This window comes from Halanaerobium polyolivorans (assembly GCF_020711195.1).
GTDB classification, from domain to species: domain Bacteria; phylum Bacillota; class Halanaerobiia; order Halanaerobiales; family Halanaerobiaceae; genus Halanaerobium; species Halanaerobium polyolivorans.
The window spans coordinates 1-54,472 of record NZ_JAJFAT010000015.1; the positions used below are offsets into that span (position 1 = coordinate 1).

Below are 54,472 nucleotides of genomic sequence, written 5' to 3' on the forward strand. Positions count from 1 at the left end.
AAAATGAAAGAGATTGAAAATAGACTTGATAAAATGAGCGATGAAAATGATAAGCTCAAAAAAATTGTAGCAGAAAAAGAATTAGAACTGGCGATTTTAAGGGAGTTACGAGATAATGTAAACCCCCGATAGCCCTCAAAGTTCAGATTGCATCAAAGTGGATAAATAAAGGATATAAAACCTCTATTGTTTTAGACTTTGTTGGGCTTAATTCTTCCACTTATTACAGTAATATAAATAGAAAAAATAAGAGTGAAAGCACTAACAGCAGCAATTCCAATAATCCTAAAGGAAGACCTATACCAGGCTATTCCCTAACTGAATCAGGTGAAAAAATATCTGATGAGCAGATTAAAGAATGGCTCCTGGAACTGGTAGCAGGTGATGGCTTTCCCTATGGTTACAGAAAGCTTACAGTCTGCTTAAAAGAAGACTATAATCTGAAAATTAACAAGAAAAAAGTATACAGATTGTGCAAAGAATTAGACATATTAAGACCGCAAAGAAAAATCAAAAAGATTCGCCCTAAAAAGATTGCCAAACAGGAAGAAATTACAGAACCAGATCAACTCTGGCAGATGGACCTAAAATACGGCTACATAGCTGGAACAGATCAATTCTTTTTCCAGATGTCAGTAATTGATGTCTTCGATAAGACAGTTATTGATTATCACCTTGGACTAAGCTGTAAAGCTAAGGATACCTGCAGAGTATTAAAAGCTGCTTTAAATAAAAGAAAGCTGTATAAAGGCATGAATTTGCCTAAGATTAGAACAGATAACGGACCACAATTTGTCTCTAAATTATTTGGAGACACCTGTGAAAGTTTAGGAGTAGAACACCAGAGAATTCCAGTTAGAACTCCTAATATGAATGCTCATATAGAGTCATTTCATTCAGTTTTAGAAAAAGATTGTTACTCAATCAATGAATTCAACAGCTTTATAGATGCTTACAAAAAAGTCAGCGAATATATGAATTATTATAATAACAGATACCGTCATGGCAGTCTTAATGATATGCCGCCAGCAAAATTTTATGACCTGGCTAAAGCAGAAAATATAGTTGCTGAACCAGTATTAGCTTAAATAGAAAAATGAGAAACTAAGAATGAGCGAGCTTAACAAACATATTCTCCATATTTAAGGGGTTGAACCGATTTTAGCACCTTTGGTATTAAACTGGGATGTATTTAGACAGACATTATTTTTTAATAATCCTAATCAATTAGGCTATTTCTCATTATTGACATTATCTATTTTCTTTTTTGGTAGAAATTATTTTAAAATATCTCGACTTAAAGAGATAATAACAGCTTTATCAGGAATTTTTACATTGCTTATTTCACTATCTTCGGGTGCTATATTAGGTGGATTATTTTTAATAATAATTGCCTTTGTAGATAATAAAAAGAGTTTTATATCAATAGCACTAATTTTAATTATATTAATTTCTGGCCTTTATTATTTTAATATTGGACCAAGCCAGAATGTTTTTGACAGGGTATACAGAAGAATATCAACAGTAGGACAGAGTGATGACGATAATTTGGCTGGTAGAGGTTATGATAGGTTTATTGTCCACCCAGAATATGTGTTTCTTGGAGCTGGGGAAAGGCCTGGCAGAGATTTTGATGTAACCTTAGGTTCAGAATTTCACTCAGGCTGGGGAGTAATATTATTCTCTTATGGCTTACCAGGTTTTTTTATGGTAGCTTTATTTTTTATTTTTATTTTTCAAGAAGTTGGTCTTAAGTCATTTTCATATTTAATACCAACTGCGTTTTATGGTTTAACACATCAACATCTAAGGTTTACTTTATTCTGGTTATTAATCGCTTTTATACTAACCACTAAAATTGATATAAATGAGGTAAAATGATATGAATAAAATTTGTTTTTTTGATTCACGCTATAAAAGTGCATATGGTGCTCAAAAGAGCATGATGACATTAATTAAAAATTTACCTACTGAAATAAAAACGATTTTATTAACTACAGAAACCGGAGATCTAACAAATTTTAGCGAGAATAATAATATAGAAACTCAAATATTAAAAGCTTCTGATAGAATCAACACTTTTGGTGGTAAAATTTTAGATTTTAATATTATAAAAAAATTGCAATTAATAATAGATATATTAATGTATAATTTTAAATTATTATTTTGGTTAAGAAAAAATAAAATTGATGTGTTGTATACAAATTGTGATAAATCATTTATATTATCTTTTATAGCTGCAAAGATATATAGAATACCTGTAGTTTCGTATAAAAGAATTATTAGCTCAGATGATAAATCTAGAATTTCAAGGTTTATGTCATATATAGTTGCTAGGTTTTCTAATAAAATATTGTGTATTTCTAAAGGAGTAAGAAAAAGCATTGATAATAAACTATTAAATAAGTTTGGATATAAATATGAAGTCTTATATACGGGGTATGATTTTGAACAAATTATAAGTGATAACTCAATAAATTATTTATATAATAATTATGATTTAAATGAAGATAATCTTATAATAGGACTTATTGGCTCAATAACACCAAGAAAAGGTCATCATATTGCAATCGAGGCATTTAATAAAATTAATGCAGAATTTAAAAATAGTAAGTTGTTATTTGTGGGAAGTGTTCCAGATGGTTATAAATCATATTATAATAAATTAAAGAATAGAGCTATAGAATTAAGCATAGAAAATAAAATCATTTGGACGGGGTATGTTAATAATATTGCTGATCATTATAAATTATTTGATTGCACAATATTACCATCAAGTGCAGAAGGTTTGCCAAGAGTTGTTGTAGAGTCACTAGCTAATGATGTTCCAGTAGTTGCTAATGATGTTGGTGGTGTGCCAGAAATTATTACAAATGGTAAATTTGGTTATATTATGGAAAATAATAATAAAAAAGAGCTATTTAAAGGAATAAAATTTTTGATTGATAATGAAAGTGATATTGACGCGAAAAATGAAAGATCAGAGTATGTAGTTAATAAGTTTTCAATTGAAAATTACGTTAATGGATTTATTGAAATAATAAATGAACTTTAAATTTAGTAAATACTGAGGTGTCATAATGTCAAGGATTGTCATATTAGCTCATGAAGCAGAATCGTTAATAAATTTTCGTGGTGAATTAATAAAAGTTTTATCCCAAAATGGATATGATGTTATTGCAATGGCTCCGGAACAAGATTATAGAAATAAAGTAGAAGAACAATTAGGCGTCAAATATGAATCGATTAATCTTGATAACACAGGAATGAATCCATTAAAAGATCTTGCAACGATTTATGATATAAATAAAAAGTTAAGATATTATAAACCTGATATTATATTTTCTTATGCAATTAAGCCAGTAATTTATGGGGGGCTGGCTGCAAAGTTTTGTAATGTTGAAAAGATCCATTCACTTATTCCAGGTGCAGGGCAAGTTTTTCTTAGCAAAAATTTAACCACTAAAATTATTAGTCAGTTATATAAAATTGGGACAAAAAATAATGACACTATATTTTTTCAAAATCCTGATGACCAAAAACTTTTCAATGATTATAATATAATCAATATAAATACAGACACATATTTAGTTAATGGATCAGGTGTTAAAACTGATTACTATTATAATACAGAGCCAAAGACTGATAAAATATCATTTCTCTTGATGGCAAGGTTAATTAGACCTAAAGGTATTATAGAATATATTAAAGCAGCTGAAAAAATTAATAAGAAAAAAGATGATATAGAATTTAAACTGCTAGGTCCTTTTCATTCCAATCCTTCGGCATTAACTGAAACTGAAATTTATAAATGGCATGATAATGGTACAATTAATTACTTAGGTGTTAAAGAAGATGTTAGACCAACGATAGAAAACACAAGTGTTTTTGTTTTACCCTCTTATTACAGAGAAGGAGTGCCAAGATCTATTCTTGAAGCTATGTCTATGGGTAAACCAATTATTACCACAGATTCACCTGGTTGTAGGGAGACAGTTATTGATGGACACAATGGTTTTTTAATTCCTCCTAAAGACATAATAGCATTAAAGAATGCAATGGATAAATTTATAAAAAAGCCAAATTTAATTCAAGAAATGGGTCAAAAAAGCAGAAAAATAGCTTTAGAAAAATATGATGTTCATAAAGTCAATCAGTTTATGATTGAAAAGATGGGTTTAGAATGAGTCATGTTCAAAAGATTAAAGTAATATTTTAATCGTAATACTAACAGGGAGTTGAAAAAGTGAAATCATTAATAACAGGTGCAGCAGGATTTATTGGTTCAACATTAACAGAAAAATTGCTTAAAAAAGGACATGAAGTAATTGGTGTAGATTGTTTTATGGATTATTATGATCGTTCTTTAAAAGAAAATAACATGAGTTCATTTATTGGCCATGAAAACTTTACTTTAATAGAAGAAAATATTAATGATCTTGATTTAAAAGAATTATTAAAAGATGTAGATTATATATTTCATCAAGCTGCTCAAGCTGGAGTTAGATCCAGCTGGGGTGAAGATTTTGAGATATATACTCATAATAATATAATGGGAACTCAAAGATTATTAGAAGCAGCTAAAGAAAGCAATATTAAAAAATTTGTTTATGCTTCTTCATCTTCAGTTTATGGTGATACAGATAAATTACCAATGAAAGAAACAAATAGATTACAGCCAGTTTCTCCTTATGGGGTATCTAAACTTGCAGGAGAAAATCTTTGTTACTTATATTATAAAAATTTTAATGTGCCAACAGTATCTCTAAGATACTTTACTGTTTTTGGAGAAAGACAGAGACCAGATATGGCTTTTCATATTTTTATTAAAGCTATTTTAGAGGGTGAACAATTGACTATCTTTGGTGATGGTAAACAATCTCGAAACTTTACTCATGTAGATGATATTGTTAAAGCTAACATTCTAGCAGCAGAAAGTGATGTTGCTGGAGAGATATTTAATATTGGTGGAGATGGTAAAAGAGTAGTTTTAAATGAAGCTATAGATTTAATGGAAAATATAATTGCTAAAAAAGCAAAGAGAGAATATCAGAAGGTTGTTAAAGGTGATGTAAAACATACTTCTGCTGACACATCTAAAGCAAAAGAAATGTTAGGTTATGAACCTGAGGTTGAGTTTGAAGAAGGACTGAAGCGTGAAGTTGAATTTTTAAAAGAATTATATTTATAAAAGTTTTTTTCATGCTCATTTATGATATAATATAGATATATCTACTGCAGGGGGAGGGATTAAATTGCGGAGGAAGAAATCTGCATTAAAAGTATTTAGGATTATTGGAGATATGTTATTTGTTAATCTCTCTTTTTTCATTGCTTTTTATATTCGTTTTGGGGGTTTTCCAACAAAAAACATTCAAGCATATACAAGACAAATTCCATTCATAACAATTTTTGCAATTATTTTATTTAGTCTTTACAACCTTTATTCAGAGCAGTTGAAAAAAGATTATGCTGATATATTTTATGCTTTTATACCAGCAACATTTTTAATTGTACTTTTTAGTATTAGTTTATCCTATTTTATTGAATCTTATGCTTTTCCACGTTCTGTATTTATAATAGTAATACCTGTTATGATATTAGTTATGATTGCTTGGAGATATCTAAGCTTAAAAATTGAGCAAAAAATTAGCCAGGCTATTAAGGTTGTAATAATTGGTCAAGATGGAGATACAGCCAAAATTATAAAAAATATTAACAGCTGTGCTGACAACTTTTTTATAATAACTGATGTTTTTACAGAAGAAGGTTTTGAAGAAGAAAAAGAAGATTTTAAAATGGACTGTAATTTTAATTTAACAATAGGTTTAGATAATCTTTTGCAAAAATTGAGTAAAATCAATCCTGAATTAGTATTTATATCAGGCAGATTGAATGAAGAACTTAAAAAAGATTTGTTTTATCATTCAGTAGAAGAAGAATGGGAAGCTAATCTTGTGCCTGATTTTTATGAAATAATGCTTTCAGGAGCAGATATCGAGCAGCTGGGTGAGCTGCCGATTTTCAAGATGAAAAGACTTAATGGTTCTGCTCATCAATTATCAAAAAGAATATTTGATCTTGTCTTTTCATTATTTGCTTTAATAATTACTTTGCCGATTACTTTACCGGTTGCGATCTTAATTAAATTAGAAAGTAAAGGGCCAGTATTTTTTAAACAAAAAAGGGTTAGTAAAGACAATAAAATTTTTGAAGTATATAAGTTTAGAACTATGGTCAAAGATGCAGAAAAAAATACAGGGCCTGTTTTAGCTTCAAAAGATGATAACCGCATAACTAAAGTAGGTAAAATATTACGCAAAACTAGAATAGATGAGATTCCTCAATTTATCAATGTTTTAAAAGGAGAAATGAGTCTTATTGGTCCTCGGCCAGAAAGACCACATTTTGTTGAAGACTTTGAAGAAAACATTCCTGATTATGAATATCGTCATCGGGTTAAAAGTGGTATTACTGGCTTAGCTCAAATCTTAGGTTATTACAGCTCTGATGCTGAAGATAAACTGAGGCTTGATCTGCTTTATGCAAATAAATCTTCTTTTGTTTTTGATATTAAAATAATTTTAAATACAATTAAGGTAATGTTCATGGGGGAGAAGTCTTCTTGATTTCTCCTTTTTGTATTGGAGGTATAAATTAGATGAAGATATTAGTAACAGGTGGAGCAGGTTTTATTGGCTCTAATATTGTTGATAGATTAATAGAATTAGAGCACAAGGTTGTAGTAATAGATAATTTTTTAACCGGTCACAAAGAATTTATTAATCCTAAAGCTAAGTTTTATAATATTGATTTAAGAGATGAGAAAGTTAATCAGATAATCAAAGAGGAAAATATTACTCATATTATTCATCAAGCTGCCCAAATAGATGTGCAGCTTTCTTTAAAAGACCCTGCTTTTGATGCTGATAATAATATCAAAGGAACTATCAATCTTTTAGAAGTAGCTGCAGAAAATGATGTAAAAAAGATAGTTTATGCATCTTCTGCTGCAGTTTATGGTGAACCAGAATACCTGCCGATAGATGAATCACACCCAATTAAGCCAATGTCTGCATATGGCATAAGCAAATATACACCTGAACACTACCTAAGGATTTATCAACATTTACATGAGCTTGATTATACTATCTTAAGATATGCTAATGTTTATGGGCCCAGACAGGATCCCAAAGGGGAAGGTGGAGTAGTTGCTATTTTTGTTGATAGAATTCTAGATAACAAAAAACCTATAATTTTTGGTGATGGTAAACAAACCAGAGATTTTATTTATGTAGAAGATATTGTTGAGGCTAATCTACTTGCCTTAACTAAGGCTAATAATAAGGTGCTTAATATTTCAACTGCAGAGAGGAATAGTGTTAATCAATTGCTTAACCATTTAAATTCTTATTTAGATAATCAATTAGAAGCAGAATATAGAGAAGCTAGAGAAGGAGATATTCTTCATTCTGCTTTGGATAATTCAAAAGCAAAAAAAGCTTTGGGCTGGGAGCCAAAATATGATTTTAGCTCAGGGCTTAAAAAGACTTTAGCTTATTATAAAAATAGATAAAAGCTATTAAAAAATAAAAAAAATCACCTAACAATCCTGCTATTTCAAAGATGGCAGGATTTTTTTATGCAACAAAATGCTCACTTAGTTGCGTTAGAGATTTTTCGAATGCAATAATAGGAAATTATAGTTTGCAACTTCCGGGAATACTACTTTGCAATTCCCGGTAATTTTAGTATACAACAAATACGATAATTTAAATATACAACATATTAGTGCATCAGTTTAGTTTAATAACCAGCAAAATTAAATTGTTATTTGTCTATATTTATAATATAATTACATTAAAAGATAGGCTTTTAAATTTCAAAGCCTACCAAGAGGTGCATTTAAAATGGAAACAAAAAAACTGAAAAAAGCTTTTCAAAAAGAAAATGGAATTCTTAAGACTTCTGAATTGAATGAGCTAGGATTTGACAGCAGGCAGATAAATAAACTATTAGATGAGAACATTATAGAAAAAATAAAATTTGGTTATTATATTCTTTCTGATTCAGTTCCCGAAGAAAAAGCAGTTATAGTTAAACTTTTTCCAGATGCTGTTATATTTCTTGAAAGTGCTCTGTTTTATTATAATTATACTGACCGGGTGCCGAATAAATGGCAGCTTGCAGTTGATAAACATTCAAATCCTAATAAGTTTGATAATAATTATTTGGAAATCGAACCTTTTTTTATTGTTGATAAATTTTTTAAATTAGGAATTAATGATATTGAAAATGATGGTTATAAAATAAGAATTTATGATATAGATAAAACAATTTGCGATATTTTAAGATATGAAAAAAAACTTGATAATGAAGTTTTTAAAAATGCCATTCAAAATTATATTAATGATGAAAATAAAAATATAAATAATCTAATTAAATATTCCAAAAAGCTTAATATTTATAAAAAAATGCAGACATATATAGGGGTGTGGGTATAATGAAAGATCTAGCTGCATCAGTACTTGCAAGGTTAAAAAATAAATCTAAAGATAAAAAGATACCATTTCAGCAGATATTAATATTGTTTGCACAAGAAGAATTATTAAGGAAAATATCTCTATCAGAGTATAAAAGTAATTTTATTTTGAAAGGCGGTTTGTTAATATATTCATTAAGTAGATTTGAAGCTCGTCCTACAATAGATTCTGACTATTTAGTAAAAAACATCTCTGCAGAGGGAGAAGAATTCAAAAAGAAAATTAATAATATTTTAGATATAAATACAGGTAATGATTTTATTGAATTTGAAATCAAAGATATTGAATTAATTAATGAGCAAAAAAAATATACTGGTACACGTGTAAATTTAATCTCAAAAATAAAGAACACAAAAACTTATATACATCTTGACTTTGGCACAGGAGATACAGTTGAGCCACCGGAAAGAAAAATGAAGTTGCCAGTTCTGCTATCTGATTTTCAAAAACCAGAAATTTATGTTTATAGTATTGAATCTGTAATAGCAGAAAAGTTGGATGCCATAATTAGTAGGATGGAGACTACAAGCAGAATGAAAGATTTTTATGATATATATTCACTAGCATTAAAATATGATTTTGAATTTATAGATGTTAAAAAGGCTTTATCTAATACTCTTAATAATAGATCAACTAATATTGATATTAACTCTATTGACGAAATTAATAGACTGGCTCAAGATGAGATGATTATCAGCAGATGGAATAATTTTTGTAAAAAAGTATTAAAATCTAAAATTGAAATTAATCAAGTTATTGAAACATTAATTTCTTTATTAAATCCTCCATATAAAGCTATATTTAATGGCAGTAACCTTAATTTAACCTGGAGTCATGAAAAAAGAAAATATATTTGATACTATTTGGATTATAGTAAAGGTTAGAAGGTGTTTAGTTTCTTTAAATCTAAAATTTATATAGCAAATAAGCAGAAAATTAATACAATAAGAGTATATTATATAATTTTTAGAAATGATTTTTTAGTAATTATACATTTTAAAATAGGCTTTTGAATTTAAAAGCCTATAAAAAAGTGTATAAGAAGCAAGGGAAACCCCACCAAACATTATCTAATTACCAAACAAATAAATTTTAAACAAAAATTGTAAAAATATTATTAATATCCTTATTTCTATTGAACAAACTGCTCTGATAAAGTATAATTTAAATAGACAATTCAACTGGAGTGATACTTATGATAACAGCATTAATTATGGCCGGAGGAGAAGGCACAAGATTCTGGCCTTTAAGTAGAAAAGATAATCCAAAACAGTTTTTAAAATTAAATGATGAACAGAAAACAATGCTGCAGCAGACAGTAGAACGAATTGCTCAGCTGGTTCCCTATGAACAGATATTTATTGCCACTAATGACAGCTACCAACAGGCAATTAAAGATCAGCTGGCAGAAATACCGGAAGATAATATAATTATTGAACCGTTAAAGAGAAATACAGCTCCTTCGATCGGTCTTTCTTCAGTTATTATAGAAGAAAAGTATCCGGGTTCAACAATGCTTGTTTTGCCTGCAGATCATTTGATCAAAGATCAAAATAATTTTTTAGATATTCTCAAAAAAGCAATTATGACAGCAGCTACAGGTGAAAATTTAGTTACAATTGGAATCGAGCCTACCCATCCGGAAACAGGTTACGGTTATATTCATTTTGGTGATAAATTACATACAATTGATGGTGACAGTGTCTTCAAGGTAGAAAACTTTACTGAAAAACCAGATTTAGATACAGCTGCTGAGTTTCTAAAAGATGGAAGCTATCTCTGGAACAGTGGAATGTTTATCTGGAATCTTAACTCTATTCTTGCCAATATAGAAGAACACCTGCCCAAACTTCATCTTTCCTTAGAAAAAATAAGGGAGGCATTAAATACTGAGCAGCAGGCAGAAATAATCAAAGAAGAATTTGAGAAGATGGAAAGTATTTCTATTGACTATGGAATTATGGAAAAAGCAGATGATATTTTTGTAATCCCAGGTTCTTTTGGCTGGGATGATCTCGGCAGCTGGCCAGCTTTAGAGAGAATTAAAAAAGTGGATGAGCAGGGGAATGTTGTTGTTGGTAAACACTATGGAATTGATACAAAGAACTCAATTATCCACAGTACAGATAAGGTGATTACTACCATCGGGCTTGATAATATAGTAATTGTAAATACTGATGATGCAGTGTTGATCTGTGATAAAAAGCGGGCTCAGGAAGTAAAAAGAATTAGGGAGATACTCTCAGAAGAAGGATTAGATGATTATCTCTAGATATTATATCTGAAAACTGCTTATTTATCTTAAAAAAATCGTATTTAATAAAAATATGGAAAATATTACTTGATAATTCACAACAATATGATATATAATATTCGTATATGGAGAATACGGAGGAAGGCAGGTGAAACAGATGTCAGAACTTGAAATATTAGAGAAAATTACGGAAAACTTTGATAAGATTGATACACACTTTGATAAAATTGATGCACGCTTTGACAAGATGGATAACCGCTTTGACAAGATGGATGCACGCTTTGACAAGATGGATAACCGCTTTGATAAGCTGGAACAAAATACAGATGAACGATTTAACAAGATGGATAACCGCTTTGATAAGATGGAACAAAATACAGATGGCCGTTTTGATAAACTTGAAAGTATACTTGAAGAACAAAGTATTGAACTTTATAATATTAAAAAGACACTGGGTAATCACAGCGATCAATTTGTTGTCTTAAAATCTAATATTGAAACGATTCACAGTCAGGCTGTTCGCCTCAGCTTAAACCAAGCTAAATTAAGTGAAAAAATTGATAAACAAATTAATTTTGATGAAAAAAACACAAATGAAAATATCAACAGCATATAATTTAGCTTTCAGAACATATTAAAATATCTAGGCAGTTCTTGAAACTAACTTATGTGTTGCCTTAATATAATTAATAAATAGATTAAGAGCCTCTCAATACTGCAGAGGCTCTTGAATATTTCCTTATAAACTTTTTTCAGCTTTTTTTTTAAACTGCTTCTTTTTGTTCAGGCTGCATATTTTCTATAAAATCAGTTTTTGATATTTTGTATAAAAATATTAACATTGTTGATACTGCAGTTAAAATACCAATTGGAACAGAGATATTGTATGCTAGTTGAAATCCTTCTGGAGCATAGAGAATATATGTAGCTGAAACTCCTGTCATGAAGAAAGCTGGAATGGAGGCAATCCAGTGATTCTTATCATTTTTAGCAAGCCATACAGCACCTGCCCATAGAACGACCATCGCCATAGTTTGATTTGACCAGGCAAAATAACGCCAGAGAACATCAAAATTTATTTGCGATAAACTTCCACCAATAATGAAAATTGGAATTGCCAACATTAATCGATTTTTAATTGGTTTTTGATCTAAAGAAAAGATATCAGAAAGTGCAAGTCTAACACTTCTAAATGCAGTATCACCAGAAGTAATTGGTGCTGCTACAACTCCTAGCATTGCGAGTAATCCACCGATTACACCCATCATAGTACCTGTTATTTCATGTACGACTCCAGCTGGTCCACCAAATTCAACTAAAGCAGTACCTAGTCCACCAGTACCTTGGAAAAATGTCATAGCTGCAGCTGCCCAAATAAGAGCCACTATTCCTTCGGCTACCATAGCTCCATAGAAAATTCTTCTTCCCTCTTTTTCATTTGTTGTACAACGAGCCATAATTGGAGATTGAGTAGAGTGGAATCCACTTATTGCTCCACAGGCAATAGTCACAAACATCAAAGGCCAAATTGGCAGTGATTCTGGATGAAGGTTGTTTAAAGCTATATTAGGTATATCATAATTACCTATAATTAATCCACCGCCAACTCCTAAAGCCATAATCAAAAGTGTTAGCCCAAAAACAGGGTACAACTTACCAATTATTTTGTCTACCGGCAAGAAGGTGGCAACAAAATAATAGCCTAAAATAATTATCAACCAGCTGTTAACTCCTAAAAAATCAGGTGTTAAATTAGCTAGTAAAAGTGCTGGACCTGTCATGAATACTGTACCAACTAATATCAAAAGAACAATACTAAAGATCCTCATTATTTGCCTGATCTTATTCCCTAAATTATTTCCAATGATTTCAGCTATAGAAGCTCCATTAGAACGAATAGAGAGCATCCCAGATAAATAATCATGGACCCCACCAGCAAAAATTGTTCCAAGTACGATCCATATAAAAGCACTTGGACCCCAAAGAGCACCAGCAATTGCGCCAAAAATTGGTCCTAAACCAGCAATATTTAAAAATTGAATTAAAAAAGCTTTTTTCCAATCCATTGCAACATAATCTACCCCATCTGCTTGTGAAATCGCTGGGGTTTCCCTCTGTATTTCAGAACCGAAAATTTTGTCCACAACAGTCCCGTAAATGAAATAGCCCAAAATTAAAACAGCCAAAGAACTAAGAAAAGAGAGCATAAATAAATTCCTCCTCATAAGTTTTATTTCATATATAATTATATACTTATAAGGATATTTGCAAAGAGATATTAACTGAATAGTTAAAATACGATACTGAAATGCATTATTTGAGATTTAAAAGCTTGTTAATATCATCAACTCGACTTCGGCTTACTGGTATTTCAGTCTCTGAATAGTTTTCCATCCTAATCTGATATTTTCCTTTAAACCAGGGGATTACAGCTTTAATATTTTGCAGATTAATAATATAACTTTTATGAATTCTATAAAAATTATCAGGTAGTATTTCCTCTAATCCTTTAAGCTGGAACTGTGTCAGATAAGATTTTTTGTAACACTGAGCCCAAACTTTCTTATCTTTGGTAGAAAAAAAGTAAATATCTTGGAAGTTAAGCATCAAAAAACAGTCACCATCTATTACTGCAATTTTCTTTACTTGTTTTTTTCTATCTTTTGCCTCAATCATATTTATAACATTTTGCATTTGTTTTTCATAACTAGTAGAATTTAATATTCTCTTTTTAGCTTTTTGCAGACTCTTTTTTAATCTAAGTTCAGAAAATGGTTTGAGCAGATAATCAACTGCAGCTAATTTGAAAGCTTCCACAGCATGTTCATCAAAGGCTGTTGTAAATATTATATAAGGCTGCTCAGCTTGTTTTTGTAGGTGATTAGCTATTTCCATTCCTGTTTTTCCCGGTAATTGAATATCAAGTATTATCAGGTCTAAGTCATTTTCTGCAATAATTTCTAAAGCTTTATCTCCATCAGCAGCTTCAAATAGAAGTTCGAAGTCATCTTCTTGTTTTAACAAGTATTTCAGCTCAGCTCGAGCTGGTTTTTCATCTTCGACAATCATTGTCTTGATTTTCAATTTGCTTTTCTCCTTTCATATAGAGATTCTAAAGGTATCTTAATTATATTCTGAAAACCATAATCAGAATTTGAGCTTACTTTTAGTTCTGCACTATTTCCATAAGTGAACTGCAGTCTATCTTTGATATTTTTTAAGCCAATTGAATCATTATCAATCTTAAAAATATTATCTATATCTTCAGTTGAAGCTCCAATACCATTATCAACAACTCTAATTTCTAAAAAACCCTTTTCTTTTTTAATTGAGATCTTTATTTCCCCATCTTTTTTAAGTGGATAAATACCATGTTGAACTGAATTTTCTATTAGAGTTTGAATTATAAAGGGTGGGATTTGACAGTTTAATAGTTCCTCTTCAATATTCCATTCTATTGCAAGTTTTTGTTCAAGTCTTGCTTTTTCTATACTTAAATAATCTTTGGAAAAATCAATTTCTTTTTTTAGTGTAATTTGATAAATGTCACGATTTAAAGTTCTGCGGAAAATTCCAGCTAATTTAATTAAAAGTTTTCTGGCTTGGTCAGGTTGATTTCTACATAAGACAGAGATTGTATTTAAAGAGTTGAATAGAAAGTGGGGATTGATTTGAGCATGAAGTGCTTTAAGTTCTGCTTCACTTTTTAGTTCTGCCTGCTTAGATAATCGAAGCAGTTTGATTTGTGTGGCCAGCAAATTAGCAATACCTTCAGCCATTTTTATATCTAAAACAGATATTTTTTTCTCATTTCTATATAATTTTAACAAACCATAAACACTATTTTCTATTTTTAAAGGGGTAACTACAGCATTGCTCAAAGGACAGTCATGATGATTACAATTGATATTACTTTTTTTATCAATTATGACCGTTTTTTCTTCTCTAAGAGCTTTTTTGCTGGCTTCAGTTTTGATATCTTCACCTTTAAAATGATGATCAGAACCACTACCAACAAAAGCAAGAACCTCTTTTTTATCTGTCATAGCTACTGCATCAGCAGAACTTTCTTCTTTGATCATCTCGATGATCTTAGCAGCTGATTTTGAATCAAGACCACTTTGGATTATAGGGAGTGAACGATCTGCAATAGATAATACCTTTTCAGCCTGAACAGCCTTTATTTTTTGGTGTTCTTCTTTAACCTTATTTAAAATACTGATGAAAATAGCAATACCAAAAGCATTGCTGAGTATCATCGGGATAGCGATAACTCGAACCAAATCTACAGCAAGGGCAAATGGTCTGCTAAAAATTAAGACAATAATCATTTCTAGAACTAAGGCAAAACTGCCAATTATAAAACCTTCTTTAAATTTTATTTGACCTTTTAAAAATTTTTTGTGATAATAGCCACCAATTAATCCTGTTAAAGTAGTTCCAACTGCACAGGCTAAAGCTGTAAAGCCGCCAAGTGAAAAGCGATGAAGACCACCAGTTAGACCTGCAGCAATACCAATTATTGGTCCACCAACTAATCCACCTACTAAAGCTCCAATACCTCTTATATTAGCATAAGCATCCATGATAAAAATACCCATATAGGTGCCTAAAATACTTAATATTGCGAAAAAAACATATAAAAAAACTTTTTCATATTTATTAAAATTTCTGTTGAAAATATATTTGATCCCATTAATTCTGCTCAAAATATAGGCAAATGTCACTATGACACTCATACTTCTGAACAAATCAAATAATAATTCTAAAATTCTATTGTTAAACATCTTTCTACCCCTTTATTATATAAATTTAAAATAAATTCCAAAACTTGCTATTGCATTTCATTATATAACAGATTTTTATTTTAATAAAGTTTTCTGAGAAAATCTCCAATAAAATTAAATTTGTTCTCAACTCAAATTAGCTATATAATGAGTTTAAAAGAAAGTATTTACTTAAAGTTAATCAGATCTTAATAAGGAGTCATATAAAATGGATATTAAAGCTCAGATTGCTAAAAGTATTAAAGATAATAATCCTGTTATTGGTGTTGCCGTAGGTAGTGGATTGTCTGCTAAACAGGTAGCTGAAGGTGGAGCAGATTTCATACTTGCTCTTAGTGCCGGCAAATTTAGAAATGCAGGTGTTTCATCTATGGGATGTATGCTTCCCTTTGCTAACAGCAATGATATGAATTTAGAATTTGCTCAAAAAGAAATTTTACCGAGAGTGAAAAATACTCCTGTAGTTTTTGGTGCTTTTGCAGCAGATATTACCAAAGCTGATGATGTTTTACTAACAAAAATTGAAGAAGCTGGTTTTGATGGAGTCAATAATTTCCCAACTGTTGCTTTAATTGATGGCAATTATAGAAAGGCACTTGAAGCAAATGGACTTGGTTTCCAAAGGGAAGTAGAATTTATGCGGAAAGCAGTGACAAGAGGTCTTTATACAATTGCTTTTGTGTTTAACAAGGAACAGGCAAAGGCTATGGCAGAAGCAGAAGTGGATATGGTCTGTGCTCACCTCGGCTGGACTGCAGGGGGAGAAAAAGGAATTAAAAATAGAGAAGACATTTCAGAAAATATTAAATTAGTTAAAGAAATTTTCTCTACTGTAGAAAAAATAAATCCCGATATACTGCATATGATTTATGGAGGAGGAGATATAAAAGATCCTCTAAAAGCTAATGAATTTTATAAAGAGACAGATACCTTAGGCTATATTGGTGGTTCAACATTTGAGAGGATTCCAGTAGAAAGTTCTATTAAAGATACTGTCAGCAGCTTTAAGAATTTTTACAAATTACATAAAGAAAATATAAAATTGAAAGAAGAATTAAACAAGAAAAAGAGTTTTGATAACCTTGTCGGCCACAGCTTGATAATGCAGCAGATGTATGAATTGATAGACAAGGTTGCCAATAAGAATGTTAATGTTTTAGTTTCTGGAGAAAGTGGTACAGGAAAAGAATTAGTCACCAGGGCCATTCATTACAGCAGCCAGAGAGCAAAGAAAGCCTTTGTTAAAATAAATTGTGCAACAATACCCGAAAAACTTTTAGAAAGTGAACTTTTTGGTCATGAAAAAGGCTCATTTACTGGAGCAGCAAAACAGAGAATAGGTAAGTTTGAGTTAGCAGATAAAGGAACCCTCTTTTTAGATGAGGTCGGAGAAATAGATATAAATCTGCAGGCTAAACTTTTAAGAGTACTGCAGGAAAATGAATTCGAAAGGGTTGGCAGCAACAAAACAATCAAGGTAGATGTAAGAGTTATTTCAGCCACAAATAAAGATCTCCGCCAGGCAGTAGCAGAAGGGAAATTTAGAGAAGATCTATTTTACCGTTTAAATGTTGTCTCGATTAATACTCCACCACTGCGTAAACACAAAGAAGATATCCCACTACTTGTCAACAGTTTTATTAAGCAGATAAAAGAGAAATTTGATATCAAAATATTAAAAATTGAACCAGCAGTTTTTGATGTATTAATGGAATATGATTGGCCTGGTAATGTAAGGGAACTAAAAAACACCATAGAAAGAGCAGCAATACTCTCTGAAGATGAAATAATTAAACTAGAAAATCTACCTCAATACTTTAAAAAGTTTACAGATCAGCATGATTATTATAATTCAGTCCAGCAAAATGAAGACTTAGCTGCTCATTTAGCAACCTTTGAAAAACAGATAATACTTAATGCTTTAGAAGAACAGAACTGGAATCAGACTGAAACTGCAGAAAATTTAGGGATCAGCAGAAAAACTCTCTATAATAAGATAAAAAAATATGATTTAAATAATTAAACAATTATGGGTAATCTATTACACAAAGGCTTGTTTTGAAGCATTTAAGAACTGCTATTTGGGTAATATTTTACTCATTTTTAATTTTAAATAAAAAAAGTTTTGTTTGAAAAGGCTTAATAGCATTAAAATTATCAAAAAATAAACAATATTTAATATATTTTGGCTTTTCAGCTGCTTTGGCATAGAAAATGCAATTATATATTAGTGAAGACAATATTTTTAATAAATAATAACTAAAGGGGTGGTTTTTTGTCTAAAGTAGCTGTTCTTGGAACCCTTGATACAAAAGGTGAAGAATTTCTTTATGTCAAAGAGATAATCGAAGGTGAAGGATTAGAAACGATAGTTATTGATGCTGGAGTTATGGGTGAACCTTATTTTGAAGCTGAGATAAAAAAAGATATGGTTGCTAAAGCAGGTGGAGACTCAATAGACAATTTAATTGAAAAGTCTGATCGAGGTCATTCGATGGAAGTAATGTCTAATGGTGCAGCAAAAGTTGTAGAAGAATTATATGAAGCTGGAGAAATTGCTGGCATAATATCTTTAGGAGGTTCAGCAGGAACTACAATAGGAACTACTGCAATGAAAAAACTTCCGGTTGGTATTCCCAAGGTGATGGTTTCTACCCTTGCTTCTGGAGATACAAGACCATATGTAGGCACCAAAGATATAACAATGATGTATTCAGTTGTAGATATTCTAGGAGTTAATAGCTTATCAGCCAATATATTATCAAATGCTGCATTTGCAGTTGCTGGGATGGTTAAAGGTACAAAGCCAGAGCCTAAAGAAAAAAGACCTTTAATTGCTGCAACAATGTTTGGTGTAACAACTCCCTGTGTAGAAAAGGCCAGAAAATATTTAGAAGAAAAAGGCTACGAGGTTCTTGTCTTTCATGCAACAGGTACAGGTGGAAGGGCAATGGAAAATTTAATAGAAGAGGGTTTTATAGCTGGTGTTTTAGACCTTACCACAACAGAACTCTGTGATGAACTGGTAGGAGGAGTACTTTCTGCAGGACCTGACCGTCTAGAAGCTGCTGCAAAAAATGCTGTTCCTCAGGTAGTTTCTACTGGTGCTTTGGATATGGTTAACTTTGGTCCTATTGATTCAGTGCCAGAAAAATTCCAGAATAGGAATCTATATAAACATAATCCAACAGTGACCCTGATGAGAACCAATCTAGAAGAAAACAAAGAATTAGCTGAGATTATGGCCAAAAAGCTCAATCAAAGTAAAGCTAAAACAGCACTTGTGCTGCCTTTAAAAGGTGTTTCAATGATCGATGCAGAAGGACAAGCTTTTTATGGCCCAGAAGAAGATGAAGTTCTCTTCAATACTTTAAGAGAAAAAATTGAGCAAAATAAGGTTGAGTTAATCGAAAAAGATCTGCATATAAATGACGAAGAATTTGCTTTAACTATTGCTAAAAAATTAATTGAACTGATAGAAAATAATTAAAGGGGGAAGATAAAAAATGGCTTTTACTCGTCAAGAAGTTAGAGAAAAATTATTGGCTGAAGTTGAAAAAGGAAATAGTGTTGTTGGAGCAGGAGCTGGTACAGGTATTTCTGCTAAATTCGCTCAACAGGGTGGAGTAGATTTAATCATCATCTATAATTCAGGCCGCTATAGAATGGCAGGAAGAGGATCATTAGCTGGTCTGCTTCCTTATGGAGATGCCAACGGAATTGTTGTTGAAATGGCAGATGAAGTTTTGCCAGTAGCAAAAGAAACTCCTGTTTTAGCAGGTGTCTGTGGTACAGATCCTTTTAGATTAATGGATAAATTCCTAGCTCAGCTTAAGCAAATAGGGTTTTCTGGAGTCCAGAACTTTCCTACTGTTGGTTTAATTGATGGAGTCTTTAGACAAAATTTAGAAGAAACAGGTATGGGCTATGATCTGGAAGTAGAAATGATTAGAAAAGCACATCAGCTAGATATGTTCACTGCTCCCTATGTTTTTAGTGAAGAAGATGCAGAAGCGATGGCTGAAGCAGGAGCAGATGTTTTGGTTGCTCATATGGGGCTTACAACTAGTGGTAGTATTGGTGCGGAAACAGCATTAACCTTAGAAGAAAGCGCTAAAAAAGTTCAAAGAATTGCAGATGCTGGTAAAAAAGTTAATCCAGATGTGATGGTAATCTGTCATGGGGGACCAATTGCAATGCCAGAGGATGCTAAATATGTACTTGAAAACACAGAAAATGTAATAGGTTTCTTTGGTGCTTCTAGTATAGAAAGACTACCAACTGAAAAAGCAATTAAAAAGCAGACCGAAGATTTTAAAAATATTAAAATAAAATAAAAATAGAAGTCAAAATTAAATATTTATGAAAATGATCTGAGAAGGCCTTCTTTAATTAGAAGGTCTTTTTAGTTGTTGTTAATTGATTTATTAATTATAATTAAAGTATAAGTTTTTTGATAATTGATATTTTCTAAGGGGGCGATTACTATTTAGATTGATCTCTGAAAAACTTAATCATTGCAGATGAATTTAAGTGGTATGTTTTGTTATAACATTTTATACAGGCAGTAAAATTGAATAAATTGTTATCTAAATAAAAAAACAATAATTTTTTTATTATTATGAACCTTGATATAAGAGCGATTATAGGGATTCCAGAAAATTAATCTAAAAAACTTTTTAGGTTTGGAACAAATATTGCAACTTAATATAAGCGAGGGAGGAAAAAGAATGATCAATGAACTAGAAAGAATAATTAATAGCGAAAACAAAAAAAAGCCATTAACAGATAAAGAAATTGCAGAAAGAATGAATTTAAGCAGAGAAAAGATTACATTAATGAGAAAGGAAAATGGTATTCCTTCTTCAAAAGCTAGGATGAAACCTTTACTAAAAAAAGAAATTGAAAAAATATTAACTGATAAAAAAAATATATCTAAAAGAAAACTGACTCAGATCTTGCAAGATAAAGGTTTTGCAGCTTCTAGACATATTGTTAGAAAAGAATATGATTTAATTATTGATAGGGAAAATAAAGCTCCTGAAAACAATCAAGTTGTTAAAGAAGAAAATTGTTTTTCAAATATTATTGGAGCAGAACTCAGTTTAAAAACACAGATTCAACAAGCTAAAGCAGCAGTATTATATCCACCACATGGACTGCATACACTTATAATTGGAGAGAGTGGTGTTGGAAAAAGCTATTTGGCAGAACAAATGTATAGATTTGCTGTGCAAGAAAACAAAATAAAAAATGATAAATTTGTTGTCTTCAATTGTGCTGACTATGCTGAAAATCCTCAATTATTGTATTCACACCTTTTTGGCCATAAAAAAGGTTCTTTTACAGGTGCAGAAAAAGATAAAGATGGGCTAATCAAAAGAGCAGATAATGGTATATTATTTCTTGATGAAGTCCATAGATTATCAAGTGAAGGACAAGAAATGCTTTTTAATGTGATTGATAATGGTTTTTATAGAAAGTTAGGTGAAACAGATAATAAGGAAAAAATAAATTTAATGATTATTGCAGCAACAACAGAGGATATAAAATCTAACTTATTAGCCACATTTAGAAGAAGAATTCCTTTGATTATTGATCTTCCTCCTCTTAATAAAAGAAGCTTAGAAGAAAAACTTAAATTTATTAAACACTTCATTTCTCGAGAAAGCAGACAGATTGAGCAAAAGATTATCTTAAAATATGAAGCTGCTCGAGCACTGCTTAGTTTTGAGCCGGAAAATAATATTGGCCAATTAGAAAGCAAGATAAAAGAGATTTGTGCCCGTGCTTATTTGAATTTTATTAGTTCTAATAGTAATGAAGTTAAAATAACTTTAGATCTATTTAATCTTAAAATTCAGCGCAGTTTTTTTGAAGGGAGTGTGAATAGAGAAGATATAAAAAAATTAATAAAAAATGATATCATTTTAAGTCCTGAACAAGAAGAAATATTAAAAATGGCTGAAAAAAATAAATACAAATTCGATAATAATATTTACAAATATCTAGAAGAAAAAAACAAAGAGCTATATTCGCTTGGATTTACCAAAGAAGAGATAAATCAAAAACTAAATGAGCTATTAGCTGAAAAAGTAAAAAATGTTTTTAGTCAAGCAGAAGAAAGCTTATTTGAAGATGGAAAATTATTAAATGAGTTAGTTGATAATAAGGTTTTAGATATGGTAAATGATGTTTTAGTAATAATTCATCGGGAACTTCCAGAATATGTTCTGAATAATAGATTGAAATATGCAATTGCTATGCATTTAGATGCAGTAATTGAAAGAATAAAGTCAGGAAAAATAATTAAACACCCTGATTTAGAAGAAATAAAAAAATCGAATAACAAATTATATAATATTTCTAAAAAAATAATTAAATATTTAAACGAAGAATATAGGTTGCAAATTCCTAGAGATGAAGTTGGCTATATAACAATGTATTTAAATAATTTAGATATGAATCAAAGTCCTAATAGAACTTCAGCCCAACCAGCCATCATAGTTATTTCACATGGTGGAGTAGCTAGTGAGATGCTAAAAGTTGCCAACTGGTTAATTGGTGATTCAAAAGCAAAAGCAATAGATATGCACCTTGATCAGCCTCCAATGCAAATATTAGATGAGCTAATATATACAGCTAAAAAAATAGATCAGGGTAAAGGTATTTTACTCTTAGTGGATATGGGTTCTTTAAAAAGCTTTGGTGATGTTATTACTGAAAGAACCGGTATCAAAACTCGAGTAATACCTAGGGTTGATACGGTTATGCTGATGGAAGCAATTCGTTGGGCAAAATTTGATAATTTAGAATTAGATGATCTTGTCAGCAGAATATATCACTCCTCAAATAAATACTCAAGAACAAAGAGAAAAGAAGTTATTTTAATTTACTGTATTACTGGTGAAGGTGCAGCTTTAAGAGTCAAGGATTATTTGATTAATCGCATTCCCGAACTGGAAAATCAATATGAAATAATAACAACAGGTATCCATGACAAAAATATTAATCACTATATAAATAAGCTAGAGAAAAATTATAATCTCAATGCAGTTATCGGTAATTTAAAGCCAGATAGGCAAGTAAATAATTTTTATGACTTCGAAAAAATTTATTCTGAAGCTGGTTTTGATAGATTTATTGAAAAATTAAATTTAAAAAATAAATTAAAAAGCAAGAATAATCCTCAATTACTTTTAAATAAAAATTTAATCTATTTAAAACCCAAAGTCAAAAATAAAGAAGAAGCATTAAAGTTTCTTAGTCAAAAACTGATCAGGGCAGGTGTTGTCAAAGAGTCTTATTATAAAGCAGTAAAAGAAAAAGAAAATTGGAGTGTTACCTATGTAGGTGATGGAATAGCTATCCCTCATGCTGATAGCAAACACGTCAACTATTCGCAATTTGCTTTAGCAATACTTGAAGAAAAAATAGAATGGTCAGGATTTAAAGTAGATGTAATTTGTATGTTTGCTTTTAAAGATTTAGAAACAGAAAATTTTAGAAAGTTCTATAGTAAATTAAAAAAGAAGTTGTCTTTTATTAAAAAGGCTGAAGAAATTGAAGTTGTTAAGGAGGCATTGATTAATGGATAAAATATATATTGATGATAATTTAATTCAAATAGATTTAAAGACAAATAAAAAAGAAGAAGTTATTAAAAGTTTAGCTCAAAAAATGCTGGAAAAAAATATTGTAAAAAATAGTTATTTAGATGCAGTTTTAAAACGAGAAGAAGATTATCCAACTGCTTTAAAAACAAATAATATTAATTTTGCAATACCTCATACAGATCCTGAACATGTGAAAAAGCCTGCCCTAGCTGTAGCACTTTTAAATAATGAGGTTAATTTTACAAGCATGGAGAATTATGAAGAGGAAATTGGAGTAAAATTAGTCTTTCTAATGGCTATAACAGAGCCTAAAAAACAGGTGAAAACTCTTAAGAAATTAATTGAACTTATGCAAAACCCAAAAATAACAAATAAAATTTTGGCTGTAAAAAGCAAAGAACAATTAGCTGAAATTCTCCAAGAGAATTTATAAATTTGTTTTAATAAATTTAATTTTAAAAAATGGGGGTTAAATAATGAAAAAGAAAAAAAAGATTTTAGTTGCATGTGGGTCTGGGATAGCTACTTCTACTATAATAATGGACAAATTAAAAAATGGCTTAAAAAAAAGAGGGGTGGAAATTGAATTAGAACAATGCAAAATATCTGAAGCTGAGAATTACATTGAAGATTTAAAATTAGACGCTGTTGTACTAAATGGAACGGTAAATAGTGAATATTCTGTGCCGGCATTCAGTGGGCTTAGTTTTCTTACAGGAGTAGGGGAAGACAAACTTTTAGATGAAATAGAAAAAGAAATAAAAAAATAAACTTATCAAATTAAAAAAGGAGGAATAATTCATGCAGAATATTATGAATGTTATTAATTTTATTTTAGACATGGGACCTAGTATAATGATGCCGATCATATTATTTGTGATGGCAATGGTGTTTAGAATTAAAATTAGTAAAGCTATTAGAGCAGCATTAACAGTAGGTATGGGTTTTATTGGTATTAATTTAGTGCTTGGATTAATGGTTGAGACTCTTAGTCCGGCAACTGAAGCAATGGTAGAGAACTTTGGCTTACAGCTGAATGTAATGGATGTTGGTTGGCCTGCAGCTTCAGCGATTGCATTTGGAACTACCTCACTAGTACCCTGGATATTCGCTTTAGGGATTTTATTAAATGTAGTTATGATAATGTTAAAGTGGACTAAAACTTTAAATATAGATTTATGGAACTATTGGCATTTTATTTTCGCTGCTGCTTTTGTATATGCTGCAACTAACAACTTTGTTTTAGCAGTTGCAATAGGCCTATTAACAGAATTTATTGTTTTAATATTAGCCGACTTAAGTGCTCCTGTTGTTCAAGACTTTTTTGGAATGCCTGGAGTTTCATTTCCACATACAGAAACGATTTCTTGGGCACCAATTGGATGGGCACTGAATAACATAATAGATAGAATACCTGTTATTAGAGAATGGGATTTTGATCAAGATAAAATTAAAGATAGATTTGGCATAATGGGAGAATCCCTAATGATAGGTACAGTTATTGGCTTAATTATTGGAGCCTTAGCTTATGGACCAAATATGGGAACAGATATGTCAGGGAGCCTTTCCCAAATAATTAACACTTCAATTACCTTAGGTGCTGTAATGCTTATTTTCCCAAAAATGGTTAAACTTCTTATGACAGGTTTACTACCTTTATCTGATGGAGTTAAAGAATTTTTAAATAAGCGTTTCCCCGAAAGAGATTTATATATTGGTCTTGATGCAGCTATAGTTATTGGTCATCCTGCAAATGTTGCTACAGGATTAATTTTAATACCTGTCTCAATCCTGTTAGCTGTAGTTTTAAGCATGTTGGGCTTAAATAGAATGCTGCCATTTGCTGATTTAGCAATTATGCCAATCTTAATACTTTGGGCAACAGGTTGGTCAAAAGGTAATATTTTCAGAGGGGTAGCAATAGGAAGTGTATTTATTGTTGGCTTTTTAGTTATCGGTACATTTTTAGCACCTATGACAACAACTCTTGCCCAAGAAGCTGGTTTTGCTATACCAGAAGGTGCAACTCAAATTTCAAGTTTAGATGGGGGAGCTCATTTAGCACCATGGCTGTTGATGCTGCCTTTCATAGGTCATGTTTTTGCAGAACTGGGCACTGGTTTTGCTATCTTCTCGATCCTCATTGCAATGTTTACAGCAGGGTGTTATATAGTATTCTTCTATAAAGCATCAAAAGGAGAATTAGCAGCAACTGAAGATGAGATTCAGTCTGATGAAGTTTATGCTGACACAGGAAGTGTAAACTAATGATATACCAATTTGTGTTAGCAGCTTTAGGCCCACATGGACGGAGGATGTTGAGTTTTATTGTTGATCATCAATTAATAATAATGTCAATTGTTTTTACACTATTGATTATAGAAAGAATTAACAAAGGACCTGAAACAGATAACTATTAACTGGAGGAAAATAATGAAATTAGAATTGGAAAGAATGAAAATAATTGAATTTGGCAAAAAATTAGTTGATACAGGTTTAACCAAAGGAACTGGTGGAAATCTAAGTATTTATAATCCGGAAAAAGATTTAATGGCTATCAGCCCAAGTGGAATCCCATATTATGATATTCGTTTGGAAGATATAGTAATAATGAATTTAGATGGTGAAATAGTTGAAGGGCAGAGAAAACCTTCAAGCGAATATGAGATGCATAAAATATTTTATGAAAAAAGAGATGATATTTTTTCAGTTGTTCATTGTCATTCAATTTATTCTACTACCATCTCTATTTTAAGAGAAGATCTTCCAGCATCTCATTATATGATTGCACTTGCAGGAAAAAATGTAAGATGTGCAGATTATGCTACATATGGTAGTAAAGAACTTGCAGAAAATGCATTTGCAGCTATGAAAGATCGTTATGCTGTTATATTAGCCAACCATGGTTTGCTAACAGGAGCTGATTGTATCGAAAATGCATTTAATACAGCAGAAGAGTTAGAGTATGTTGCAGAAACATATTATAGAGCAAGATCAATTGGTGAGCCTGTAATTCTGCCTGATAAAGAAATGGAAAAAATGAAAAAGAAGTTTAAAAGTTATGGTCAAGCAAGATAAATATTAAGATTAATTTAACAGCACATTTTATACCCTTAAGAATCAATCAAGACTATAAGGGTATAAAATGTGTTTTTCCAAAAATGGAGGGATAACTTTGGTTTTTGAAGAAAAAGTAAAAATTACAAATGAGACAGGTTTACATGCACGGCCTGCTGCTGATTTTGTTCAAAAAGCAGGCAAATTTGATGCAGAGATCAAGATTGATTTTGAAGGTAAAAAGGTAAATGCAAAAAGCATCATGGGAGTTATGAGTCTTGGAGCAGGTAAAGGAAGTGAAATTATTTTAAAGGCAGAAGGCCAAGATTCAAAAACAGCAATACAAGAATTACTTAGATTTATAGAAGTAGAGATGCCAAAAGAAAATCATTAAAGTTGCTTTGCTAATTCTCTTGATGATATACTTTCAAAATGATAGTAAAAAACATATCATACATCATTTTCCACTATTTATATTTATAGATAGTGGAATTTTTCATTTTAGTTTTAATTTATATTATATTTTAATTCAGCTGCTATTAAGCCTTGATTATAAACGATTAGATCAAATAAGCTTGTTTTTAGCCCACTAAAGTAATATAATTATATTAACTTGTTCTTGGCCTTTTTGAGAGACCTATTTTTTAGTTATATTGGAGGGATTTAGGTGCATTACATAAAAAACATCATAAAATACACAGGTATAATAATTTTTATTTTATTATTAGCACTGCCCACCTTTGAGGGCTTAAGTCCTGAAGGCCAAAGAGCTTTAGCAGTCTTTGTATTAATCATGACTTTTTGGTTAACAAATATTATGCCACTTGCTATTACATCTTTGTTGGGGATGGCTCTAATGCCTTTATTAAATATAATGTCAGTTGATAATACCTTTGCTCTATTTGGGAATAAAGCGATCTTTTTTATTTTAGGAGCCTTAATTATTTCAGCTGCTCTTTATTATACTGGTCTGGGCAGTAGAATGGCTTTTTCTTTAATTAAAGTCTTTGGTAATACCCCGAGAAAGCTTTTAGCTGGTACTTTATTAACAGCAGCTTTAATGTCTTGTTTGATGCCTGAGCATGCAGTAGCAGCCTTATTATTTCCCATTGTAATGGAGATTGCCTTGAGTTTAGAACTTAAACCATTAGAAAGCAGTTATGGAAAGCTGCTGTTTCTTTCGATGGCCTGGGGAGCTATTATTGGGGGAATCACTACTTATCTGGGTGGTTCTCGTAATTTGCTGGCAGTTAGTATTTTAGAACAGCAGTATAATATGAGTATTGGTTTTTTTGAATGGATTAAATATTCTTGGCCTATTCCAACTTTAATGCTGCTCTTTTTTATATTTTTAATCTGGAAATATTTCAAAATTGAGCTTGATAATATAGACAAGGCCTATCAAGTTTTGGAGGAGAAACTTGCTGAAAAGGGAAGTTTGAGTTTTGATGAAAAAAAATTAATCGCAACTTTAGCTTTAATAATCTTCAGTTGGTTATTTTTAGCTCAAATTATTCATATTTCTGTTACAGCAGTAATTGGAGCTGTTTTAATCTTTGTTCTAAAAATTGTAGCCTGGCGGGAAATAGAGGAATATGTTAACTGGGGGATAATTATAATGTATGGAGGGGCAATAGTAGTTGCCACTTCACTGGTAGAAACAGGTGCTACAGCCTGGCTTTCTAACCAGATTTTTTCCAGACTCGATCTTTCTATCTTTTGGTTTTTAGCACTCTTAGCCTTATTTACTATACTCTTAACCGAGGGAGTTAGTAATGTGGCAGCAGTTGCAGTAATTTTACCAATAGCTTTTAGTATCAGTGATATTTATCAGCTTAATCCAATTATTATAACTTTATCTGTTGCTTTACCAGGTGGACTTGCTTTTATGTTTCCAATGGGAACCCCACCAAATGCTATTGCTTTTTCTTCCGGCTATTACAAAATTGAAGATTCGGTTAAACTAGGAATTATCCTAAATATTGCCGGCTGGTTTGTATATATCTTAGTGCTAAAATTTTATTGGCCTCTTTTAGGCTTGACTTTTTGAAATTAAGCTGGATATTTATTGCAATTACAGCTTGTTTTAATTATAATATTGAATAAGAAAGATAAACTAATTTACTAAGGACTGATAATATGGGAAAATATTTGCTGATTCTTTTTAGTTTCGCTGGTTTAGAAAGTTTAAATAATTTTCTTTTTAAAAAACTTGAAAGTGGAGATAAACTATTTGTCAGAGCTATTATTTTAGATGCTGTGCCTAAATTACACGAGCATTTAACCTCTGATGTAGGTTTTTTAGGGGATAAAGTAGCAAATGATCTTGAAGAATCAGTAGTTGAAGGTCAGCATGATAATGCTGAAGAATATTTAAAGGAGCTTAAAGAAAAAGTAGCAAACATGGATCTAGAGCTCTCTATTAAAAAAATAGATCATCATCATTTAGATAATCTCAAAAAAGGTATTTTGGAAAAAGAGCTAGATGCAGTTTTTATTAACTTTTCTAATAACAAATATATTTCTGATCAGATTAAAGAACAAGAAATAAGAGATTTTTTGGAAAAAATAAAAATAAAACAATATAGTTTTCATGATGGAAAAAAGGATAAAGCTTAGTCTAATCACCTTCCTTAAAAGGAGGGTTTTTTGTTTTTAAGCAGGATTTTTCTTAACAATGTTCAAATTAAACAATAACTATTATTGTATTTAGGAGCTGAATATTTGATGCTGCAGTCATTAAAAAAATTATGGGAATTATTTAATAAAAAAGAAAGGCTACAGATACTGGTACTATTAATAGCTGTTTTAGCAATGGCTTTAGCTCAGGTGATTGGAATAGCATCAGTCATGCCCTTTATGGATTTAGTTATGGAGCCTGAGGTAGTAGAAGAAAGTCAGATCTTAAACAATATTTACAATTACTTTGCTTTTGAATCAGTTACTGCTTTTACAGTTTTTGTTGGGGCAGTGATGTTCTTTTTAATCCTCTTATCAAATGCTATTTCTACCTTTGCCAGCTGGTATAAACTAAAATTTGTCTGGGAAAATAATCACCGTCTCTCAAGAAGGCTATTAAAAAAATATATGTCAAAACCATACAGCTATTTTTTAATGCACAACACTGCTGATCTAGGCAAAAATGTTCTGCATGAAGTTTATGCTCTAACGATAAATTATTTAATTCAGCTGATCGATTTAATAACTTATTCTATAGTGGCCCTGGCAATTATAATTTTATTATTTCTTACAGATCTTTTAATAACTTCAGCTGCAATTATTATATTAGGCAGCAGCTATATTTTAATCTACCTAGCAACAAAAAACAAAATGAAAATCGCTGGAGAAAAAAGATTAGAAGCTAATATGAATCGTTATAAAACTGCATATGAAGCATTTAATGGAATCAAAGAAATTAAAGTCAACAGTCGAGAAAATGAATTTTTAAATAGATATACCTATTATTCAGCTAAAAACGCTAAATTACAGGCCTGGAATCAGATAATCAGACAGATGCCCCGCTATTTTATGGAAGCTCTTGCCTTTGGTTCAGTTGTTTTACTTGTCCTCTATTTTGTTGTCAGAGGAGAAGACAGCACTCAGCTCATTTCTAAGGTGAGTCTCTTTGCCTTTGCTGGTTATAGGTTGTTACCTGCTCTGCAGAGTATTTTTAATTCTGCCAGTTCAATGGTCTTTAATACTGCAATTTTAGATAGAATACATGAAGATATTTTTGAAGCAGGTAAATTTGCTGCTCAAAAATGGCCTGATAGCTTACCTGAGCCAATGGAGTTTAGGGAATCTCTCAAACTAAAAGATATAACATTTAGTTATCATGAACAGGGTGAAAAAATATTAAAAAATATAGATATAGAGATTAGAAAAGACAGCCAGATTGGTCTAGCAGGTGAAACAGGCTCCGGTAAATCAACCCTGGTTAATATTATTTTAGGTCTTTTAGAAGCAGATCAGGGGAAAATAATAGTTGATGGCAAAGAACTGAACAGAGATAATATAAGGAACTGGCAGCGGAATATAGGCTATGTACCACAAGATATTTATCTTTGTGATAATACTATTATAAAAAATATTGCTTTTGGAGTTCCTGAATCAGAAATAGATTTTGAGGCTGTGCAAAAAGCTGCTCAGATTGCCAATATTGCAGATTTTATCGAAAATGAATTAGAAGCTGGTTATCAATCTATAGTAGGGGAGAGAGGGATCAGAATCAGTGGTGGGCAAAAACAGCGCCTTGGTTTAGCCAGAGCTCTTTATCATGACCCAGAAATATTGATTTTAGATGAAGCAACCAGTTCTTTAGATGAGGCAACTCAAAAAGCAGTAATGGAGGCAATAGATAAAATTGCAGAAGTCAAAACTATGATCATAATTGCTCACAGACTAAGCACTGTGCAAAAATGTGATAAAATTTATTTAATCGAAAAAGGCAAAATAATTGATTCTGGAGATTATGCAGAATTAGCTAATAACAGTCAGAAATTTAGAAAACTGGCCGATATCAGCTCTAATAGATAAAGGAGTAAAAAAATGGTATTTAGAAATATGGGTTTTTTAATGATAATAGTTGGTTTAATAATGATAGTTTTAGGTGCACTCTTTTTTCTTTCTGGAGATCATTTTTCCTGGCTTGGTAATTTACCTGGTGATATAAGAATTGAGCGCGACAATTTCACGCTTTATTTTCCGCTAACAACTATGATAATAATCTCGATTCTTTTAAATATTATTGTTAGAATCTTCCTTTATTTTTTTAGATGATTGCTTTAAATATCTATGTCACAATTTCACCTCTGCCTTCAGATGGTAAATATGCCAAAAATGTTGATATTTAAATCTATTAATGAAAATTTGCCTGCAATCTACCTTAATTATAATGGATGATTATAAATGAGAATATGACTTAGACTTAGAAGATTGAAACTCAAAAACAATAGTTAAATTTCTTTTTGAAGCCATCTTTCACCAGTAAATTTAATTCCAATTGCTCCTAAGGGTGCAGTTATTAAGATTGAAAGCACAGCTATAGCAAGGATGAGTTCACCTGATGCAACACCTGCCGCTAATGGCACAGCACCAATTGCAGCTTGGACTGTAGCCTTGGGAGTATAAGCTATTACAGTAAAAAATCTCTCTTTCCAGTTAAAATCTGTGCCTGCAACAGATATTAGCACACCTAAGGATCTGGCAGTTAAACCAATTAAGATAATTATTAAACCTCTAAGACCTGACTCAAAAGCTACATAAATATTAACCTCTGCTCCCACAAGAACAAAAAGCATTATCTCAGCAAAAACCCAAATTTTATTGAATTTAGAAGATAATCTTTTTCCAACCACCTTATATCTTTCCTGAAGTACAAAACCAATTGTCATAACTCCAATTAAGGCTGCAATAGGTATAATCCCTTCTAAAACATCCTCTAAGCCAGTCAACAAAATAGCTGAACTTAATATTAAAAGAGCTTTTTTAGTATCTCTAAAATGAAATTCTTTAAATAAATATACCAAAAACACTCCAGTTATAACTCCTAAAATAATACCAATAACTATTGATAGTGGAACATTAAAAATCTGCTGTCTAAGATTTAAATGACTTCCACCATATAAACCTAAAAAACTTGAAAATATAGTGATGGCAAAAACATCATCAATTGAAGCACCTGTTAAAACCAGGGTTGGAATCCCTTTATCTACCCCTCTGTTTTGATTAATTAAAGAGAGCATCTGGGGAACGATTACCGCTGGTGAAACTGCAGCTATGATAAAAGCTAAAATACCTGCTTCAATCACAGAAAAAGAAAATATATAAACCGCAAGGACCATAATACTAAGCCCCTCCATAATTCCAGGTAAAAAACTCATTTTTACTGCTGGAATACCAACTTTTTTAAGAGCACTTTTTTCTATACCAAGACCAGCTCTGATTAAAATAATTATTAATGCTATCTTTCTTAAATCAGCTGATATATTTAAAATATCACTACTGATTAAACTAAATCCATAAGGACCAATTAAAACACCTAAAACCAACATACCTAACAAACTGGGTAATTTTAGCTTATCAAAAATATTAATAAATATCATAGCCAAAATTAAAATTAATGCCAAACTTAATGCCATAGAAACTTAACACCTCATTTTAAAATTATTTAACATATATAGGTCTTCTTCTAATTTGCTTATAATTTCTTCTTGTTCTTCTAAACTTTTTTTCTTTTTTTCTCTTATTAATTCGAGATTTTCATTGATTATTTTGATCTTTTTTTGCAGATGTGACTAAATCTATTTTGTTGACAACAAAAATTATTTTATTTGCTATACCTTCTACTTTATTTAAAAATTCAACTAAAAGCTCTTCTAAATTATTTTCAGCATATTTTTCGATTAAAGGCTCAATTTTTTCAAGTTTTTTTAATAGTTTTTCTTTGCTCTGTGCATATTTTTCTAACATTAACTCACTCCTTCAATAAATATTTCAACAAAAAAAGCCCCTATTTATTACTTGTATATAAATACAAGCAGTAAATAGGAGCCATCATCTCAATTTATTGAGCAATTAAAGGTGAGCACCTTCACCTTATTAATTTATACTATTAATTTATACAATGTAATTATAGTTTAAAATTTAATTAAAGTCAAGTAACATATTAATCGTCTATTTACGATTAATATGTTATAATAACTCTGAAGGAGGTTGATATTATGGAGCAAGATAAAGTAAAGATAAAGCAAAAAATTAAGCAGAACTATGGTAAAATAATTACTGATGATCAGGATAATTGCTGTAGTAACTCTTCTTGCTGTGGAGAAAGAGCAGAGACTGACAGAGTTCAAAAAGCTCAAAAAATGGGTTATGAAAAAGAAGCTCTCGATTCTAGTTTTGCAGAGGCTAATTTCGCTTTAGGTTGTGGGAATCCAAGGGCCATTGCTTCACTTCAAAAAGGTGAAACTGTTCTTGACTTAGGTTCTGGAGCTGGTTTTGATGCTTTTCTAGCTGCAAGAGAGGTAGGAGAAAAGGGAAAAGTAATTGGAATAGATATGACAGAAGAGATGGTAGAAAAAGCAAGATTAAATGCTAGAAAAAATAATTTTAAAAATGTAGAATTTATTTTAGCTGAAATTGAGGAGCTACCACTTGCAGAACAAAGTGTAGATGTTATAATTTCGAATTGTGTAATTAATTTATCAACAAATAAGAAAAGGGTTTTTAGTGAGGCAAAAAGAGTATTAAAAAAAGGTGGCAGACTTGCAATTTCAGATATATTGCGATTAAATGATTTTCCTAAAGCAATAAAAAATGATCTTGATAATTACAGCAGTTGTGTCACAGGTAGTATTACTAAAGAAGAGTTAATTAGTATTTTAACTGAGCTTAATTTCAAAAATATTAGTATAGAAAGAAAAAACAATAGTAATCAAATTGTAGAAGACTGGAGTTCAAAGCTAAAACTTTCTGATTATATATACTCTGCCTATATTAAAGCAGAAAAATAAGGGGGTGTAGTTTGTCGTTTAGATTCGATAAACTAAAACAATGAGAGACAAAAAAAATATATCTAAAGAAGAAAAGATAAATAACTTGGCTGAGCTAGCTAAGGCTTTAGGGCACCGCCACAGAATTAAAATTATAAAAATCCTGGCAGAATTACCTGAAAAAAATAAATGTATGGTGAGCTCAATAGTTGAAGAACTTCCCATTGCTCAGTCAACAGTTTCCCAACACCTTAAGGTGCTTAAAGAGGCGGGTTGGATAGAAGGAAGCATTGACGGTCCTCGAGTTTGCTACTGTCTAAAAGAAGGTGTTTTAGATTATTTCAAAAAAGAATTTGATCGGTTATTACTCTAAAAGCTTTTGTTTTAAAGCAGGACAAAATTATTAATCCCCGAATATTAATAATGTAATCTAGGAGCTAGCTATCTTTAATTGAGATGTTATAATAGCCTTAGGAGGTAATTATAATGGAAAATAAAGTAGATAATGAAAAAGAAAAACTACGGCAGAAATTAAAAGAAGATTGTGGTAGATTAAAGATTGGCTCAAATAATGCAGGTTGTGAAAATAGTTGTTGTGGAATTAAGATTAAGCTAAAATAATCTAGGGAGTGGTAAACTGTGATTAGTGCGCTAATAATGGCAGGTGGAGAGGGAAGCAGGTTTTGGCCTTTAAGTAGAAAAAAAATGCCCAAACAATTTTTAAAATTAAGTGATGAGCAGTGTAATATGCTGCAGAAAACTGTGCAGAGAATAAAACCCTTAGTTGATTTAGATAATATATATATTTCAACTAATTCTCACTATGCTGAACAGATCAAGGAACAGGTATCACAATTAGATGAAGCAAATATAATTGTTGAACCACTTAAAAAGGGTACAGCTCCATCAATTGCCCTCTCTGCAGCCGTTATTTCCAAAAGAAATCCCGGCAGCACAATAATAGTTTTACCATCTGATCATTTGGTTAAAGATAATGAGAGTTTTATTAGGGTGATTAAAAAAGCTGTTATGACAGCTTCTATTGGTAAAAATATAGTTACAATTGGTATTAAACCAAGCCATCCCGAAACAGGTTATGGATATATAGAATATGGAGCCAAAGCCCACACTATTGATGGCTGTCCTGTTTATAAAGTTGAGAACTTTAAAGAAAAACCTGATCTAAATACAGCTGAAAAATATCTTGCAGCTGGGAATTATCTCTGGAATAGTGGGATGTTTGTCTTGAATATTAAAACTCTTTTTGCAAGTTTTAAAAAACATTTACCTGAGATCTATCAAGCTATCTTAAAAATAAAAGCTGCTTTAGGGAGTGAAGATCAGGCAGAATTAATCAAGGCTGAATTTGAGAAAATGCCTGAGATTACAGTTGAATACGGAATAATGGAAAAAGCCGATAATATTTATTTGATTCCAGCTGATTTTGGCTGGGATGATCTGGGCAGCTGGCCTGCTTTAGGTAGAATTAAAAAAGAAGATGAAAAAGGTAATATAGTAATTGGTAAGCATTATGGAATTGATACAACTAATTCTATTATCTACAGTCCAGATAAGCTAATCACCACCATTGACCTGGATAATCTCGTTATAGTAGATACTAATGATGCTGTTTTAATCTGTAATAAAGATAGAGCTCAAGATGTGAAAAAAATTAGAGATTTACTTTCTAATGCAGGTTTAGAAGAACATCTCTAAGCTATAATAATCTTTAAGCCCTGAAAGGGGCTCTTTTTTTTGTGCAAAATATAAAGAATTTTCAAATTAATTTGACACCCTTTTAAATTGGGTATATAATATAATTGAACAAAAATTCAAAGCATGAAATATTGTTAGGAGGTGTTCTAAAGTCGCAAATTCAGAATTGGATTTAATGACAAAGGTGGCTATACTCTATTACAAAAAAGAATTTAAACAGAGTAAAATTGCTGAGAAATTAGGTATTTCAAGACCTAAGGTCAGCAGGCTTTTAGCAAAGGCCAGGGAAAAAGGGATAGTGAAAATTGAGATCTTAAGTCCGGTCAGTGATAATTCATACCTTGAAAGCGAATTAGCTCAAAAGTTTAAGCTAAAAGAGTTTAAAATTGTTGATATGACAGATGAAGAACCAGAAGCAGAGCGGAAAAAAGCAGCTGCTCAGGCTGCTCTAGAATTTTTACAGAGAATAACAGCAGGCAGTGAATCTATAGGGGTATCTGCAGGTACAACAATACATTTCCTTGCCAAGCTGGCTCAATTTGATTCTAAAAACGACTATAAGATTATTCCCATTATTGGAGCTCTCAAAGATACAGGCAAAAGCTATAATGCAAACGAAATCGCAGCTCTTTTAGCAGAAAACTTAGGAGGGACAAGCCTTTTACTAAATGCACCTGCTTTTGTTAAAAACAGTAAAACAGCAGCTTTTTTTAGAAATGAAGATAGAATTAGAAAGATCTTTAATTACTATGATAATTTAGATTTAGTACTTTTAGGGATTGGAAATGCAGAAAAAGAACATCCCTTGATTTCAGGTCATTTAAATGAAGAAGAACTGGCCGATTTTAAAGAGCTGCAAGCCTGTGGAAGTATTGCCTCCATTTTCTTTAATGATTCAGGTGAAATTTTAGAACCCTCTTTTAAAGATAGAATAATCTCAATTTCAGCAGAAAAATTGCAAAAAGTTGAGTTTAAAGTTGGAGTTGCCCTGGGAGAACACAAAAAAGAAGCAGTTTTGGCTGCTCTGCAGAGTCAATTGATCAATGTTTTAGTTACAGACAGTTCGATGGCGGAATGGCTCAAAAAACAATAAAAAAGGAGATTTGAAAATGAAAAAAACACTTATTTTAATCTTAGTTCTGGCTTTAGTTTTTACTTTTTCTTCTTCATTATTAGCAGAAAGCAAGGAAATAGCAGTATTGACTCCATATCTAGAATCAGTTACAACAAATACCATGATTAGAGCCTTTGAAGAAAAAGCAGAGGCAGAAGGTTGGAATGTTAGAGTAATTGATACTAAAGGAGATTTTAATGAGCTGGCAAACCGTTATGAAGATGTGATTGCTCAGGGAGTAGATGCCATAGTGATGGGAATGGGAGACCCAAATCAGCTCAGACAACAAATTAACAAAGCTGTTGAAGAAGGAATCCCTGTTTTTGGAGGCGATGCAGGCTTTATAGAGGGGATGAAGGTTAATGTAACCTCAAACAACTATGTTTTAGGTGCTCAAAATACCAGCTATTTGCTTAATAGAATCGGCTCCGGTAAAATAGTAAAGCTTTACCATTCAGCCCATCCAGGAGTTTATCAAAGAGAAGTTGTTTTTGATGCTATAGTAGATTCTAGAGATGATATTGAAGTAGTAGCAGAACATTATGTACAGGTACCAGGACCAATTGAAAATGCTCAACAGGCAATGCAGTCTATATTATTATCAAACCCTGATATAGATGGTGTTTGGGCAGCCTGGGATGAGCCTGCCATAGGAGCAGAGCTTGCGATTAGACAGGCTGGGAGAGATGATATAGTTGTGGTTGGTATAGATGGCAACTCACAGGCAATTGAGATGATCGCCCAGGGTTCTTCTATTAAAGCAACAGTTAAACAGGACTTTGCTGCAATGGGAGATATTCTAGTTGAGCAGATCAAAAGTGTATTTGCTGGTGAAGAACTGGTAGATAATATACTATATGCCCCAGCAGATCTAATTACTGAAGATAATGCAGCAGACTTTATGGACTAATATTTGAAGAAAACAGCCCCTCACTTATGGGGGGTTGTTTTAAAATAGGTGGTGAAAAAATGACAGCAAAGTTACTGCAGATAAATAATTTAACAAAAACATTTCCCGGAGTTAAAGCACTTGATGAGGTAGATTTTTCACTTGCTAAAGGAGAGATTAGAGCCCTGGTCGGTGAAAATGGGGCCGGTAAATCAACCCTGATAAAAATACTGGCAGGTATTTATGAAAAAGACAGCGGCAAAATTATTTTTGAAAATAATGAGCTTGAAATTAATAATCCTGCTCAGGCTAAAGATTTAGGTTTAGCCTTTATTCACCAAGATCTTAATTTAATCCCTTATTTTGATGCTGTAGAAAATATCTGGCTGGGTTATGATTATCCCAGAAAAGGATTTAAATTTGCCAAAAAAGAGATGCGGAATAAAGTTTTGGAGCTCAAAGAAAAGCTCAACTTTGAATTTGAGATAGATAAGCCTGTGGCTGAACTCTCCACTGCAAATCAGTGGCTGGTAGCAATTTTAAAAGCATTTATCATGGATGCTAAATTGCTTGTCTTAGATGAGCCGACAGCAGCATTAACAGATAAGGAAATTAAGGAATTATTTATCAACCTTAAAGAGATCAAAAAAATGGGTATTTCTATAATCTATATTTCTCACCGTTTAGAAGAAATCTTTACTATAGCTGATTCTGTAACTGTTTTAAAAAATGGCAAAAAGGTAGCAGATCGGCAGCTAGAAGAAGTAAATAAAAATGATTTAATCAAGCTGATGACCGGTAAGGCAGAACTTGTCCGCTTTCCTGCCCGTGAAAACAGAGAAAAAAGTGATAAAAAAATATTAGAGCTTCAAAATTTAAGTGGTGATGCTTTTTCTAAGATAAACTTTAGTCTTTATGAAAATGAAATTTTAGGTTTTTTTGGTTTAGTTGGAGCCGGAAGAACAGAACTTATGGAAGCTATTTTTGGCTTAAGAGATATTAAAAGTGGAGAGCTGAAACTTAAAGGTCAAAAAATAGCCAATAAGAGTCCCGGCTATATGATAGAAAAGGGAATCGTATTAATTCCTGAAGAACGGAGAACAGAGGGTTTGGTCTTAAATATGGGAGTAGCTGAAAACATATCTTTGCCCAATTTAGAACTGATGCTCAAATCAAATGTCTTAAAAAATATAGATAATCAAAAAGTAAAAAAAGAGTCAAAAAAATTGGTAGAAGAACTGAGTATAAAAACTCCTTCACTTAAACAGCCGGTTAAATATTTAAGTGGTGGTAATCAGCAAAAAGTGGTAATAGCTAAATGGCTTTATAGAAATAACTCAGTTTTTATATTTGATGAGCCAACAGTTGGTATAGATGTTGGAGCCAGAACAGAAGTCTATAGCTTAATCAATCAACTGCTTGCTAAACAGAGTGGTGTAATAGTTGTCTCTTCTGATATTTTAGAACTTATCGGAATTTGTGACCGAATTGCAGTAATGAGTAATGGTAGTTTGACCGGAATTTTAAAGAAAGAAGAATTCAGCCAGGATAAAATACTGCAGTTAGCCTATGAGGAGGTTAGATGATGAAGGAAATCTTTAAAAAATATGGAACAATTATCGGATTATTAATTATAATAATTAGCTTTGGAATCTTAAGACCAAATACCTTTTTAAGCCTCAGAAACTGGTCAAATATACTGCAGCAGATTTCTTTATTGGCAATAATTTCTATTGGAGCCACAGTTGTTATGGTAATCAAAGAATTTGACCTCTCAATTTCAAGTGTAGCTAGTTTTGCAGGGATTATTACAGCTGGTCTGCTTGTTGATGGATATTCTATGTATTTGGTGATCCCTGCTGTATTAGGACTAAGTTTTATCTTTGGTCTAATCAACGGCTTTTTTGTGGCCAAATTAAATATACTTTCTTTTATTACCACCCTTTCAACAGGTACATTTTTAGGTGGAATAACCTATTGGTATTCAGGGGGGAGTATAATCTTTTCCGGAATTCCCCGCGAGTTTTTGATCTGGGGACAGGGAGAGTTTTTAAATTTAGCTTTAGTAATCTGGATCATGTTTTTGATTGTTTTACTTTTTTGGTATATCTTTAATCAGACAATGCTGGGGAGACAGCTTTATTCTATAGGTGGTAATGAAAAAGCAGCCCGATATTCTGGAATCAAAGTGGAAAAGAAAAAAATAATAGCCTTTGGCTTAACAGCTGTTTTATCAGCTTTGACCGGGATTTTGCTGGCTTCAAGATTGGGCTCTGCTCATCCAACAGCAGGAGGAGGATATTTACTGCGGGCTTATGCAACAGTATTTTTAGGAATGACCCTTTTTAAACAGGGAGAAGCCAATGTGCTGGGAACAATGGTTGGGGTTTTGATCATGGGAGTTTTAGCAAATGGTTTAACAATTTTAAATGTTCCCAACTATTTTCAAGATATGCTTACAGGTTCAATCATAATTGCAGCCCTGGTTTTTCAAGGTATGAGTGTGAAGAGTAATTAATTTAAATAAATCAATTAGACAGGTGATATAATGGGAGCTAAAAACGAACTTAAAGACTTTTTAAAAGCAAAAAAAACAGCAGATCAAGCAATTTTAGTCACTTATTTACCGGCTCTTTATCCAGATTATCAGAACTCAAAAAGATGGATTAAATTACTTTTTGAAAATGGAGTAGATGCTTTAGAACTGGGCTATCCTGCTCGTGAAGCAAGTATGGATGGTAAAATAATTAGGGAGGCCAATCAAGAAATATTTGCTGCCGGCTTTAATGCCCAGAAATACTTAAAATTAGCAGCAGAGATCAATGAGGAAGAAGAAATAAATAAATTAATTTTGATGGGTTACTGGGAAGAACTAAAAGAAAGTTTTTTTAAAAACGAGCAAAAAGAATGTCTTCAGGCTGGAATTAAGTCTTTGATTTTACCTGATTTTAAAAAAGAAGCAGCTAAAGAATATTTAAAGCAAAAAGGCTTTAATATTATTTCTTTTATGGATAAGCCAAAAAAAGTTAGAGCTTATCAGCCGGGAGCAGAACCATTTGTTTACTGTCCCAGTTATTTAGGTAAAACAGGTCAGTCAGGAGAATTTGATATTGAACATTTAAAAAGATTGAAAAAAGCCCTTGCTAACTCTGAATTAGCAGAGCTTCCCCAATTAGTTGGTTTTGGAATCAGTTCTGCAGAAGATGCAGCTCAGGTTATGGAGCTTGGCTATGATGGCATTATTGTGGGTAGTGCACTATTGGAAAAATTTAAAGAGGGAGAAGCTGAAGCTCTTGCTTTTTTAAAAGAATTGAAAAAAGGGCTTGCAAAGGAGTGGTCTCATGTCAGATAAAAACTATTTACTCAGTTATGATATAGGCTCTACTGCCATAAAGTTAATTTTATTTGATCAAGAGCTGAACCCTGTATATCAAGCTCAAAAAGCTGTAAAAAATTATGAAGCAGCTGGCTTTCAATATCAAAAGGCTGAAGACTGGTGGCAGCTAATCAAAGAACTGACTCTAGAAATGCTTAAAGAAAGTGAGATAAAAGCAGCAGCAATTAACGCTATAACCTCTACAGGGCAGATGGAAGACTGCCTTTTATTAGATGATCAGGGAGAGCCTTTAACAGAGGTGCTGCTTTATTCAGATAGTAGGGCAAAAAAGGAATTTCAATTTTTAGTTGATAAATATTCACAAGCAAAGCTTAATCAAATGACAGCTAATCAATTTGATCCATTGATGTCAGTTAATAAATATCTCTGGCTGCAGGAAAATCGTCCAGAAGCTTTTGCAAAACACCAGTATTTGATCTTGGGGGCCAAAGATTATTTAAACTTTAAACTGACAGGCAAAAATATTACAGATTATACAAATGCTTCAACAACAGGGTTTTTAGATATTAAAGAAATGGAATTAAATCAAAGCTTTATCTCTGATCTCAATTTTGATAAAGAAATATTACCGAAGCTAAAAGCAGCAGAAACTGTGATAGGAAGTCTTAAAGAATCTGCAGCAGCAGAATTAAATTTAAAAGCAGGAATTAAGGTGGTTAATGGCTCAGGTGATGTTGGGGCCTCTACCCTTGGGGCAGGTGCTTTAAAAATTGGAGATATCTATTCTTATTTAGGGACAACAGCCTGGTTAGCCATGCCTTCAGATAGTATTTCAGAAAACAAAAACCTCTTTTCTTTAAGCAGCACTGATGGTGAAAACTACATTATTGCTGGAGCTATTTTAAATGCCGGTCAGGCTTATGATTGGTTTTTAAAGAAAATGCTGGATTACAAAGAATTAAATAATCAAGTTTATGCTGAAGTAGAAAATAAATTAGCAGCTCTAGATACTAAAGAAAATCAATCAATATTTATTCCCTATTTAAATGGAGAAAGAAGTCCACTTAAGGTTAATGGCAGCAATGGTCTATTTGCTCGAATAGGCTCTGCTACTGATAGCTGGCAGCTTTTAGCAGCTGTATTAGAAGGGGTGGCTTTTTCTCTTAAGCACAATCTGCTTGAAATGACCGGCAGCTCCAACCTTTTTAACTCAGAGAGGCAGATCAATTTAATTGGTGGTGGCAGTAAATCAAAAATCTGGCCTCAGCTTTTGGCAAATATTTTGCAATGTGAGCTCAATGTGCTTGATTTGGAAGTAGCAGCACCATCTTTAGGGGCAGCAATGTTGGCCCAAAAAGCTTTAAATAAAATAGCCAGTTATCAGGAACTTAGAGCTAATTTTAAGGTAGTTAAAAGTTATAGAGCTCAGGCTGAATATGAAGCTCATTATCAGGCTAAATTTGAAGATTATCTGCAGCTTGTAGAAAGTATTTTTTAATTTGTTTTTTCAATTCCTAGCTATTATACTTATTTAAATAGAAGTTAAAAAAAGGAGTTGAAATAATGAATCAAAATCATGCAGAAAATTTAGAGCCAGAACTTAAAGATAAACTTTATCAAAGTATTTTCAGCAGAAAATCAATCCGTAAATATAAAGCAGAGTCTTTAACAGCGGAAAAGTTAAAAGAAATCAAAGCTTTTTTAGCTGCAAGAAAAGGACTTAAGCAAAATATAAAATGGGAGAGCAAAATAGTTTCAGCAGATAAAATAAGTTCACTGCTGCCTATTAAAGCTCCCCATTATTTAGTCTTCTTTTCCGAAGAAAGTGAAGGCTATTTGCAAAATGCCGGCTATATACTTCAATATTTAGATCTTTACCTTTCTGCACATGGTCTGGGCAGCTGTTGGTTTGGACTGGCTAAAGCTAAAAAAGAAATAGCTGCCGAGTCTGAATTCAGCTATGTTATTACCCTGGCCTTTGGTGAGGCAGCTGAAAAACAGTGCAGAAATGATAAATCAGAATTTAAACGCAAAGAACTTTCAGAAATAAGAGATCATGATTCTTATGAGCAGCTGATTGAAGCAGCAAGGTTAGCTCCTTCTGCCACCAATAATCAGCCCTGGTATTTTAAAGTTAGGCCAAATAAAATAGATATTTATCGTGAAAAGCCAAATTTTATCAAAAAGATTTTTTATCAAAAAATGAATAAGATCGATATCGGAATTGCAGCAGCTCATCTTAAATTAGCTGCTGAAAAGCACAATCTAAATAGTAAATTTAGCTTTTCTGATTCTCCCTCAAAAGAACTAAGCGATTATATTTATCAATTCACTTTAAATATTTTAGATTAAATTGACATTCTCCCCGCCCATTAAAATAAGCGAGGCTTTCTCGGCTAAATTTTTTAATGAACCGGAAATCAAAGTCCGACTTCTATCGGTTTCATCTTCACCAAAACTACTAAAACCAGCTTTATTTAAAATTTTTAACTTTTCAGTTGAGATGATATAATAAGATAAATCTAATCATATTTTTGCTTTGAATTTTAAGGAGGTTATTAATTATGAGAAATGACTGCTGCTGGTGTGGTCAAGACACTAGAGGAGGAGAAGTTTTTAGTCTATCTGCTTCATTTAACGAAAAAGCTGAAGATCTTGCTGAAGATGAAGGCTATATAGAAGAGTTAAAATTAAATGATGGTAGGGAAATTTGGACAATTATAACTGGGAAAAAGTCACCTGCCAAAAAGCAGGGTCAGGATATGCTTTTTATGTGCTGCTCAAACAATTGTGCCCGTAATTTAAAGCAGCAATTAATTGATGATAAAGAATTTTTAGACTCGATTGATTTTTTCTAAGAGCTGTTTAATAATTAATTATTTCTCAAAAAGGAGATTAGCATCTCAGCTTGAAGGTTATAAAAAGAGAAAGCTTAAATTAGATTATTATGAGAAATAAGGAGTTGTTAAAGATGATAAAAAAGAAAAAATTAATTACAGGTCAAGAAATTCCTGAAATAGGATTTGGAACCTGGGATATAGCAGAAGAAGATGTTGGTGAAGCTCTCAGCATAGCTCTTGAAGCCGGCTATAATCATATAGACACAGCTGAAGGCTATAAAAATGAGGCCGGGATTGGTAGAGTGATTGAAGATTATGAGCGTGAAAAATTATTTCTGACTTCAAAAGTACTACCTAAAAACCTCTATTATGATCAGCTAATCGAAGCAGCTGAGAGATCAATTGCAAAGCTTGGGGTTGATTATCTAGATCTTTATTTAATCCACTGGCCGAATCCAGCTGTTTCCTTAAGAGAAAGTTTGGCAGCAATGAATAAACTTTATCAAAAAGGATTGCTAAAAAGTATTGGTGTCAGCAACTTTTCCGTCTATCAGCTGCTTTTTGCTCTTAAATTATCTGAAGCACCGATAGCAGTTAATCAGGTTGAATTCCACCCCTATTATTATCAAAAAGAACTCTTAAAATTCTGTAATGATAATGATATTCTAGTAACTGCTTCTGCTCCTTTAGCCAGGACAAAGGTTTTATCTGATCCATTAATTAAAGGCCTGGCAGAAAAATATGATAAATCAGCTGCTCAAATTGTGCTCAAATGGGAGTTAGCAAAAGGTGTTGTTCCCCTGCCAAAATCTACTTCGGCAGCTCATATTAAAGCTAATCTTGAATTATATGGATGGGAAGTTGAAAAAGCAGACCTTGAAAAAATAGATCAACTTGAAGATCAAGAAAAAGTATATATGATCAGTTTAGATAGTGAAACATATGGTATTAGATCCTAAGTAGAAAAGAGGTTAAAGATGAGAAAACAATGCACTATAAAAGCACTAAATTATGATAAAGAAATTGAGGCAACTATTTTTGTGGAAGTAAAGGGAAAATGTCTTTGCTGGCATGGTTATGGCAGCAGTGAAGACAGCTGGGAAGAGGAAGAAGTATTTGCAACAGACCACGGTAATATCTCTATAACAGCTGTTTCTGCAGCAAACTATAATTATGAAATAGAAGGCAGAGGAGAATTTAAAGCAGAGTTAAATTGGTGTGATTCTCCAGAAAGCAAAAATGATAATGATATATTTTCAATGGGTCAGCAGATAGATTTTAAATAATTATTGAAATTAATTCCCCCTTTTTAAGCTTTAAGCTTAGAGAGGGGGGATTTACTTTAAATTTAACCTAAAGTTAACAGGCAGATCCTGTTTTAAATATCCTTATGATGATAAAATTGATTTAAGCAAAGATTTTAAATCAAATTATTTGAGGAGCTGAAAATATGAAAAAAGAAGTTTTAATAATTGGTGGTAGTGATGTTGGAATAAGTGCTGCTCTAAGAATTAGAGAACTAGATCAAAGTATTAGACCTCTAATTATAGCTGATAATAATTTTCCTAACTTTAGTATTTGTGGGATTCCTTTTTTTCTAGGTGGAGAAGTTGAAAAATGGCAGGATTTAGCTCATAGAAAAGAAGAAGATATCAGAGCTGCAGGTATAGACCTGCTTTTAGAAACAAAAGTAGAAAAAATATTCCCTCAAGAAAACAAGGTGCTGGCAGTTAATAAAAATGGGAGCCAGGAAATATATTATGAGAAACTGGTTTTAGGGACAGGTGGAGTTAATATTGAACCTCCTATTGAAGGTTTAGAACTAGCTGAGGTATTTTTTATGCGCTGGATGGATGATGCTATCAGTTTTGATAATTTTATTAAAGATGAAAAACCAAGCAAAGCAGTTGTGGTTGGTGGTGGTTATGTAGGTCTTGAAATGGCAGAAGCTTTAATAAACAGAGGTTTAGAAGTGACTCTAATAGAGTTTATGGATGGGGTTTTAAATACTGTTAACAAGAATTTTAGGAAAATGGTCAAAGAAAAATTAGAAGCAAAAGGTGTAGAGATTGTTTTAAATACTGCAGTAGAAAAAATAGAAAAAAGTGGTGAAAGAATTAAAATTAAGGGTAGTAATAATTTTGAAATTGAAGTTGATACAGCAGTAGTTTCAGTTGGGACTAAGCCCAATACTGTACTAGCAGAGGGAACAGAAATAAAAAGAAATAATTCAAATGGGGCTTTTAAAGTAAATAAAAAGCTGCAGACAAATATTGAAAACATTTATGCTGGTGGAGATTGTGCAGAAAGTTTAAACAATATAACTAAAGAATATGGATATTATGCTTTAGGAACAGTAGCTCATAAGCACGGCAGAATAATTGGCAGCAATATCTGTAATAAAGAAGCAGAATTTGAAGGGGTAATTGGAACCCAATCGATAAAATTATTTGATATGGTTGTTGCGAGAACAGGTTTAAATGAAAAAGAAGCTCAAAAAGCTGGTTTTAATCCAATCAGCAGTGAAATAGAGGCCTGGGATCACAAAATATATTATCCCCCTGCCTATAAAACATATATTAAATTAATCGCAGATAAAGAGAGTAGAAGAATATTAGGAGCCCAAATTTTGGGTAGTATTGAGGCTGAAATTTCTAAACGAATAGATATCTATGCAGCTGCAATCTATAATCAAATGACAGTAGAAGAATTCAGCCAGCTGGATTTAAGTTATACTCCTCCTCTAAGCAGTCCCTGGGATCCAGTCCAAACAGCTGCCCAAAAAATTTAAAGATAAAAAGAATTTTAGTGCAGTCATTTGCTTTGTTTAAGAGAAATCTTCTCTGTCTAGCCAAAGCAGATGCTGCACTAAAAAATACTTTAGAACTAACTATTCAAAATCAAGTTTCATGCTTTTTACTTTCACCCCAACCACTGATTCTAAATCTTCTGCTAATTCTTTAACCTCTCGATCAGAAACAATTAAGTCAAGAATAATCATTCCCTGATCAGCACAGTTACTGCTTTCGTGCATGCCAAGCCTAGTTTTAATCTTACAGCCATGCTCAGTTAGAATTTTTTGCACCTCTGGAGCTGCATCGGTTCTCTTATCAATCAAAATCGCCATAATAGTAGAATGCTGCATTATTATTCCCCCTCATTTTTAGTTTTTATAATTTTTGAATGCTGACTATATTTTGCAAATTTTTCTTCACTTAAATTTTGATCGGTGATAATAGCATCAATTTCATTAAAATCAGCAACCTTATAAAAAGAAGCTTTATCGAATTTGCGGCTTTCACTTAAAATGAAGCTCTGTTCACTACAGTCAATCATTGCTTTTTTACTTAAAGCTTCAATTGAACTGGCAGTTGATAGACCAAGACTGCTGTCAATTCCATTAACACCTAAAAAAGCTTTGTCAAAATGCATTGCTCTAATCTGCTTTTCGGTTATTGGGCCTTCAATTGTTCTGGCAAGATGAACATAATCTCCACCCAGTACTGTAATATCATATTTTTTGATTCCACTTAATTCATTAATCACATCAATAGAATTACTAATAATTTTTAGATTAGCAGCTGCAAGTTCTTTAGCCATCAGATAAGTTAAAGTACTTGAGTTGATAGCAATTATTTCTCCATCGTTGATTAAAGAAGCAGCCTGTTTGGCAATAGCCTTTTTCTCTGCCTTATTTTCATTAGTTTTTTTAATAAAATTGTATTCATCATCGAATTTGTCTTTTAAAATTGCTCCTCCATGGGTTCTTTTAACATAACCTTTTGCTTCTAACTCATTTAGATCACGCCTGATGGTTGAATCAGAAACCTCAAAAGACTCAGCAAGCTTTTTGATGGTAGTAGATTTTTTGTTATTTAATTTGTTGATAATCTTTAATAGTCTCTTTTCTTTCAGCATTTTATTCTCCTTTTAAAGCTTTAATTTAATTTTAACAATAAAAATCTTTTTTATCAAGCTAAGTGAATGTTTTTGACAATTATAAGCTTATTTTGGCCATAAATTTGCATAAAAGTGAAAGTTTTTGCCATTTTTGCTTGACAATATGCTCACTTTAGAATATTATTAATTTAAGTTAAATAATTCACAAACTTAAAGGAGGAAAAAAATAATGTATGATTATATGTTACCAACGGTTAATTTCATGGGTGCAGGTTCAGTTAAAGTAGTAGGAGAAAGAGCAAAAATACTGGGGGCAGAAAAAGTCCTTTTAGTTACCGATCAATTTTTAAGTAATTTAGAAGGTGGCCCTTTTGAGACAGTAGTTAAATATATTGAAGAAGCTGGTTTAGAATATGCTGTTTATGATGGTGTAAAGGCTAATCCAAGAGACACTAATGTTTATGAAGGCTTAGAAATCTACCAAAATGAAAATTGTGATATGATTGTAACAGTAGGTGGAGGTAGTCCCCATGATTGTGGAAAAGCAATCGGAGTTGCTGCAACTCATGATGGAGATCTCTATAAGGATTATGCAGGAGTAGAAAAACTAGAAAATGAAACACCGCCAATGATCTGTGTTAATACAACCGCTGGAACTGCAAGTGAGGTTACCCGCCATGCAGTTATTACCGATACTTCCCAAAAACCACATGTAAAATTTGTCATAGTTAGCTGGCGCAATGTTCCTGATCTTTCTATCAATGATCCTGAACTTATGGTAGACAAACCTGCTGCTTTAACTGCAGCAACAGGCATGGATGCTCTAACTCATGCTTTAGAAAGCTATGTATCTACAGGAGCTAATTCTTTAACAGATGCAGCTGCCAAAGAAGCTATGGAGTTAATTGCAAAATATTTAAGAAGAGCAGTCTATAATGGAGAAGATTTAGAGGCCAGAGAAGAAATGGCTAATGCATCAGTTTTAGCCGGTTTTGCCTTCAATAATGGTGGTTTAGGTTATGTCCATGCTATGGCTCACCAGTTAGGTGGTTTTTATGATATGCCACATGGAATTGCAAATGCAATTTTGCTGCCTTATGTTGAGAAGTTCAATTTAGGTGCTAAAATAGACAAATTTGCTAAAGTAGCAGAAATATTTGGTGTACCTACAGCTGGACTATCTCAAAGAGAAGCTGCTGAAAAAGCTTTAGAGGCAATTGTTGAGTTGGCAGAAGATATTGGTATTCCAACTTCTTTAAGTGAATCAGAATATGATGTTAAAGAAAAAGATTTTGCAGAGATGGCCAGACTGGCCCTTGAAGATGGTAATGCTTTAAGCAATCCCAGAAAAGCAAGTGAAGAAGAAATAGTAGGGATTTTCAAAGCAGCTTTTTAAGAAAAGCAAATTTAAATATATATTAAACCTCTATCTATAAGATAGGGGTTTTTTCGTTAAAAGATATTAAAGGGATTTAATCTTTTATCTTAAATTAATATATAAAGAGGCTTTTAAGAAAGGGGAGATCATAAATGGCAAAACTTGCTCTTATCCATACAACAGCTGTGACTGTAGAAACATTAAATAATTTAAGCAGAGAAAAAGCTCCAGATCTGCAGATAATTAATTTAGTAGATGATTCGATTCTAGGAGAATTGATTGCTAACGAGGCTGATTTAAGTCTGGTAGAAAAAAGGGTTAAATACTATATTAAAACTATGGTTGAACAAAAAGCAGATTTAGTCATGAGTGCCTGCTCATCTATTGGAGAAATCTTTGCAAAGGAAAATGAAAAATATGAAATCCCTATTATGCGGATCGATTCTGCAATGGCAGAAAAGGCTGTAGAAAATGCTAAGAGTATTGGAGTAGCAGCTACCTTAGCAACCACTCTTAGACCTAGTACAGAGCTGATTAAAAATAAAGGGAGGGCGGTAAATAAAGAGCTTGAACTAAAAACAGCATTAGCAGATCAAGCATATCAAAAATTAATGGCAGGAGATCAAAAAGCACATGATCAACTTTTAGCAGAAAAATTAAAAGAACTGGCAGAAGAGGTAGAGATAGTTGTTCTTGCCCAGGCATCTATGGCAAGAGTTATAAAAGTTCTGCCTGAAAAACTGCAGGCTAAATTTTTAACTAGTCCTGAACTTGGAATAGAAAAAGCGCTGCAGCAATTAGAAAAAAGTTAAATAAAAAGAGGAAGACTTCACAAATTTTCTCTGCTCATTAAGAAAAAAAGTGAAGTCTCTGCGTTGGAAATTATGTCTTAGCCTTATAATTGATCAGGAAAATTATTTAGCCTGGGCTAAAATTTTTAATTTCTGCTATTAGTTTACACTAAAAAAAAGACTTTTTAAAGCTTATTTTAGAAATTATCAAAAAATTCATATAATTGAACAGCTTTTTACTATAGCTATTTTTTAGCTACTATAGTAAAGAGGAAACTCCTCAATTCTCTTGCTCAAGGAGAAAAGAGGAGCTTTTTAATGAAAAATATGTCTTAGCCTCTTAATTATCTAGTATTATATTGCAATATTTTTTGCTTGTCAAGCATTTATTAAGATAAATTAAAAATTGTTATCGAATAATTTCATTTAATATTAGGGATAAGTAACTGCAGAAAAGAGAAGATCAGCCAATTTAGAGCTCTAAAAATACTGCAAAAAGTACTTGCATACTATTATACAGCGATTTTTCTTTATTTGTTTTTTTGTAAAAAAGACTGATTTAATTGAATATAAATAAAAATAATGAAAAAATATAAAAGAAAATAAAAATAAATAATAAAAATCGCTTGCATTACTTTTTGTCTTATGGTATTATCTAATTGAGAAAGAAAATAAGCAGGCTTAAAACTTATTTAGGAGGGTTTAAATATGAGTGATAAAGTTAATAAAAAGATCGTTATTGGTGCAGCAGCAGCAGGTATAGAACTTAAAGAAACAATAAAAGAATTGATGGATGATTTAGGTGTAGAGTATGAAGATGTTGGTCTTAATTCAGCAGATGAAGATGTCTATTATCCAACAGTTTCCAAAAGAGTTGCCGAAAAGATAATTGAAAGTGGCTATGAAAAAGAAGGTATCATAATCTGTGGTACAGGGATAGGAGTTGCAATTACGGCAAATAAATTCCCTAAAATTTATGCAGCCCAGGTATATGACTGTTATGGAGCTGAAAGAGCAGCCTTAAGTAATGATGCAAATGTAATAACCTTAGGTTCAAGAATTACCGGTTCTGTTTTAGCACAAAAAATAGTTAAAGAATGGTTAGGCTTAGAATTCAAACCAAGCCGTTCATCTAAAAAACTAGCTGAAATATATGAAATGGAAGCAGAAAACTTAAAAGATATTAAATAAGAAAGCCAAAAATAAGGAGTGATAAGATGAAGTTTTTTATAGATACAGCTAATTTAGAAGAAATTAAAAAAGCAGAAAGTCTGGGAGTTATTGATGGGGTGACAACTAATCCTTCTCTGGTTGCTAAAGAAGGAGATATTGATTTTGAAACAAGAATCAAAGAGATTTGTGAGATAGTTGATGGTCCTGTAAGTGCTGAGGTAGTTGCTTTAGATGCAGAAGGAATGATTGCAGAAGCAAGAGAATTAGCAAAAATAGCTGAAAATGTAGTTATTAAAATTCCAATGACAATGGAAGGCTTAAAAGCTGTTAAAACTTTAAGTAAAGAAGGTATAGATACAAATGTAACTTTGATCTTCTCTGCTAATCAGGCTCTTTTAGCTGCAAAAGCTGGAGCTACTTTTGCCAGTCCTTTTATCGGTAGATTAGATGATAGAGCTCATGATGGGATGGATTTAATTAAAGAAATAGTGCAGATTTATGATAACTATGACTTAGATACAGAAATAATCTCTGCTAGTATAAGACATCCTATGCATGTTAAAAATGCAGCTTTAGCTGGAGCTCATATTGCAACTATACCATTTAATGTAATTGAAACTCTTTCTAAACATCCTTTAACTGATATAGGAATTGAAAGATTTTTAGAAGACTGGAATAAAACACAAGGTTCTAAATAAATAAGAAGGTGGTTATGAAATGTTAAATAAAATAGCAAAAACTGTTCGGGGTCTGGCTGCTGATGCAGTTGAAGATGCCAGCTCTGGACATCCAGGTTTACCAATTGGTTGTGCTGAAATTGGAGCAGTTCTTTATGGAGAAGTAATGAACTATGATCCACAAAAAACTGATTGGGCAAATAGAGATCGCTTTGTACTTTCAGCAGGCCATGGCTCAATGCTGCAGTATGCTTATCATCATCTAGCAGGCTTTGACCTTTCTTTAGCTGATCTGAAGAATTTCCGTCAGCTTGGTTCAAATACTCCCGGTCATCCAGAATATGGTTGGACTGATGGAGTAGAAACTACAACCGGTCCTTTAGGCCAGGGTTTTGCCAATGCTGTAGGAATGGCTTTAGCTGAGGAGATTAAAGCTGCTAAGTTTAATTCAGCAGAGCATAAAATTGTTGATCACTACACCTATAGTTTAGCTGGAGATGGCTGTATGATGGAAGGTGTAAGTTCAGAGGCAGCTTCTTTAGCCGGACATTTAGGTTTAGCAAAACTAATAGTTATTTATGATGATAATGATATTTCTATTGCCGGTAGTACAGACCTCACCTTTACAGAGGATGTAGCAGCCAGGTTTAAAGCTTATAACTGGCAGGTAATAGAAGATGTAGATGGACATGATGGTCAAGCTATCAAAGCTGCTATTGAAAAAGCAAAGGCAGAAACTGATAAACCAAGCCTAATTATGGCCAAAACAAAAATTGCCTGTGGTGCCCCAACTAAAGAAGGTACAGCTGCTTCTCATGGAGCTCCATTAGGTGAAGCTGAAGTAAAAGGCTTAAAAGAAAATATTGGTCTACCTGTAGATGAAAAATACTATATTCCAAGTGAAGTTGAAAAATATTTTGCTGAACATCAGGAAAAATTGAAAGCTGAACGGGTAAAATGGGAAGCTGAATTTGCAGACTGGGCAGCAGCAAATCCAGAACTTAAAAAAGCCTGGGATCAAGCAGAAAATCAAATGCTGCCAGCAGATCTTAAAACAAGCCTTGAAAATCTAGAGATCAAAGCACCTGCTTCAACTAGAGATGCCTCTGGAGCTGTTTTAAAAGAGATGGCAGATCAAATCGATTATCTACTTGGTGGTTCAGCTGACTTAGCACCTTCTAATAGAAGTTATTTAGATAAATATGCTGAAATTCAAAAAGATAATTATAATGGTCGTAATATCCGTTTTGGAGTTAGAGAACATGCTATGGGAGCAATAGTTAATGGAATTTCTCTCTATGGTGGTTTTAGACCATATTGTGCAACCTTCCTGGTCTTTAGTGATTATATGAAACCTGCAATTAGAATGGCTGCTTTAATGAAACAACCTGTTATTTATATCTTTACCCATGACTCAATCTACATTGGTGAAGATGGACCAACCCATCAGCCTGTAGAACATTTAGAAGCTCTAAGAATTATTCCAGGCCTTAAAGTGATAAGACCGGCTGATGAAGAAGAAACAAAAGCTGCCTGGTTAGAAGCACTGGAAAATAAATCAGGTCCTACCGCCCTTATTTTAACAAGACAGGGTTTAGCACATCTAGAAAAAGAAAAAGATTTCTGGACAGGCACTAAAAAAGGTGGCTATACTGTTTTATCCACTCAAGCTGAAAAATATGATTATACATTTTTAGCAAGTGGAAGTGAAGTTTCACTGGCAGTTGAAACAGCAAATAAGCTAATAACAGAAGAGAAAAAAGAAGTTAGGGTAATCTCTGTACCAGATAGAAAAACCCTGACTACTCAAAAAGACTATGCTAAAACTTTAACTGCAAATAGTGAAAAAACAGTTGTAATAGAAGCAGGTATTGGCAGTGGCTGGTATCAACTTCTAGAGGGTGACTATGAACTGATTACGGTTGAAGATTATGGAGAAAGTGGCCCTGGTCATCAAATTGCAGAAGAAAAAGGTTTTAGAGTAGATAAAATTATAGAAAAAATAAGCTAAAATTTAAATTCAAATAAAAAATTTAAAGCAGGCTCTGGAATATCAAGTTCTAGAGCCTGCCTATAAAAGATAAATTTCAGAATATTATTATAAAAAATCCTGAATTTTTGCAAAAATCTTTTGACTTCCTTTAAATATGATGTTATAATTATAAATGTGATAAGAAATAAAAGTTTAAACGTAAAAAAATAAAAGGTTGTGAAAAATATTAATAAGAGCAAATTACTGATAAGTGAATTATTTAAGCAAAAATTGATTATACCATCACTTAGAAAACTAAGAGATCTTGATACTGCTCTTGAGAGTTCAGCTCCTGCCCTTTATTTATCCAATGTTCACATTGGGAACTTAAAATCAATCACAGAAAGATGCCATCAAAAAAATAAACTTGTCTTTGTTCATACCAAATTAATCGGTGGTTTTAAGGCTGATCAGACAGGGATTAAATTATTAAAGAACTCATATAAAGTTGATGGATTATTTTCTACCAATCCCCAGACTATTAGTTCAGCTCAAAAAGAAGGTCTTTTTGCCATTCAGAGATTGTTTTTTATGGATTCTATCTCAACTGACTATGCACTTGATAATCTGAAAAACTCAAATCCTGATGCCTGTGAGCTTTTACCTTCTCCTATAGCTTTAAAAGTTAAGGATAAGATTAAAAAGGTAGCTCCTGATATTCCGCTTCTAGCAGCAGGTTATATAGATAATCAGGCCTTAGTTGAGGAGATCTTTAAATCTGGTTTAGATGGTTTAACAACCAGCACTAAAGAATTATGGCCTTAAAAAAATAAATCAAAATTTTCAAAATAAAATTACTTACTAAATTGCAATAATAAATTGAACTAATTTCAAACTGTAATAATTTTACTTGTATAAAATTAGTTTTAGTTGAT

General features: G+C 32.0%; 52 protein-coding genes, 1 pseudogene and 1 riboswitch. Of the genes and pseudogenes, 46 read left to right on the plus strand and 7 right to left on the minus strand.

The window, feature by feature from the left end:
* The 11 genes and pseudogenes from LJ207_RS10040 to LJ207_RS10090 all read left to right on the plus strand — a co-directional run.
* Nucleotides 1-1,088 (plus strand): annotated as a pseudogene (locus LJ207_RS10040) (IS3 family transposase); the annotation flags it as partial.
* A 247-nt stretch (nt 1,089-1,335) separates the two neighbouring features.
* On the plus strand, nt 1,336-1,881 hold the full coding sequence (locus tag LJ207_RS10045) for a hypothetical protein (protein ID WP_229346368.1): 546 nt from the start codon (nt 1,336-1,338) through the stop codon (nt 1,879-1,881).
* A 1-nt stretch (nt 1,882) separates the two neighbouring features.
* Nucleotides 1,883-3,055 (plus strand): glycosyltransferase, encoded by a 1,173-nt coding sequence (locus LJ207_RS10050; protein ID WP_229346369.1) that lies wholly within the window; start codon nt 1,883-1,885, stop codon nt 3,053-3,055.
* A 25-nt stretch (nt 3,056-3,080) separates the two neighbouring features.
* Nucleotides 3,081-4,187 (plus strand): glycosyltransferase family 4 protein, encoded by a 1,107-nt coding sequence (locus tag LJ207_RS10055; RefSeq protein ID WP_229346370.1) that lies wholly within the window; start codon nt 3,081-3,083, stop codon nt 4,185-4,187.
* 59 nt (nt 4,188-4,246) lie between these two features.
* Entirely contained in the window at nt 4,247-5,191 is a 945-nt protein-coding gene (locus LJ207_RS10060) for an NAD-dependent epimerase/dehydratase family protein (protein WP_229346371.1), read from the plus strand.
* A 64-nt stretch (nt 5,192-5,255) separates the two neighbouring features.
* Nucleotides 5,256-6,629, plus strand: coding sequence for a sugar transferase (locus LJ207_RS10065; RefSeq protein WP_229346372.1), 1,374 nt, complete (start codon nt 5,256-5,258; stop codon nt 6,627-6,629).
* Between the two features lie 32 nt (nt 6,630-6,661).
* The gene (locus LJ207_RS10070) at nt 6,662-7,576 is read left to right on the plus strand and encodes an SDR family oxidoreductase (protein WP_229346373.1); all 915 of its coding nucleotides are present in this window, start codon (nt 6,662-6,664) and stop codon (nt 7,574-7,576) included.
* Between the two features lie 334 nt (nt 7,577-7,910).
* The gene (locus tag LJ207_RS10075; protein WP_229346374.1) at nt 7,911-8,504 is read left to right on the plus strand and encodes a type IV toxin-antitoxin system AbiEi family antitoxin domain-containing protein; all 594 of its coding nucleotides are present in this window, start codon (nt 7,911-7,913) and stop codon (nt 8,502-8,504) included.
* A complete protein-coding gene (locus LJ207_RS10080; protein WP_229346375.1) occupies nt 8,504-9,400 on the plus strand; it encodes a nucleotidyl transferase AbiEii/AbiGii toxin family protein in 897 nt (298 codons plus the stop codon). The genes LJ207_RS10075 and LJ207_RS10080 overlap by 1 nt, the downstream gene beginning before the upstream one ends.
* A 338-nt stretch (nt 9,401-9,738) precedes the next feature.
* Nucleotides 9,739-10,815 (plus strand): mannose-1-phosphate guanylyltransferase, encoded by a 1,077-nt coding sequence (locus LJ207_RS10085; protein WP_229346376.1) that lies wholly within the window; start codon nt 9,739-9,741, stop codon nt 10,813-10,815.
* Between the two features lie 139 nt (nt 10,816-10,954).
* Complete coding sequence (locus LJ207_RS10090) at nt 10,955-11,413, plus strand: coiled-coil domain-containing protein (protein ID WP_229346377.1); 459 nt, start codon at nt 10,955-10,957, stop codon at nt 11,411-11,413.
* Nucleotides 11,414-11,561: 148 nt separating this feature from the next.
* On the opposite strand, the gene LJ207_RS10095 is transcribed toward LJ207_RS10090, so the two are convergent.
* The 3 genes from LJ207_RS10095 to LJ207_RS10105 form a co-directional block, all read right to left on the minus strand.
* A complete protein-coding gene (locus LJ207_RS10095; protein ID WP_229346378.1) occupies nt 11,562-13,004 on the minus strand; it encodes a carbon starvation CstA family protein in 1,443 nt (480 codons plus the stop codon).
* 106 nt (nt 13,005-13,110) lie between these two features.
* Complete coding sequence (locus LJ207_RS10100) at nt 13,111-13,881, minus strand: LytR/AlgR family response regulator transcription factor (RefSeq protein WP_229346379.1); 771 nt, start codon at nt 13,879-13,881, stop codon at nt 13,111-13,113.
* A complete protein-coding gene (locus LJ207_RS10105) occupies nt 13,878-15,584 on the minus strand; it encodes a LytS/YhcK type 5TM receptor domain-containing protein (RefSeq protein ID WP_229346380.1) in 1,707 nt (568 codons plus the stop codon). The genes LJ207_RS10100 and LJ207_RS10105 overlap by 4 nt, the downstream gene beginning before the upstream one ends.
* A 208-nt stretch (nt 15,585-15,792) precedes the next feature.
* On the opposite strand from LJ207_RS10105, the gene LJ207_RS10110 reads away from it, so the two are divergent.
* From LJ207_RS10110 to LJ207_RS10175, 14 genes are all read left to right on the plus strand, one after another.
* Nucleotides 15,793-17,607 carry a phosphoenolpyruvate hydrolase family protein gene (locus LJ207_RS10110; RefSeq protein ID WP_229346381.1) on the plus strand — a complete coding sequence of 605 codons (1,815 nt, stop codon included), beginning with the start codon at nt 15,793-15,795 and terminating at the stop codon, nt 17,605-17,607.
* 252 nt (nt 17,608-17,859) lie between these two features.
* Nucleotides 17,860-19,074 carry a Tm-1-like ATP-binding domain-containing protein gene (locus LJ207_RS10115; protein ID WP_229346382.1) on the plus strand — a complete coding sequence of 405 codons (1,215 nt, stop codon included), beginning with the start codon at nt 17,860-17,862 and terminating at the stop codon, nt 19,072-19,074.
* A gap of 16 nt (nt 19,075-19,090) precedes the next feature.
* Nucleotides 19,091-19,921, plus strand: a complete 831-nt coding sequence (locus LJ207_RS10120) for a phosphoenolpyruvate hydrolase family protein (RefSeq protein WP_229346383.1) — start codon at nt 19,091-19,093, stop codon at nt 19,919-19,921.
* A 393-nt stretch (nt 19,922-20,314) separates the two neighbouring features.
* The gene (locus tag LJ207_RS10125; protein ID WP_229346384.1) at nt 20,315-23,182 is read left to right on the plus strand and encodes a sigma 54-interacting transcriptional regulator; all 2,868 of its coding nucleotides are present in this window, start codon (nt 20,315-20,317) and stop codon (nt 23,180-23,182) included.
* Nucleotides 23,175-23,633, plus strand: coding sequence for a PTS sugar transporter subunit IIA (locus LJ207_RS10130; protein WP_229346385.1), 459 nt, complete (start codon nt 23,175-23,177; stop codon nt 23,631-23,633). The genes LJ207_RS10125 and LJ207_RS10130 overlap by 8 nt, the downstream gene beginning before the upstream one ends.
* Nucleotides 23,634-23,676: 43 nt before the next feature.
* Nucleotides 23,677-23,970, plus strand: coding sequence for a PTS sugar transporter subunit IIB (locus LJ207_RS10135; protein ID WP_229346386.1), 294 nt, complete (start codon nt 23,677-23,679; stop codon nt 23,968-23,970).
* Between the two features lie 31 nt (nt 23,971-24,001).
* Nucleotides 24,002-25,468, plus strand: a complete 1,467-nt coding sequence (locus tag LJ207_RS10140; protein ID WP_229346387.1) for a PTS galactitol transporter subunit IIC — start codon at nt 24,002-24,004, stop codon at nt 25,466-25,468.
* Nucleotides 25,468-25,620: a hypothetical protein gene (locus tag LJ207_RS10145; RefSeq protein WP_229346388.1), complete on the plus strand. Its 153-nt coding sequence runs from the start codon at nt 25,468-25,470 to the stop codon at nt 25,618-25,620. The genes LJ207_RS10140 and LJ207_RS10145 overlap by 1 nt, the downstream gene beginning before the upstream one ends.
* A gap of 13 nt (nt 25,621-25,633) precedes the next feature.
* Complete coding sequence (locus LJ207_RS10150; protein WP_229346389.1) at nt 25,634-26,278, plus strand: L-fuculose-phosphate aldolase; 645 nt, start codon at nt 25,634-25,636, stop codon at nt 26,276-26,278.
* A 97-nt stretch (nt 26,279-26,375) separates the two neighbouring features.
* Nucleotides 26,376-26,651 carry an HPr family phosphocarrier protein gene (locus tag LJ207_RS10155; RefSeq protein WP_369414181.1) on the plus strand — a complete coding sequence of 92 codons (276 nt, stop codon included), beginning with the start codon at nt 26,376-26,378 and terminating at the stop codon, nt 26,649-26,651.
* A gap of 273 nt (nt 26,652-26,924) precedes the next feature.
* The gene (locus LJ207_RS10160; RefSeq protein ID WP_229346391.1) at nt 26,925-28,307 is read left to right on the plus strand and encodes an SLC13 family permease; all 1,383 of its coding nucleotides are present in this window, start codon (nt 26,925-26,927) and stop codon (nt 28,305-28,307) included.
* Nucleotides 28,308-28,396: 89 nt separating this feature from the next.
* Complete coding sequence (locus LJ207_RS10165) at nt 28,397-28,876, plus strand: hypothetical protein (RefSeq protein ID WP_229346392.1); 480 nt, start codon at nt 28,397-28,399, stop codon at nt 28,874-28,876.
* A gap of 108 nt (nt 28,877-28,984) precedes the next feature.
* Nucleotides 28,985-30,793 (plus strand): ABC transporter ATP-binding protein, encoded by a 1,809-nt coding sequence (locus tag LJ207_RS10170; protein ID WP_229346393.1) that lies wholly within the window; start codon nt 28,985-28,987, stop codon nt 30,791-30,793.
* 12 nt (nt 30,794-30,805) lie between these two features.
* On the plus strand, nt 30,806-31,036 hold the full coding sequence (locus LJ207_RS10175) for a DUF2905 domain-containing protein (RefSeq protein WP_229346394.1): 231 nt from the start codon (nt 30,806-30,808) through the stop codon (nt 31,034-31,036).
* A 176-nt stretch (nt 31,037-31,212) separates the two neighbouring features.
* Here the strand turns inward: LJ207_RS10175 and LJ207_RS10180 are convergent, their stop codons facing one another.
* Entirely contained in the window at nt 31,213-32,397 is a 1,185-nt protein-coding gene (locus LJ207_RS10180; protein WP_229346395.1) for a cation:proton antiporter domain-containing protein, read from the minus strand.
* A gap of 121 nt (nt 32,398-32,518) precedes the next feature.
* On the minus strand, nt 32,519-32,728 hold the full coding sequence (locus LJ207_RS10185) for a hypothetical protein (protein ID WP_229346396.1): 210 nt from the start codon (nt 32,726-32,728) through the stop codon (nt 32,519-32,521).
* Between the two features lie 68 nt (nt 32,729-32,796).
* A riboswitch (Fluoride riboswitch) is annotated at nt 32,797-32,863 on the minus strand.
* Between the two features lie 116 nt (nt 32,864-32,979).
* On the opposite strand from LJ207_RS10185, the gene arsM reads away from it, so the two are divergent.
* From arsM to LJ207_RS10255, 15 genes are all read left to right on the plus strand, one after another.
* Complete coding sequence (arsM, locus tag LJ207_RS10190; protein ID WP_229346397.1) at nt 32,980-33,771, plus strand: arsenite methyltransferase; 792 nt, start codon at nt 32,980-32,982, stop codon at nt 33,769-33,771.
* Between the two features lie 40 nt (nt 33,772-33,811).
* Entirely contained in the window at nt 33,812-34,123 is a 312-nt protein-coding gene (locus tag LJ207_RS10195) for an ArsR/SmtB family transcription factor (protein ID WP_229346398.1), read from the plus strand.
* A 113-nt stretch (nt 34,124-34,236) separates the two neighbouring features.
* On the plus strand, nt 34,237-34,371 hold the full coding sequence (locus tag LJ207_RS12355) for a hypothetical protein (protein WP_255666859.1): 135 nt from the start codon (nt 34,237-34,239) through the stop codon (nt 34,369-34,371).
* An 18-nt stretch (nt 34,372-34,389) separates the two neighbouring features.
* On the plus strand, nt 34,390-35,466 hold the full coding sequence (locus LJ207_RS10200; protein WP_229346399.1) for a mannose-1-phosphate guanylyltransferase: 1,077 nt from the start codon (nt 34,390-34,392) through the stop codon (nt 35,464-35,466).
* 175 nt (nt 35,467-35,641) lie between these two features.
* Nucleotides 35,642-36,559 (plus strand): sugar-binding transcriptional regulator, encoded by a 918-nt coding sequence (locus LJ207_RS10205; RefSeq protein ID WP_229346400.1) that lies wholly within the window; start codon nt 35,642-35,644, stop codon nt 36,557-36,559.
* Nucleotides 36,560-36,575: 16 nt separating this feature from the next.
* On the plus strand, nt 36,576-37,490 hold the full coding sequence (locus LJ207_RS10210; RefSeq protein ID WP_229346401.1) for a sugar ABC transporter substrate-binding protein: 915 nt from the start codon (nt 36,576-36,578) through the stop codon (nt 37,488-37,490).
* Nucleotides 37,491-37,549: 59 nt separating this feature from the next.
* Nucleotides 37,550-39,055: a sugar ABC transporter ATP-binding protein gene (locus LJ207_RS10215; RefSeq protein ID WP_229346402.1), complete on the plus strand. Its 1,506-nt coding sequence runs from the start codon at nt 37,550-37,552 to the stop codon at nt 39,053-39,055.
* Complete coding sequence (locus LJ207_RS10220; RefSeq protein WP_229346403.1) at nt 39,055-39,987, plus strand: ABC transporter permease; 933 nt, start codon at nt 39,055-39,057, stop codon at nt 39,985-39,987. Before LJ207_RS10215 ends, LJ207_RS10220 begins: the two co-directional genes overlap by 1 nt.
* A 30-nt stretch (nt 39,988-40,017) precedes the next feature.
* Complete coding sequence (trpA, locus tag LJ207_RS10225; protein ID WP_229346404.1) at nt 40,018-40,821, plus strand: tryptophan synthase subunit alpha; 804 nt, start codon at nt 40,018-40,020, stop codon at nt 40,819-40,821.
* Nucleotides 40,811-42,304 (plus strand): xylulokinase, encoded by a 1,494-nt coding sequence (locus LJ207_RS10230; protein ID WP_229346405.1) that lies wholly within the window; start codon nt 40,811-40,813, stop codon nt 42,302-42,304. Before trpA ends, LJ207_RS10230 begins: the two co-directional genes overlap by 11 nt.
* 65 nt (nt 42,305-42,369) lie before the next feature.
* Entirely contained in the window at nt 42,370-43,158 is a 789-nt protein-coding gene (locus LJ207_RS10235) for a nitroreductase family protein (protein ID WP_229346406.1), read from the plus strand.
* A 212-nt stretch (nt 43,159-43,370) separates the two neighbouring features.
* Nucleotides 43,371-43,664, plus strand: coding sequence for a hypothetical protein (locus LJ207_RS10240; RefSeq protein WP_229346407.1), 294 nt, complete (start codon nt 43,371-43,373; stop codon nt 43,662-43,664).
* 113 nt (nt 43,665-43,777) lie between these two features.
* On the plus strand, nt 43,778-44,605 hold the full coding sequence (locus tag LJ207_RS10245) for an aldo/keto reductase (protein ID WP_229346408.1): 828 nt from the start codon (nt 43,778-43,780) through the stop codon (nt 44,603-44,605).
* 18 nt (nt 44,606-44,623) lie between these two features.
* Complete coding sequence (locus tag LJ207_RS10250; RefSeq protein WP_229346409.1) at nt 44,624-44,932, plus strand: hypothetical protein; 309 nt, start codon at nt 44,624-44,626, stop codon at nt 44,930-44,932.
* A gap of 164 nt (nt 44,933-45,096) precedes the next feature.
* Nucleotides 45,097-46,437, plus strand: a complete 1,341-nt coding sequence (locus tag LJ207_RS10255; RefSeq protein WP_229346410.1) for an FAD-dependent oxidoreductase — start codon at nt 45,097-45,099, stop codon at nt 46,435-46,437.
* A gap of 99 nt (nt 46,438-46,536) precedes the next feature.
* On the opposite strand, the gene LJ207_RS10260 is transcribed toward LJ207_RS10255, so the two are convergent.
* Entirely contained in the window at nt 46,537-46,791 is a 255-nt protein-coding gene (locus tag LJ207_RS10260) for a CPF_0552 family protein (protein WP_229346411.1), read from the minus strand.
* A 2-nt stretch (nt 46,792-46,793) separates the two neighbouring features.
* A complete protein-coding gene (locus LJ207_RS10265) occupies nt 46,794-47,564 on the minus strand; it encodes a DeoR/GlpR family DNA-binding transcription regulator (protein WP_229346412.1) in 771 nt (256 codons plus the stop codon).
* A gap of 211 nt (nt 47,565-47,775) precedes the next feature.
* Here LJ207_RS10265 and LJ207_RS10270 point away from each other — a divergent pair, with 211 nt between their 5' ends.
* The 6 genes from LJ207_RS10270 to LJ207_RS10295 all read left to right on the plus strand — a co-directional run bounded on the left by LJ207_RS10270 (nt 47,776) and on the right by LJ207_RS10295 (nt 54,362).
* Complete coding sequence (locus LJ207_RS10270) at nt 47,776-48,942, plus strand: iron-containing alcohol dehydrogenase (protein WP_229346413.1); 1,167 nt, start codon at nt 47,776-47,778, stop codon at nt 48,940-48,942.
* Nucleotides 48,943-49,076: 134 nt separating this feature from the next.
* A complete protein-coding gene (locus tag LJ207_RS10275) occupies nt 49,077-49,736 on the plus strand; it encodes an aspartate/glutamate racemase family protein (RefSeq protein ID WP_229346414.1) in 660 nt (219 codons plus the stop codon).
* Nucleotides 49,737-50,423: 687 nt separating this feature from the next.
* The gene (locus tag LJ207_RS10280; protein WP_229346415.1) at nt 50,424-50,906 is read left to right on the plus strand and encodes an RpiB/LacA/LacB family sugar-phosphate isomerase; all 483 of its coding nucleotides are present in this window, start codon (nt 50,424-50,426) and stop codon (nt 50,904-50,906) included.
* Nucleotides 50,907-50,932: 26 nt separating this feature from the next.
* Nucleotides 50,933-51,586, plus strand: coding sequence for a fructose-6-phosphate aldolase (fsa, locus tag LJ207_RS10285; protein WP_229346416.1), 654 nt, complete (start codon nt 50,933-50,935; stop codon nt 51,584-51,586).
* 19 nt (nt 51,587-51,605) lie between these two features.
* Nucleotides 51,606-53,576, plus strand: a complete 1,971-nt coding sequence (tkt, locus tag LJ207_RS10290; RefSeq protein ID WP_229346417.1) for a transketolase — start codon at nt 51,606-51,608, stop codon at nt 53,574-53,576.
* A gap of 198 nt (nt 53,577-53,774) precedes the next feature.
* Nucleotides 53,775-54,362: a glycerol-3-phosphate responsive antiterminator gene (locus LJ207_RS10295; RefSeq protein ID WP_229346418.1), complete on the plus strand. Its 588-nt coding sequence runs from the start codon at nt 53,775-53,777 to the stop codon at nt 54,360-54,362.
* Nucleotides 54,363-54,472 lie beyond the last annotated feature (110 nt).

Coding starts and splice junctions, on each gene's coding strand:
- LJ207_RS10175 (WP_229346394.1), top strand. CDS start 30,806: ATGGTATTTAGAAATATGGGTTTTTTAATGATAATAGTTGGTTTAATA.
- LJ207_RS10085 (WP_229346376.1), top strand. CDS start 9,739: ATGATAACAGCATTAATTATGGCCGGAGGAGAAGGCACAAGATTCTGG.
- LJ207_RS10195 (WP_229346398.1), top strand. CDS start 33,812: ATGAGAGACAAAAAAAATATATCTAAAGAAGAAAAGATAAATAACTTG.
- LJ207_RS10230 (WP_229346405.1), top strand. CDS start 40,811: ATGTCAGATAAAAACTATTTACTCAGTTATGATATAGGCTCTACTGCC.
- arsM (WP_229346397.1), top strand. CDS start 32,980: ATGGAGCAAGATAAAGTAAAGATAAAGCAAAAAATTAAGCAGAACTAT.
- LJ207_RS10150 (WP_229346389.1), top strand. CDS start 25,634: ATGAAATTAGAATTGGAAAGAATGAAAATAATTGAATTTGGCAAAAAA.
- LJ207_RS10125 (WP_229346384.1), top strand. CDS start 20,315: ATGATCAATGAACTAGAAAGAATAATTAATAGCGAAAACAAAAAAAAG.
- LJ207_RS10080 (WP_229346375.1), top strand. CDS start 8,504: ATGAAAGATCTAGCTGCATCAGTACTTGCAAGGTTAAAAAATAAATCT.
- LJ207_RS10075 (WP_229346374.1), top strand. CDS start 7,911: ATGGAAACAAAAAAACTGAAAAAAGCTTTTCAAAAAGAAAATGGAATT.
- LJ207_RS10260 (WP_229346411.1), bottom strand. CDS start 46,791: ATGCAGCATTCTACTATTATGGCGATTTTGATTGATAAGAGAACCGAT.
- LJ207_RS10215 (WP_229346402.1), top strand. CDS start 37,550: ATGACAGCAAAGTTACTGCAGATAAATAATTTAACAAAAACATTTCCC.
- LJ207_RS10050 (WP_229346369.1), top strand. CDS start 1,883: ATGAATAAAATTTGTTTTTTTGATTCACGCTATAAAAGTGCATATGGT.
- LJ207_RS10185 (WP_229346396.1), bottom strand. CDS start 32,728: ATGTTAGAAAAATATGCACAGAGCAAAGAAAAACTATTAAAAAAACTT.
- LJ207_RS10270 (WP_229346413.1), top strand. CDS start 47,776: ATGTATGATTATATGTTACCAACGGTTAATTTCATGGGTGCAGGTTCA.
- LJ207_RS10130 (WP_229346385.1), top strand. CDS start 23,175: ATGGATAAAATATATATTGATGATAATTTAATTCAAATAGATTTAAAG.
- LJ207_RS10210 (WP_229346401.1), top strand. CDS start 36,576: ATGAAAAAAACACTTATTTTAATCTTAGTTCTGGCTTTAGTTTTTACT.
- LJ207_RS10170 (WP_229346393.1), top strand. CDS start 28,985: ATGCTGCAGTCATTAAAAAAATTATGGGAATTATTTAATAAAAAAGAA.
- LJ207_RS10240 (WP_229346407.1), top strand. CDS start 43,371: ATGAGAAATGACTGCTGCTGGTGTGGTCAAGACACTAGAGGAGGAGAA.
- LJ207_RS10145 (WP_229346388.1), top strand. CDS start 25,468: ATGATATACCAATTTGTGTTAGCAGCTTTAGGCCCACATGGACGGAGG.
- LJ207_RS10180 (WP_229346395.1), bottom strand. CDS start 32,397: ATGGCATTAAGTTTGGCATTAATTTTAATTTTGGCTATGATATTTATT.
- LJ207_RS10235 (WP_229346406.1), top strand. CDS start 42,370: ATGAATCAAAATCATGCAGAAAATTTAGAGCCAGAACTTAAAGATAAA.
- LJ207_RS12355 (WP_255666859.1), top strand. CDS start 34,237: ATGGAAAATAAAGTAGATAATGAAAAAGAAAAACTACGGCAGAAATTA.
- LJ207_RS10135 (WP_229346386.1), top strand. CDS start 23,677: ATGAAAAAGAAAAAAAAGATTTTAGTTGCATGTGGGTCTGGGATAGCT.
- LJ207_RS10245 (WP_229346408.1), top strand. CDS start 43,778: ATGATAAAAAAGAAAAAATTAATTACAGGTCAAGAAATTCCTGAAATA.
- trpA (WP_229346404.1), top strand. CDS start 40,018: ATGGGAGCTAAAAACGAACTTAAAGACTTTTTAAAAGCAAAAAAAACA.
- LJ207_RS10090 (WP_229346377.1), top strand. CDS start 10,955: ATGTCAGAACTTGAAATATTAGAGAAAATTACGGAAAACTTTGATAAG.
- tkt (WP_229346417.1), top strand. CDS start 51,606: ATGTTAAATAAAATAGCAAAAACTGTTCGGGGTCTGGCTGCTGATGCA.
- LJ207_RS10140 (WP_229346387.1), top strand. CDS start 24,002: ATGCAGAATATTATGAATGTTATTAATTTTATTTTAGACATGGGACCT.
- LJ207_RS10110 (WP_229346381.1), top strand. CDS start 15,793: ATGGATATTAAAGCTCAGATTGCTAAAAGTATTAAAGATAATAATCCT.
- LJ207_RS10120 (WP_229346383.1), top strand. CDS start 19,091: ATGGCTTTTACTCGTCAAGAAGTTAGAGAAAAATTATTGGCTGAAGTT.
- LJ207_RS10105 (WP_229346380.1), bottom strand. CDS start 15,584: ATGTTTAACAATAGAATTTTAGAATTATTATTTGATTTGTTCAGAAGT.
- LJ207_RS10255 (WP_229346410.1), top strand. CDS start 45,097: ATGAAAAAAGAAGTTTTAATAATTGGTGGTAGTGATGTTGGAATAAGT.
- LJ207_RS10250 (WP_229346409.1), top strand. CDS start 44,624: ATGAGAAAACAATGCACTATAAAAGCACTAAATTATGATAAAGAAATT.
- LJ207_RS10055 (WP_229346370.1), top strand. CDS start 3,081: ATGTCAAGGATTGTCATATTAGCTCATGAAGCAGAATCGTTAATAAAT.
- LJ207_RS10070 (WP_229346373.1), top strand. CDS start 6,662: ATGAAGATATTAGTAACAGGTGGAGCAGGTTTTATTGGCTCTAATATT.
- LJ207_RS10095 (WP_229346378.1), bottom strand. CDS start 13,004: ATGCTCTCTTTTCTTAGTTCTTTGGCTGTTTTAATTTTGGGCTATTTC.
- LJ207_RS10205 (WP_229346400.1), top strand. CDS start 35,642: ATGACAAAGGTGGCTATACTCTATTACAAAAAAGAATTTAAACAGAGT.
- LJ207_RS10265 (WP_229346412.1), bottom strand. CDS start 47,564: ATGCTGAAAGAAAAGAGACTATTAAAGATTATCAACAAATTAAATAAC.
- LJ207_RS10165 (WP_229346392.1), top strand. CDS start 28,397: ATGGGAAAATATTTGCTGATTCTTTTTAGTTTCGCTGGTTTAGAAAGT.
- LJ207_RS10220 (WP_229346403.1), top strand. CDS start 39,055: ATGAAGGAAATCTTTAAAAAATATGGAACAATTATCGGATTATTAATT.
- LJ207_RS10280 (WP_229346415.1), top strand. CDS start 50,424: ATGAGTGATAAAGTTAATAAAAAGATCGTTATTGGTGCAGCAGCAGCA.
- LJ207_RS10275 (WP_229346414.1), top strand. CDS start 49,077: ATGGCAAAACTTGCTCTTATCCATACAACAGCTGTGACTGTAGAAACA.
- fsa (WP_229346416.1), top strand. CDS start 50,933: ATGAAGTTTTTTATAGATACAGCTAATTTAGAAGAAATTAAAAAAGCA.